Genomic DNA, 57,671 nt, shown 5'->3' with positions numbered 1-57,671 from the left:
GGTATCCACCAGCAGCTTAATTCGTTTACACTTTATTCTTCATCGAGATTTTACACAAAAAGAGGAAGGGTTCCCCCTTCCTCTTTTCATATTTCACAACTTATATCATCTTCGCTTCGTATTTGTGCTTTTTTACAAGCCAAGCTCCTCCGATAACACCTGCATCATTACCAAGTGTTGCAATAGCTAACTTCGTGCTCTTTACAGCACGTGAGAAAGCGTATTGCTCGAAATAGCGTTGAATTGGTTCTAATAGCGCATCTCCAGCTTTAGACACGCCTCCACCAATAACAATTTTCTCTGGGTTCAATGTACTAGAAAGGTTCGCTACAGCTAATCCTAAATAAGAAGCTACTTTTTCTACTACTTCACCTGCTAATTCATCACCTTGTCCAAGTGCTTCAAAGACATCTTTTGATGTAATACGTCCTTCTTCAGCTAACATAGAACGCAACATGCTCTCTTTATTAGTCTCTTGTATTTTTTGCATAGCAACACGTACAATACCTGTCGCAGATGCTACTGTTTCTAAGCAACCAGACTTCCCGCAATTACATGGGAAAGCATTTTCTGTAACGACTGTAATATGTCCAATCTCACCAGCAGCACCACTCACGCCGTGTACAATCTCACCATTGGCGATTACACCACCACCAACGCCCGTACCAAGTGTCATACAGATTAAATCTTTTGCACCTTCACCAGCACCTTTCCACATTTCACCAAGCGCTGCTAAGTTTGCATCATTATCAATAACAACAGGTAATCCTGTTTCTACTTCTAATAAATCTTTTAGCGGATAGTTTTTCCATCCTAAATTAACCGCTTCATAAATCATTCCAGACGCCACATGTACAGGACCAGGAGCTCCCATACCAATACCAATTAATTTGCTCTTCAATTCGCCTAATTCTTCTAGCTTTTTATCAATTGCTTTCGCAACATCAAGTGTAATATGTTTTCCTTGCTCACCTGTATTCGTAGGGATTTCCCACTTATGTAAAATTTCACCGTATACATTAATAAATGCTAATTTAATCGTTGTACCACCAAGGTCAACACCAACTAACCATTTCTCTTCCATGTTGCTTACCTACCTTTATCTAATTCTTATTTAGCTCTTTTTGAATTTCTTGCTTCAATAAAAATAAAGCTGTTTGATAGTCTTGTGGATCGATTAGCTGTGATTGATTTAATTCACGCAATTCATCTTGCATTAATTGTAAATCTGCAATTCGATCTCCCGTATAAATAATCGTACCAAATTTCTTTAGCAATTGCTGAATATCATAAATAGATACCATTTCATCACCCTCTATGCTCACTTACTATAAAAAATTATAATAAGAAAACGTTCACATATTTTATTATAATCAAGAAGAAAAAGTCTCGTCAATTTTTATTTGTCTATACAAGCTTATTTATAAGCAGTGTTCCTTTTTCTGTAATAATTTTTTCTATGTTTTTATCAAATGGCTCTACTGGAATGTGTTTTACCATTTGAAAATCATACGCTAATGACAGCGTTTTCCCTTTATAATGCACGAGATAACGATCATAATAGCCACCGCCGTACCCAATTCGCTCTCCTCGTTCTGTATAAGCTACGCCTGGGACAATTTGAAGATCAATTTCATCCATATTCACTTCTTCCGTAAGCCCGGGAATCGGTTCACGTAAATTCATATACACCGTTTCTAATTGATCAAAATTATTAATTTGCCGGAAGGACATCGTTCTAGTTCCTTTATTACACTTAGGAACTACAACTTTCTTTCCTTCTTCCCAAGCTTTTTCGATAATAGGATATGTATTCACTTCATTTTCCATTGAAAGAGTAATTCCAATTGTTTTAGCTTCAACCCACTCTTTTTGCGCATACAACGAAAATGCAATCTGTTCTGATAAAGTTGTATACTGTTCTTCTGATAAAGAATTCATGTGTTCTATTATTTGTTTACGTAAACGTACTTTCTCTGCTTTCACACATTCTCCCCCTTACAGTGACACTTTACTCTATGCTGATAGTGTATCACTTTTAACATAGGAATCGAATAAAAAAAGAAACAGTAGGAAAATATTCCTACTGCTTACTTTGTTTCACGGTGTAACGTAGACTTCTTGTCACGCTTGCAATACTTTTTAAGCTCGATACGCTCAGCGTTGTTACGTTTATTTTTCTTTGAGATATAGTTACGATCTCCGCATTCTGTACATGCTAGAGTAATATTCACACGCATTCTTATTTCCCTCCAGTACTAATAACTTAAATCAGACTATACTATAATACCACTTTTAAAATAAAAATTCTACACCTTTTGATATTGTCTAATTTTTTCTATAAGATTTTTCATATTTTCCCTTGCTATTACTGGGTTTCTAGCATGTGAATACACCAAAAATTTTGGTTGTTTTGTGTCAGAAACGATATAAGACCACTCTTTTTCAGTATATTTGAACTGTACTCCTTCAAATATACCTTCTCCCTTCCTTTCTATATCATCCAATAATTTCCTCATAATTTCCCCTTTTTCATTCCATGAACATACCACTTCATCATAAAGTAAATAGAGCGGAGGTGATTGCTCTACTATGCTGAGAAACGTTTTTCCTTGCAATGCTATTAGCTCGAATAATTTTCCAATCCGATATAAAATATCTCGCTTCCACCTTACTTGAAACGACTTTCTTTCATCCTGCGTATAAAATAGAAGATAACATTCTCCTAACTTCAAAGACATTGGGTAAATATTTCTTGTCGATTCGAGTAAGAAATCTGGAATATCTACCTCTTCCAAATCTGTACCTTGGTAAATATTACTATGTTTATCGTATAACTCGAAATGATTTCCTTGCTCAGAAAACATAAGAGCCATATTCGCTTTACTTGATTTCATCAAAGCTTTCACATGATCTTTTTGTTCGCTTGCATAAATCCATGTAACTGTACAACCAAGTCTTTGCAGAAAGAGCATGAGTAAATGTTGCAACGTATCATTTCTCTTATTAATAAGAAGATGAAACTTCTGCATCTGTATTTTCTCGATATCAATATGCTCCAATATAACTTCTATATACTCATTCATAGAAACATGAACGAGCTTATTACGCCCCATTTCTTTCTCATGCACGTAATAAAACAATTCGGACATATATACTTGTTCTATCTCTTTTTGCTGCTTATACGTTAACGGCATGCCAGCTTGACCGTATAACTTTATAACAATCTCATTCTCATTCTCCACTTGAATGAAAACACCACCTGCACATTGCAACTGGTGAACACTATATTGAAAAAGTGACTCGTTCATTTCTTTACATTCCATCGTATGAATCCCTATACCATGAATAGCATGTAAAAATAAATTTTTATAAGAGGTTGTTTCTATATTTTCTTGACTTCCAATTAATATACTTTCTCCTTTTTTAAAAAGAGAACCATACGCCATCGCAATCTTCACGATAAACTGCGGAGTAATTTCAACATTCCCTCTTCCTACAATGCGGCTTTTTTGTAACCACCCTGCACTCATTTCACTTTCTTGAATACCAGCCGCTCCTACTATCGAATGACTATCAATCGCCTTATAAGGCCATAGTTTTCCTTTTTGCTTAATTACCGTACTTCTTCCGATGTGACAGTGATCCGCTACAACACTTTTTTGAAACAGTGTAACATCATCTTCAACTATTGTACGCTCTCCTATTGTCGTTTCTAATAGTTCACAATACTTCCCAATGTGGGTATTTGCAAAAACAATACTTTTTTGAAGATGAGAATAATTTGAAACGATACTATTTTTCCCAATAATAGAATATGGCTCAATTACAGCTCCTGTACCAATCTTTGCTCCTTCTCCAATAAAAGAGGGGCCATGAATTTTCGTCCCTTTACCAATCGTCACCCCTTCTCCCATCCATACCATCGGTAATACTTCTGTATAAGGAATAGGTACTTGTAACTTTTTCGTTAACAAATCAAATTGTGCTTGTCGATATTGATTAAATGTGCCGATATCTAACCAATAACCTTCTGACAAATATGCGAATAACACATTTTTTTTTGCCAATAACGGAAACACATCATGACTGAAATCAAAAAATTGCCTAGGCGGTATGTAAGAAAAGATTTCTGGCTCCATAATATATATGCCTGTATTCACAACATTAGATACTACCTCATTCCAGCCCGGCTTTTCTATATATCGTGTAACCTCCTGGTCTTTATTCATTACAACCAATCCAAATGAGAGTGGATTTTCTACTTCTTTCACAAACATTGTTACCATTCTTTTCTTTTGTTCATGAAACCTAATTCCTTCTGATAATTGAAAGTCAGTTAATGCATCCCCGCTTATCACAACAAATGTTTCATCTAAAAATTGTTCTGCTTGTTTAATACTCCCTGCTGTACCAAGCGGAGGAGAGTCTTCAAAATAATACAAGTTAACTCCCCATTTACTACCGTCACCAAAATATTGCTTAATGGTCGTACTCATATATTGAACAGTAATTGCAATTTCACGAATACCATGCTGGCGTAATAACTCAATATTATATTCTAAAACTGGTTTTTCTAATAATGGTAACATCGGCTTTGGAGTATTACATGTTAATGGTCTAAGGCGCCTTCCTTTTCCTCCAGCTAAAATAACCCCCTTCATATACTTCAGCCTCCACTTATATAATGTTCAGTAACTCCATATACCATATGTATATTCCCTATCCCACATGAACTAGCAGCATAAACTTGATTAGTTAAACACATCCTCATTTAGAAGACTATATAATTAAATTTCTAACCTATAAAAACGTACATTTCAAACAACAAGAAAGCGCTTACTATAAATTGGTAAATAATACTTATTAACGACAAACATATATACTAATTTTTCCATTACATTATGATACATCTTATCATCATAAACTAAAGGAAACAACGAGCTTTTTTTGTCATGTTTTGACTAAAAAAAGCAGGTGATTTCTCATCACCTGCTTTTTTTCCTACTCATTCAATAAATAATGCTTTCCTTTTACTAAATAAAAGACATTTTCGGCAATATTTGTAATATGATCTGCTACACGCTCAATATATCTCGCGACAAATGATAATTGTGTAATTTGCGTAATTGCTTCTGGTTGTTCCGGAACTGAAGATATAAACTCACGAATTGCTTTTCCATATATTTCATCAACGGAATCATCCATTTCAGCAATTTGTTTCGCAAAAGTTAAATTTTCTTGTTCATATGCTTCTAACGCTAAATGCAACATCTCATTTGCAACCGCAAACATTTCATCTAGGTTGTGCAAACTAACAGCCACTTCTTTTTCCCCAACACGAATTGTAGCCTTTGCAATATTAACAGCATGATCTGCAATGCGCTCTAAATCTGTCGCTGTTTTAATTGAAATAAAAATCCTTCTTAAGTCACTTGCTACAGGTTGCTGCTTCGTAATGAGCATAAGCGCAAGATCGTTTATTTCCTCTTCTAAATTATCCATGCGGTAATCACCATCAATGACCTCTAACGCTTTCTCTACATCCCTTGTATGCAGACCTTCCATAGCAATCAATAAAGCCGCATTTGCTAATTCTCCAAGCTCAATCACCTTTTGCTGTAACGCTTTTAAATCACCTTGAAACTGTTCTCTTACCATTTTTCTTCCCCCTCAATATTATGTGCCATTATATAAAAGTGAAACTTTAATCAACCCTCATCAATCGGGATTTGATAGGCAGCAAGATCCCCTCCCTAACTTCTTTGCTTTCGCTAAATTTTAAGGTGGGGGTCTTACTGCCCGCAAATAGCGGGGTAAATCTCCTACATAGCCTCTTACGCTTGTAATAAACCTTAAGATAAGGAGAAGTATTACTTCTTTATTAACAGTAAAATAAAATAAGAAATGCCCTCTCTTAAGAGGGCATTTGCTCTTAGCTTTGAAACGATATCAACCAAAGCGACCTGTAATATAATCTTCTGTACGCTTATCTGAAGGAGTCGTAAATAATTTGTTTGTATCTGTATACTCCACAACTTCCCCGCTTAAGAAGAAAGCTGTTTTGTCTGAAATACGCGCTGCTTGTTGCATATTATGCGTTACGATAACAATACTAAAATCTCTCTTTAGCTCTTGAATTAATTCTTCTACTTTCAATGTTGAAATTGGGTCTAATGCCGATGTTGGCTCATCCATTAAAATAACGTCTGGCTCAATAGCTAAGCAGCGTGCGATGCATAGACGCTGTTGCTGTCCACCAGATAAACCGTATGCATTATCGTGCAAACGATCTTTTAACTCATCCCAAATCGCTGCTCCACGTAAACTTTTTTCAACAATTTCATCTAATGTCTTTTTGTCACGAATACCATGGATTTTTGGACCGTATGTTACATTCTCATAAATAGATTTTGGAAATGGATTTGGCTTTTGGAACACCATTCCTACATGCGTTCTTAATTCTTCAACTGGATATGATTTATCAAATATATTGCGTTCTCTATACTCAATTACACCTGTAGTTCGAACGATCGGTACTAACTCTACCATGCGATTTAATGTTTTTAAGTAAGTTGATTTACCACAGCCACTTGGACCGATAATGGCTGTAACTTCATTCTCATGAATACTTAAATTAATATCTTTTAAAGCATGGTCTTCCCCGTACCATAAATTTAAGTTTTTCGTATCAAATACTACCTTCTTTGGCGCAGTCTCGATTTTCTCTTCGTTTTTCACCTGTACATTTACTACTGTTGCTACCATTTGAATTCCCCTTTCATCCACTTCCAACTTATTTTCGATTTCGTAACCATAAAACAAATATATTGATAAATAGCAACAAACCTAACAAAACAATCATCCCAGCTGCTGCTACATACTGAAATTCTTCTTGTGGCCTACTCATCCAATTAAAAATTTGAATTGGTAGAACTGTAAATCTATCAAACATACTAAATGGAACATAATTTGCAAACGCAAGTGCCCCAATAACTAATAGTGGTGCAGCCTCTCCAATTGCTCTTGATATCGCTAACGTACAGCCCGTTATAATCCCTGGGAAAGCATATGGCAATACAATTTGATACATCGTTTGCCACTTCGTAGCACCTAATCCGTAAGAACCCTCTAATAAAACACTTGGTACTGATCGAATTGCTTCTTGACTCGCCACAACAACTGTTGGTAAAACGAGTAGACTCATCGTCAATGCTGCTGCAACTATACTCTCTCCTAAATGAAGAGCATATACAAAAATAGTTAAACCAAGCAATCCAAATACAACGGATGGTACTCCTGCTAACGTTTGATTATTAATCTCTATTATTTTTTTAAATAGAGATTCCTTCGCATATTGCTCTAAATAAAGTGCTGTTCCAACTCCAAATATAAAAGAAACAGGTATAACAATACTCATAAATAATATTGTCCCTGACAAAGCTGCAGCAATACCAGCTTCTTTCGGATTACGTGAAGCGAAATTTGTAAAGAAATCTATTGAAAGATAACTTATACCTTTTTCAACAATTTGAAACAGTAACAAAAACAAAATTACGATTGAAAATAAAATTGCTATATAAAATAACAATTTGTAAATTCGATCTTTTAAAAAGCGTGATGCCATATTTTTTTGTATTTTTTTATGATTCAACATTCGCATATTATGTCATCCTCCTAAAACGGCGCATAATTGACTGCGAAATGATGTTCATAATAAAGGTAAACAAAAATAACGTTGCGCCTACAGCATACATGCTGTAATACGTAATCGTTCCATGCGGAGCATCACCTAAACTTACTTGCACAATATAGGCTGTTAACGTTTGAATAGAATGTGTCGGATCAAGCGATACATTTGGTGTGGATCCTGCTGCAATTACAACAATCATCGTTTCACCAATCGCACGAGAAGCTGCTAATATAATTGCTGCCATAATCCCTGTAAAAGCGGACGGAAACACCACTTGTTTTACCATTTCAAACCGCGTCGCTCCGAGTGCTAATGAAGCTTCTTTCGTCCCTTTCGCCACAGCTCTCATCGCATCTTCAGATAGAGATGCAATTGTAGGCATCATCATAAATCCGATAACGATTCCTGGACTAATCGCGTTAAAAAACTGTAAATCTGGTATAATCCTTTGTAAAAGCGGTGTAATAACTGTTAATGCAAAAAAACCATATACAATTGTCGGGATACCTGCTAATAGCTCTAACATCGGCTTTAATATTTTCCGTGCACTATTTGAAGCATATTCGCTTAAAAATACGGCACACGCTAAACCGATAGGAATTGCTACAAACATAGCAATTGCTGTTACAAGGAACGTTCCACATATAAGTGGTAATATACCGAATTTAGGGTCTTCAAAAAATGGTAACCATTCTTTCTCCATCAAAAAGGAGTATAATGATATTTTTTGAAAAAACATGATTGTTTCATTAGAGAGCGTAAAAACAATGCCAAGTGTCGTCACAATAGAAACGCTAGCAATTATTTTTAGTAATAAAGGCACTATTCGATTGATTCGCTGCGTTTTTTTTCTTTGTTTTGTATTTCTTTCAATCAAATGTTGTACAGAAAATGTAATTTGACTTTTGTCATTATGAGCCAAAGATGAAAACCCCTTTCCACCCTGACATTACCTTTTTATTTCTGTTAACATACGCAGCTGTTCATTGTATTTTTCTTTTCTTAATTTTACATACCCGACCTCTTCAGCGAGGTTACCAACATGCTGAATCATAAACTCAACATAGTTTGCTACATTCATTTTATTTCGGATAGATGCATTATTCACATAAGTAAGTAGCGGCCTAGATAACGGCTTATACTTACCTGATTGAATGGTCTCTTTCGTCGGAAATACACCATTTACTTTTATTGCTTTCACCTTATCTCGATTAGCCATATAATAAGCATATCCTACAAAAGCAATGGCATGTTTATCATTCATTACCCCTTGCATAATAACTTGATCATCTTCAGACAAAGAGACTTTTTTTACAATGCGATGATTTTGTAAGATGACATTTTGAAAATAATCATACGTACCAGAGTCTACGCCTGGTGCATAAAACTTCACTTGTTCACGTGGCCATGTTGAATGAATTTGTGACCATCGCTTCTCTCTTCCATCTTCACTCCAAAGTAGTCGTAACTCGTCTACTGACATATCGTCTACCCATGTATTATGGCGATTCACAACAATCGTAAGACCGTCGTTAGCAACCTCAAAAGATGTGAACTGAATAGAGTTTTTCTTCATTTCATTTTTCTCGACTTGTTTCATTACTCTCGAAGCATTATTTATATCTACTTCTCCTTTACTGAAACGATTAAATCCTCCCCCAGTTCCAGAAATACTGATGGAAATTTTCACGTCTGGATGCACCTTTGTATATTCCTCCGCTACTGCTTCTATAATAGGAAAAACCGTTGAGGATCCATCAACTCTCACTTCTCCCGTATCATTTAAAGCAAATGCAGTAGACATTTCAAAACAGAGGAACCATATTGATAATACGAAAACTTTAATCGGTGTACGCATCCATTTCACGTGTTCTTCCTCCTAGAAGTAACCGGAAATAACAGGATTACAGATATAAGAATACTGCTAAACTATTAATTCGGTTTTAATTGTTTGTAAAAGTTTTGTAAAGTTCCACATAAATCAACATACGGTACAATTTTAATTCAGTAGTAGCTATTCATTTCCTCTGATGATTTCCCTATAAAATATTTATCCCCTATCCCAACATATACAAATATCATTTATACGGCCGCGTTTTTTTCAATGTTGTATACTTGTCCACATTTATTACACGATATGCATAAACCATAAAAAAAAGCACACTATCTTTTCAGATAGTGTGCTTTTTTACAACTTTTTTATTCATCATCTTGCTCTTTATTTTTATTGTCTTTATCATCTTTTGGAGCTTCACCATTTACTTCTTTGTTTTTCAAATCAAAGTAAGCGTCCATAATTTCACGACCAATATATCCATTAATACCAGTCTTATCATCATGTACCCACGGAACGACAACAGAGAATGCTACTTCTGGATCTTCAAGTGGCGCATAACCTACTAATGTTAAGTTATATGTTTCCACACGTTCACCGTTTGCCTTTCTACCAATCTCTTTATCTCCGCCATACACAGTTTGCGCGGTACCTGTCTTCCCTGCCGCTTTATATTTTGCACCTGTAAAGTATTTTGTAGCTGTACCACCTGAATCATTATAAACTTGTCTAAATCCTTCTTGAACACGCTTAATTTGCGATTCTGGCATATCAACACGATTTAATACTTTCGGTTCCATAGATTGAACAACTTTCCCAACTTCATCCGGTTTCACTGCCGGTTGACGAATTTCTTTTACAACTTGTGGTTGCATACGATATCCGCCATTGGCAATCGTCGAAATATATTGCGCTAATTGAAGTGGTGTATACGTATCATACTGTCCAATTGATAAATCTAGTAAGAAACCTGGTTGACTACTTCTACCCATCTGACCAGCAGATTCATTCGGTAAATCAATTCCTGTTTTTACACCAAGTCCAAACTGTCCGAAATAATAACGCATCGTATCAAATGCTTTTTGAGGTATATCTAACGTACCACCTCTCACATACTGAACACCGGCGATATTCATCGCTGTTTTAAACATATAAACGTTAGAAGACATTTTTAAAGCTGTCAGGTCATTAATGTATCCCATCGTTTTCCAAGACGACTTCGTAGGTGTACCTTTTAATTTAATTGGTTCATCCAATTGTACTGCCCCTGGTTGAATCGCACCAGTTTGATATCCTGTAAGTACTGTTGCACCTTTTACAGTTGATCCCATCGGATAAGAACTTGTCATGGTACCTAATGCAAAGTCATTTACTTTCGTTTGGCCATCTTCGTTAACTAATTGTTTCCCCGCCATAGATAAAACTTCACCATTTTTTGGGTTCATCATTACAACGAATGCGCGATCTAAAAGAGGTTCGCTTCCTTTAAACCTCATTAAATTCTTCGCAAGAATATCTTCCACGCGCTTTTGTAATTCCATATCAATTGTTAAGTTCAAGTCATTACCGCTTTGTCCTTTTGATACATTAATCGTTTCTAAAATATTACCGTTTTTATCTGTAACATTTCTAACTTCTGCTTTCGTACCATGCAGACTATCTTCATACTGTTGTTCAAGATAACTTTTTCCTACTCGGTCATTTCGATTATAATCACGAACAAGATAGTAATCTAGTCTTTCTCTCGGTAAGCCTTCATCAGATGTCGACACCCCACCTAGTACACTTCGGAATAAATCATCGTACGTATATTTTCGCTCCCAATCAACATTCGTATCTACACCTGGTAATGCTGCTAGGTTTTCACTAATAATCGAATATTCCTTTTCTGTAGCATCCTTTTTAATAACTTGAGGTGTCATTGCATATCCGCCATCCATCTTACTCTTAATCGCTAGTATTTCTAGATCTTTTGCGGATAATTGATTAACCTCTTCTTCTGTTACACGACTTCGCTGACGCTCGTCTAATTCTTTATCATCAATTTTTTTATCTTTAAACTCTTGACGATCTTTATTCGTAATTTTTTCTTTAGCTTCCTCTTTATGCATAGCAAGCCAATAATCCTTTTTATCGCGATCCGTTAATTTATCTGTCGGTACTTCAATCAAATCTGCTAGCTTTTTCGCTGTTTCTAAGCGATCTTCTGCAGTTGATCCTTTCATTTTTGTAAATGTAATAGTACGAATGGCTACATTATCTACTACAGCTCGCCCATAACGGTCAAATATTTTCCCACGCGGTACAGGATTACTTATCGTTGAGTTTTCTTTCTTCTCCACTTCATTCTTATATTCTTCACCACGAACAATTTGTACATATCCGAGCCTTACAATAACCGCGGAGAACATTAAAAACACGCAGAAAAACAGCACGTTTAACCGAAAAGGAACGTGGGTCTTTTTCTTATTTTGCTTCTGTTTCTTGCTCATACAAACCCCCTCTACCAACAGCTATGTAATGTGAAAGGGACACCTTCATACAGGTGTCCTCACTGCTGTCTTACATCTTTTTCTATTCTAGCATAAAACAAACGAGAAGTTAACCTTCTGGTTCAGTTTGGTTTTGCGCGTTCCCTTGCGTTACAACACTTGCTTTACTCGCATTTCCCTCATCATATTTGACATTTTTAACTGCAAAATAAATAAGAAAATGTCCAGCACCTAAAATACATAATAAGTAAGGTAAACTTTTTTCAGGTGGAAAGAATAGTACAGCACATAAAAAACTTAAAATGGAACAGATTCTTCCGGCGTTTAACCACAGCTCCCGAACAACGACATATTCCACACGCCATTCTCTCGCATTTTTCGCTCTACCAATTACGTCATATGTCATTGATCCGTACGGAACAAGTAAAATAGGATATGCAATTGCAATACATGCCGCATAAATAAGTAATTTCGTGTATGTAACATTGAAAATAACTAAAAAGACGACAGCATATAAAATAATGCCTCCAAGTAAAATTGCTTTTTTTCGCCACTCCTTCTTTAACATACGAGCAACTAAGTAATAACATACAAAGGATACAGCAGAGTTCACTAAACTGTATTTCCCTAATGCAAACTCACTATTAGTTGCTAAATAAACATATACTGAAATGACAAAAATAAATGTTCCTTCTCTCAATCCTTGGAAAAAATGAGCTCGTGTAATCTTTCCCCAATTTTTATCAATCCGTCGTTCTTTCAATACTTGCACGATTTCATAACGCCCTTCACATTCTCTTTTAGATAAAAAGAAGCTTAAGACGACAGCAATTGCAAATAGAACTAATGAAAGAAAGAATATAACAGTATAGCCACTCCATTTCTCCATACGTGAAATTGTGTATCCTGCTGCTATTGGTCCAATCATTCCAGAGAAGGATGTAAGAAGTCCAAGAAACCCATTAAAGAAATCTCTTGTTTCTGGTTCTGTAATTTCAAATGTCAATAAGTTAAAAGCCAACCAGTAAAAACCGTATCCTACTCCTAAAAGAGCCCCCATTAATAAAATATACTGAGAAGCACTTTTCCCTGCTACTAAGACAACAATAAAAAAAATTGCGAGCGTCCCTACTCCTATTCGTAATAAAATCGAGCGATCGATACGTTTCGCTAATTTTCCCCCTACAAGAAATGTGAGAGGCTGTAATACCACGCTGGCTAAATTATACAAGCCAAGATTCACATAATTTTGTGTTTGTTTCCATAAATAAATATTTACAAACGTATTCGATAAAGAAATTGCGAGCGTGTATAAACCTCCTATAAGGAGCAATAACACTAAATCCCGATTCACTTCAACGTCACCAATTATATGTTTCCATTTCATACACAACTCTCCTTTACTTCATGTTCTAGTCTTCCAAAGACAAGCCCAATTATGTAAAAGGAAAGCATAGAAAAAAGCTAGGAGCTCTCCCCTAGCTTTTTCTATATTTATTACGATTATTTTGCTTCTTGGTAACGTTTTTCAGCAGCGTTCCAATCTACAACGTTCCAGAATGCGCCGATGTAGTCTGGACGACGGTTTTGGTAGTTTAAGTAGTAAGCATGCTCCCAAACATCTAAACCGATAACTGGAGTTTTACCTTCAGTTAAAGGAGAATCTTGGTTTGGAGTGCTTGTTACTTCTAACTCACCATTGTTTACTACTAACCAAGCCCAACCAGAACCGAAGCGAGTTGCGCCAGCTTTTGCGAATTCTTCTTTGAATGCATCGAAGCTACCGAATTTTGCTTCAATTGCAGTTGCAAGTTCACCTACAGGTTGTCCTCCGCCGTTTGGAGATAGGATTGTCCAGAAGAATGTATGGTTAGCATGTCCGCCACCATTGTTACGTACTGCTGTACGGATTGCTTCTGGTACTTCGTTTAAGTTTGCAACTAATTCTTCTACGCTTTTGTCAGCTAATTCTGCATGACCTTCTAAAGCAGCGTTTAAGTTTGTAATGTACGTGTTGTGATGTTTTGTATGATGGATGTTCATTGTTTCTTTGTCAAAGTGAGGCTCTAAAGCATCATACGCATAAGGTAAATTTGGTAATTCGTGTTTTGCCATTGTTATATTCCTCCCAGTTTATGTATTGCCACTTAAGTGACATACAACTTCATTCTACCCTAATTGCCATAGGGTGCAAACAAATAAATCACATTGTCTTGCTATCATTAAAGTAGCAAAATTCCCACTTCTTTTCAATTAAAATGCTCATATATTCCGTAAAAAAAGCTTCCTTCTACAAGGAAGCTTCCTGCTAACATAATAAACATGCGAAATGGATATGGACCCTGTAGGACTCGAACCTACGACCGGACGGTTATGAGCCGTCTGCTCTAACCAGCTGAGCTAAGGGTCCACAATTATGTATGTAACAACATATCAAATAGAGGAATTCCTATCGGATATGCTCTTTAAGAAATGTAAGATAAATTTACCATATAGAAAAGAAAAGTGTCAATTGTATTTTTCTTATTTAAAAGAAGAAAGTTAATAAAAGAAATTTAGTTATCTCCACTATATGTAAATATAATATATCTTGAGATTCTCTAGATTCCTACGTTACAATGATTTTATACATACATAAAGGAAGTGAATCTATGTCCATATTTACCCAATTCGTAAAAAGCATATACTCGCCTAAAGATATGGCGCTATTCCGTTTTCAAAAAATCGGTAAAACCATTTTGTATATTATGCTACTTTGCTTAATTACTACTATTCCAAGAACTTTTTTGTACGGTAGTTTTATCCAGGATGGTGTTGGCATGGTAAATCAAGTCATCGATAAAGATTTACCTGATTTTAAAATCGAAAATGGCGAACTAAAAGCCGATATTGATCAACCTATTGAAAAAGAAGAAGGAAATACACTTTTCGTATTTGATCCAAATTCAACAGACCTAGAAAAATATCAAAATAAAACCGGTTTATTTGTTTTAAAAGATAAAGTAGTCTCTATGGGAAATGGTCAAACACAAACGTATTCTTATAACGATTTGTTAGGTGCATCTCTTGAGAAAAAAGATCTACAAGAATTTATTTCTTTATTCGATAATATTTATCCAATTTTATTATTTGTTATTGGATTCTTAGTGTACCTATTCCAATTATTCATAACTTTTGTAGGCGTGACTTTACTTGCGTTCATCGGTTCTGCTATGAGCGGTCAACGTAAACTATCCTATAAACAAGTTTGGACACTAACTGCATACAGCTACACGATCCCAACCATTTTCTTCATGATTATGGATTTATTCAAAATCGTCGTACCTGGAGCAACGTTCATTTATATCGCTGTTGTTTTAATCGTTCTATACTTAACGATTAAAGAGGTACCCAAACCGAAAGAAAAATAAAAAATGCCTAAATAGGCATTTTTTTTTTGGACAAGCATATATTCCTAGCAAAGGAGTGAAGAATATGAAGAGATTAGGTATATTCCTATTCGTGCTTGTTCTCGGTTATATATTTTATTACGATATAAAAATCGGTACTTTACCGATGTTAAGTTCATATAAAAAAACAACTGCTGCTCAAACAATTAAAAAAGAAAACACAGACAGTCAACAAAATAAAGCGAACAAAACAGAAAAAGAAACGGATGTATCTTATAAAACAATTGAAGTAAAAACTGGTGAGACAGTTCTTTCTATTACAGAACAAATTAACAAGAAAAAAATTCCTTCCATAGAAAAAGTCATTGACGACTTTAAACAATTAAACAAAAGTACATCTGCTACAAAAATACAAATTGGAAAGTCTTATAAATTCCCGTTATATCAATAAGCTATCACTTAATCCTTGTCAATTACATAAAGGCGCTGATACAATAGTAAAAGTGAAACCGAGTACTTCGGTTTCTATAGCCCTATATCACGTATACCATCATTGATATGAGGGACTAAATAAGAAACTTCTTTTATAAGGAGAGCGATCTATTCGTGAATGAAATGACTCATCGTACAAAAACACGTCCAGTTAAAGTCGGTAATTTAACAATCGGCGGTAATAATGAATTAATTATACAAAGTATGACAACAACAAAAACACATGATGTTGAAGCAACAGTTGCTGAAATCAAGCGTTTAGAAGAAGCCGGCTGTCAAGTCGTCCGCGTTGCCGTTCCAGATGAACGCGCAGCAGATGCTATTGCTGATATAAAAAAACAAATCAACATTCCACTTGTTGCTGATATTCATTTTGATTATCGCCTTGCTTTAAAAGCAATTGAAGGTGGCATCGATAAAGTACGTATCAATCCAGGTAATATTGGTCGTCGCCATAAAGTAGAAGCTGTTGTAAATGCAGCAAAAGAGCGCGGTATTCCAATCCGTATCGGTGTAAACGCTGGTTCATTAGAGCGACACATTTTAGAAAAGTACGGGTACCCAACTGCAGATGGTATGGTTGAGAGCGCGCTACATCATATTAAAATTTTAGAGGACTTAGATTTCCACGATATTATCGTATCTATGAAAGCCTCTGATGTTAACTTAGCAATCGAAGCATACGAGAAAGCTGCTCGTGCTTTTGATTATCCATTACATTTAGGTATTACAGAATCTGGAACATTGTTTGCCGGAACTGTAAAAAGTGCTGCTGGTCTTGGAGCAATCTTAAATAAAGGCATCGGAAATACACTACGTATTTCATTAAGTGCTGATCCAGTTGAAGAAGTAAAAGTTGCTCGCGAATTATTAAAATCATTCGGTCTTGCGTCTAATGCAGCAACACTTATCTCTTGTCCAACTTGTGGTCGTATTGAAATCGATTTAATTAGCATTGCTAACGAAGTGGAAGAATACATCTCTACACTTCAAGTACCAATTAAAGTTGCAGTACTTGGTTGCGCTGTAAATGGCCCTGGTGAAGCTCGTGAAGCTGATATCGGTATTGCCGGTGCACGTGGAGAGGGATTATTATTCCGTAAAGGGCAAGTCGTTCGTAAAGTACCAGAAGAAACAATGGTAGAAGAACTGAAAAAAGAAATCGACGTAATTGCTGCTGAAATGGCTGCTGAACGAGAAAAAGAAAAAGAGACACAAGAACAATAAAAAGAAGGTTGCCACAATATTTGTGAGCAACCTTCTTTTCTACGTAAAAAAGCTCGTCAGTTACATAACCGACGAGCTTTTACTTTGCACATTTTGGACAACGACCATATATTTCAAACTTATGACCCGTTACTTCATAACCAGTAAAATCTTTATTCATAAAATCCATTGGGCAGGAAGTAATCTCTTTCGTCCCCCCACAATCCAAACAAATAAAATGATGATGATGTTCCATAATAGAACAAGTAAAACGAAAATGTTTTTCGCCATTTAATTCCGTTTGTTCTAAAACACCAATCTCAGCAAAAACTGTTAAGTTACGATAAATCGTATCAAAACTAAGCCCTGGATAATCGTCTTTCATATGTTCTAAAACGTCTTTCGCAGTTAAATAACGATTATGTGCTGCAAATAATCTGAGCATCTCTTCTCTTTTTCCAGTATGTTTATATCCTTTTTCTTTCATTAGGCGTAAAGCTTCTGTTAGATTCATACCTATCCCTACTTTATGCAGTTTTTTTCTTCTTCCATAAAATCGCACCGATTAAAATAAGAACTGCTATCATAACAATTGTACCACCTGGCGCTAGATCAAGTTGATACGAAGCAAACATTCCACCAATTACTGCAATTTCACCAAATAAAATGGAAAAGAAAATTGTTTGTTTAAATCCTTTAGCAATACGAATACTTGCTGCAACTGGTAATGTCATTAATGATGATACGAGAAGAACCCCCACTACACGCATTGATACTGCAATGACAAGAGCAACTAATATAATGAAAATAAAGTGAATCCATTTCGCTCTTAAACCAGTTGATACTGCGTATTCCTCATCAAATGATAATAGAAACAGCTCTTTATATAATAAAATAATTGTCGCAACAACAACAATTGCTACAATCCCAATAATAATTAAATCTGTACTTGTTACAGCACTGACACTACCAAATAAATAACTAAATAAGTCTGTGTTAAATCCATTTGCAAGTGAAATGAAAATAACTCCAACCCCCATCCCTGCCGAAAGGATAATTGGAATTGCTAATTCTTGATAGTGCTTATATACAGTTCGTAACTTTTCGATTAGTAGCGCTCCACCAATCGAGAAAATCATCCCCATATATAAGGGGTTTAAAAATCCACCTGTAAAAATGGTTTTTTCAAGTAATAAACTTGCTGCAATACCCGATAACGTCACGTGACTTAATGCATCCGCAATAAGAGATAAACGACGAATAACAACAAACACACCAATTAGCGGTGCAACAAGTCCAATTAAAATACCTGCGTATAAAGAATTACGTAAAAAGTCATATTGTAAAAAATCTTGTATCATTATATCCTCCCGTGATGCTCATGTTCGTGTTCTAAACGATGAACATGATGTCCATATAAGACGGACATTTCTGCATCTTCTAACTCTCGGAACTTCTCTACATTTCCATGGAAATGTAGATGTTGGTTTAGGCATGCAACATGTGTTACTTTTTCAGTAACAGCTCCCATATCATGAGTAACAAGAATTAATGTGATCCCGAGCCTTTTGTTTAAATCCTCTAATATTTCGTAAAAACTTTCCACATTTTTCACATCGATTCCAACAGTAGGCTCGTCCAAAATAAGCAATTCAGGATCACTAACGAGCGCACGAGCAATAAATACACGCTGTTGCTGTCCACCAGAAAGCTCTCCAATGTTACGACCTTGAAACTCACTCATCCCTACATCAGCAATTGCTTTTTCTACCTTTTTTTTATCCTCTTTTGTAAAAAAGCGAAAAAGCCCTTTTTTCGAAACAAGTCCCATTGAGACAACTTCAGAAACAGTTGCTGGAAAACCAGAATTGAAACTATTTGCCTTTTGGGATACATAACCAACTTTGTTCCATTCCTTAAACTTCTTACTATCAACGCCAAACACGCGTATGCTTCCTTCTTTTGGCTTTAAAACGCCTAATAAACACTTAAGTAAAGTTGATTTACCTGAACCATTCGGTCCCACTAAACCTAAAAAAGCTCCCTTCGGAACTTGCAAATTAATATTTTCTAACACATTCCGATCTTCATATCGGAATGTTAAACCTTCAATTTCTAATATATTATTCATAGCATCTCACCTATTTTAATTCAGAATGATTCCGATTTATATCTATTTGAATTATAGTACAGCTTATTATAGTTGTAAACCAATCTGCCTAAAATATATCTATTTTTTCAAGAAACCTTACTATTATAACAAAAAGCAGAGAAAAATTCTCTGCTTTCAAAAAATATTCCTATAAACTTTTAGTGAATAGCCGATTTAAACTTACCACCATTTGTCTCTTGCGTGCTCATAATCGTAACAAATGCATTTTCATCAATTTCATGCACAATTGATTTTAACTTCGTCACTTCTAGACGCGTTACAACTGCATAAATAACTTCTTTTTCTTTATCCGTGTAACCACCTTTCGCTACAAGCTTTGTCGTTCCACGGCCAAGACGATGCAAAATCGCGTTTGATACTTCCTCATATTGATCAGATACAATTAAAACCGCCTTCGTTTCATCTAGCCCTTGAATTACTGTATCGATTGTTTTAAATGCGATATAGTACGTCATAACAGAATACATCGCTTGTTCCACACCAAACACAAATGCTGCCCATGCAAAAATAAATAAGTTCACAAACATTACGAATTCACCAACAGAGAACGGTAGTTTCTTCGTTAATAAAATCCCCATAATTTCAGTTCCATCTAACGACCCACCATGACGAATTACAAGTCCTACACCAAGACCTAAAATAAGCCCACCAAACACTGTCGCTAAAATAGGTTCTGTTGTAAATGGTGGCACCGCATGTAACGTTGACTCAATGAAAGCTAACGCTACAATACCAAATGTCGAAGATAACATAAATGTTTTTCCAATTTGCTTATAACCGGAATACATAAATGGGATATTGAGAACAACGACTAAAGTAGAAAAACTTAACCACCAAATGTTAGGAGTAAGATAATCTAATATAAGAGAAATACCAATAATTCCACCATCAATAATTTTATTTGGCATTAAAAATAGTTCAATCGCCACCGCCGCGCATGCTGCTCCAAAAATAATCATAACTAAACGATAAATGAGATGAATAACACTTTCTTTTCGATGTTGCTTTTGCTCCATAAGCCCTCCCTGTACTCTTTTTCTGTAGTTTCGTCCTTATATTATAACATACGCTTCTTTTCCTCATGAAAAAAGAAACTCCATACGAATATGTACAAGCTACATGCTCATATATTTCGATAGAAGAACGCGTGAAGGAGGATAATAAGATGAACCTCATTAAACAAATTGTTAATAAAAAATTAAATCATATTTCTACAAAAGAGTTATTAAAATATAGCAAAGAATACGAAGTTCCTATTACAGCCGCACAAGCTGACCAAATCGTTTTACTTATGAAGGGTAAAAATATTAATATTTACGATAACAACGAGCGACTAGAGCTCTTAAAACAGATCGCAAAAGTAACTTCCCCTGCCACTGCCCAACAAGTAAATACATTATTTCAGCAACTACTAAAATAAGGAGGGGATTTCCCCTCCTTATTGCGCTTTAATTTTTTCAAGAAGCCCTTCATCAAAAGTGCCGTTTTTCAGCATTTCGATTTCCAATTTATATGGTGGCTTCTTATCTTTTTTATCTTCCCCTACATACGGTGTTTCAAGAATTTTTGGTACATGCATTAACTGTGGATGATGTACAATGTGATGCAATGCTTTATACCCAATGTGACCAAATCCAATGTTTTCATGACGGTCTTTTCCTGCTCCGCGTACATTTTTACTATCATTAATATGAAGTACTTGTAAACGATCTATACCAACGATCTTATCAAATTCGTTTAATACGCCGTCAAAGTCATTTACAATATCATATCCTGCATCGTGCGTATGACACGTATCAAAGCATACAGATAGCTTTTCATTATATTTTACACCATCAATAATCTTCGCAATTTCTTCAAAGCTACGACCGCATTCTGTTCCTTTTCCTGCCATCGTCTCTAACGCAATGTTAACCGTCTGTTCTGGCGTTAATACTTCATTAAGCCCTTTAATAATTTGTTGAATACCAGCATCTGCTCCAGCACCAACGTGCGCTCCTGGGTGAAGAACAATTTGTTTCGCTACACCTAATGCCGATGTTCTTTCAATTTCCATGCGAAGAAAGTCTACGCCTAATTGGAATGTTTCTGGCTTCGTCGTATTCCCAACATTAATAATATACGGCGCATGGACGATAATTTCCTCAATTCCGTTCAGCTCCATATGTTTTCTTCCTGCTTCTATGTTCAATTCTTCAATTGGTTTTCTTCGTGTATTTTGCGGTGCACCTGTATAAATCATAAACGTTGTTGCACCGTATGAAACAGCCTCTTCACTTGCTGCTAATAACATTTTCTTACCACTCATAGAAACATGAGATCCAATCTTTAACATACAATCACCTCTTCAATATACAATAGATATAATGATAGCATAATTTGTAGAAATATGTAGTGAATTGTTTGTTCACAAAAGACGCACTACACAAATTCATATGACTATTTAGACAGACTATACTCTTCATTTAAATTACCGGGATTAAAAAAAGATAAGGGAAACCCCTTATCTTTTTTTATTGCTATATTTTCTCTTCACTTTGTCACGTTCTGTTGCAAGTTTACGTTTATAGTTTGGTTTTACTTTTTTCGGTTTTTTTATAACTTTCGTTGCCATAACATCAAGTTCGTCATTTGGTTTTTTACGGCTCTTACGACGACGACGCTCACCTAAATCTGCCCACTCATCTCCACGTAAATCTACATGTTTAAACTCGATATGACGTTGTTTTTCTAAGCTATCTAACGCTTCTTCGTTTGCTGGATCATAAATCGTCACTGCAATACCAGAATGCCCCGCACGTGCTGTTCTTCCAACGCGGTGAACGAAGAAATCTAAATCTGATGGTAACTCATAGTTAATAACATGGCTAATCCCTTCAATATCAATACCACGTGCTGCTAAATCAGTCGCAACAATATATTGGAATTCAAGGTCACGAATTTGTTTCATCATTTTTTTACGATCACGTGGTGATAAATCCCCGTGAATTCGTCCAACTTTTAAGCCACGTTCCATTAATCCATCAGCAACTTGGTCTGCCATCTTTTTCGTATTCGTGAAAACAACTGCTAAATACGGTTTAAATTGAAGTAGCATTTTATGCACTAAATCAATTTTATTACGATGTTTAGAAGGCACTAAATAGTGTTCAATGTTTCCAGCTGCAACTTGTTTTGGATTGATATGAATATGCTCTGGATTCTCCATATATTTCTTCAGAAACGGTTTTAGTTTTTGAGGAATTGTTGCAGAGAAAACTAACATTTGCAAGTTTTTAGGCATGCGTGCTGCAATTTTGTCTACATCATGAATGAATCCCATATCAAGCATTAAGTCTGCTTCATCGACAATAATCGTATTTGCTTTATGAACAAATAATGCTTGTTCTTCAACTAAGTCTTTAATACGTCCTGGTGTCCCAACTACGATATGAGGTTGTTTTTTCAATTTCTCAATTGAACGTTGTTTATCAGTTCCACCAATTAAACAACGTGCTGTAATCATTTGGTCTTCCGCACAAAACTTTGTTAATTTCACGATTTCTTCGTAAATTTGTTGTGCTAACTCACGAGTAGGCGCTGTAATAACAAGTTGTACTTCTTCACGACTTGCATTAATTCTGTTTAATGTAGGAAGTAAGTATGCATGTGTTTTCCCAGAACCTGTTTGGGATTGTCCAATTACACTTACACCTTTTTTCACGACTGGGAAAATTTTCTGCTGAATTCCTGTCGGCTCTGTAAAGCGTAGTTCACGAACTGCATCTATTAAAAATGGTTTAAAATCATACTGTGTAAAAGTTTGTTGTGTCATAAGTTACACCTTCTTTCTAAAATTTCTACTGCGCGCACAAATCAGTCAAGTCTACATTATATCGAAATCTACAAGTAAAATCCATCTTTAGTTTAGGTTTTCACTTCAAAAACTAACCTTCTTCCCTTTTATTGCATATTGTATGTGTATATACCTAACTGAAGAAAGGAGGATTTCTCACATGTTTCCGAAATCCCCTACAAGGCAAATGTATCCGAATCCAGGGCAGCAACCTTATACACCATATCCAATTCCACAACTACCACCAATGGCACAAAAAAAGAAAGGTTTTCTTGCTAAGCTTTTTAAAAAACACGATCCAACCGAGCCTTTTATGCAAATGGTTCCACCTTACCGACAAATGGAAGGGCAACCAATGATGCATCAGCAACCACCACCGCCGCAATATCATCAGCAATATCCGCAGCAATACCAGCAACAATATCCGCAGCAACATCCACAATATCAACCATACATGCAGCAACATCCTGAGCAAATGATACCGCCTCAAATGTATGAATCAAATGAAACGCGCGGGGGCACAACTACAGCTGCGGCAACAGCAAGCAGTGGCATCGGCAGTTTTTTTTCGAACTTAATTTCAAATCCAACTAATATGATAAATAACATCGAAAAAGTATCCCAAGTCGTTCAATCTGTAGGTCCTGTCGTCGAACAGTACGGTCCTATTATGCGTAGTCTACCAAGCATTGTTAAAATCCTCACCTCTGGAAAAAGCACGGAAGAAAATCAAACGGAAAATGTAACAGAGCCAGTTGAAGTAGAAAGTCCGCCTCCTGCACCTCAAAAAAAGAAACGAAAACGAAAGAAAATAGTGATTGAACCTGTAATAGAAAAAGAGTTACCGAAAGAACCAGTTCAACAAACAGCAACAAAACCAAAACTATATGTGTAACAATCCTTTGTTTTCTATCCACTCCTCCTTTATAATGTAAAAGACTATGCACAAAAGTATCCCTTGTTTAGAAGGAGAGGATTACTCATATGAAAATTGTTAAAATTTCCCCTCGTGGTTATTGCTACGGTGTTGTCGATGCAATGGTAATTGCACGTAACGCCGCATTAGATAAATCATTGCCGAGACCCATTTATATTTTAGGTATGATTGTTCACAATAAACATGTTACAGACGCTTTTGAAGAAGATGGAATCATCACATTAGACGGTCCAAGTCGCTTAGAAATTTTAGATAAAATTGATTCTGGTACTGTTATTTTCACTGCACACGGTGTTTCTCCAGAAGTTAAACAACGCGCAAAAGAAAAAGGTTTAACAACAATCGATGCTACTTGCCCAGATGTTACCAAGACGCATGACCTTATCGAAGCTAAGAAAGCGGAAGGGTATCATGTCATTTATATCGGTAAAAAAAATCATCCAGAGCCAGAAGGCGCAGTTGGTATTGCACCTGACATCGTTCACCTTATCGAAAGAGCCGATGATTTAAAAACATTAGAAATCCCAACAGATAAAATTTTAGTAACAAATCAAACAACGATGAGTCAATGGGATGTTCAACATTTAATGGAGGACATTCAAAAAAAATTCCCAACAGCAGAATTCCATAAAGAAATTTGTTTAGCAACTCAAGTTCGCCAAGAAGCTGTCGCTAAACAAGCTGATGTTGCAGACTTAACAATTGTTGTTGGTGATCCGAAAAGTAACAATTCAAATCGCTTAGCACAAGTATCACAAGAAATCGCGGGTACAAAAGCATATCGAGTTGCTGATGTAAGCGAAATTCAATTAGAGTGGCTACAAGGTGTAGAAAACGTAGCTGTTACAGCAGGTGCTTCTACTCCAACGCCAATTACGAAAGAAGTTATCGCTTTCTTAGAGCAATATAACCCAATGAATCCCGCTACATGGGAAAGAGTTCGAAAAGTACCGTTACAAAAAATATTACCTCGCGTGAAAGTGAAAAAAGAACAATAATAAAAACCGTTGCTTGCATGAGCAACGGTTTTTATTTTTCTTATACAAATATAAATGGATCTGTATGTAACTGCGAAGCATGAATGTGTACATTGAGTTTCTTTGCATCTACTTTTTCTTGTAATTGCTTTTGTACACCTTGTTTCATTACTTTTTCAACATTATGTCCTGGGTCAACTATATTTAAACCGAGCATCATCGCATCATGAGCAACATGATAGTACATGTCACCAGTTACATATACATCTGCTCCTTTAAATTTCGCTTGGTTTATATATTTATTACCATCTCCACCAAGTACAGCTACTTTACGCACTTTATCGTCTAACTTACCGACAACTCTTGCGCCCTTCACGTCTAATGATTGTTTCACATGTTCTGCAAATTGACCAAGCGTCATTTCTTCTTGTAAGTATCCTATTTTTCCTAGGCCTAACGTTTCACCTTTATTATCAAGCGGATACACATCGTATGCTACTTCTTCATAAGGGTGCGCCGTTACCATTGCTTTAATCACTTTCCGCTGTAATGAAGCTGGAATAATCGTTTCGATTCGCACTTCTTCTACACGTTCTAACTGTCCAGTTTCCCCGATATAAGGATTTGTCCCCTCTTGAGGTACAAATGTACCTGTACCCTCGCTACTAAACGTACAGTGGCTATAATTGCCGATATGACCAGCACCTGCGTCTCCTAATGCATTCCTTACTTCTTCTGCATGAGTGACTGGCACAAACACAACAACTTTTTTCATTTCTTCTGCATATGTCGGTGCCAAAACTTCTGTATTTTGCAATCCTAACGCCTCAGCAAGTAAATCATTTACCCCGCCCTTAGCAACATCCACATTTGTATGCGCTGCATAGATTGCAATATCATTTTTAATACACTTTTCAATAATTTTCCCATACGCCTTATCTGTATGAATCGCTTTTAACGGGTTAAAAATTAAAGGATGATGAGCAATAATGACATTTGCCCCTAATTGAATTGCTTCATCCACAACTTCTTCCGTTACATCTAACGCAATCAATACGTGCCGCACCGGTTTATTAAGCGCTCCAATCTGCAGGCCAATCTTATCTCCTTCCATCGCCAAATGCTTCGGATACATACTTTCAAATAAAGAAATAATTTCATGGCCATTTGGAATTTTACTCATGATAAAACCTCCCCTATCATTTTCATTTTCGCTTCTACTTCCCCACGCTTCGCTTTTGTTTCTTCAGAATCAGCTGCACGTTCTAACTGTTTTAAAATATTTTGGAAGTTTTTTAATTCTCCTTCCCATTTTTCAACGAAGGCTTCACTTTTTTCTGTTATTAAAAATGGTCCCATAAACAATTCAGCTTGTTTATTTTCAGAGTAAGGCGCTGCAACATTTCCTCGCTCCCCTACTAAAATTTCGTAAATTTTCCCATCTTCTTTTACGATTTTTTCATGGATAAGCTCCCAACCATTCTCAATAAACCATTCACGAATATGATGCGCTGCAATATTAGGCTGTAAAATTAAACGTGTTACACCTTCTAATTTTTCTTTACCACTTTCTAAAATGTCACGAATTAACGCTCCGCCCATTCCGGCAACTGTAATTACATCTACTTCTCCTGGTGCGATAACAGCTAATCCATTCCCTTTACGCACATCTACTTTATCTTGTAAACCACTTTCAGCTACAGTTGCTTGCGCAGAGCGAAATGGTCCATCTACGACCTCTCCTGCAACTGCTTTTGTAGCAATATTATTTATAATTGTATAACACGGTAAATACGCATGATCCGATCCAATATCAGCGACTGTAGATCCTACTGGTATTTCACGTACAACTTCTTCTAATCGTTTTGAAAGCTTTACTTCATTCATGTATTTCCATTACTCCTTCTCTTGTCAGTCTGTCTCCATGATAATGAATTTATAGTAGTTGTTGCAAGCCCATAACAACAATTCACTGCTCTATCATTCATCGTATTTTAGAAAATATAGAAAAACAAGCCCTTTGCATAAGCAAAAGGCTTGTCATACGGAACTTTATTTTTTCTTCGATAACCAATCAGCTACTTTAGCGGCTTGATCAGCTGGAACTATATTGGCAGGCATATTGCCTTTTCCTTTCGAAAGAATTTCTTTAATTTCATCCTTTGAAAGTTTCCCACCAATTTTTTGCAAGTTAGGTCCAACTGCCCCTTGTAACTGATCACCATGGCAGCTCGTACAGCTTTGCTTCACAATATCTTCTGGTTTTGATGCCGTTTGTGCTGGCTTCCCGCCATTTTTTGCATCAGCTAACTCTTTAGATTTATTTAGCCCCTGAAATGAAAATACAAACATAACGATAATACCCAATGCTGCAATAAGAGCGAACGGAATCAGCGGATTACGTTTCATATCTCTTCTCCCCCCTCTATACCCCTAAATAGTTAGATGATTCAGTCATTTCCATTGTACTTGAAAACGCTCTATCAGAAAAGAGTAAACTACCACTTGTTAAAAATATTCCATAAATTCAGTTTATTGTTTTTTATTGTCATATCGCTTATTATTTCGATAATTATTAACGTTTCTCATCATATTTTTCGCTTTTCTACATATATTTTTGTATAGAATAAACAAAATTAATCGAAAAATCGAAAAATGAGCATTTGCAAATCAAAAGACAATTCTGTAAAATAAATTACAAGAAATTGTAATCGTTGCCGATAGCTAAATTTTAACAAAAATTAACAAAATAAAAAAGTTTACTTCACAATGGTGAAGTAAACTTAAAAAATAACCTATTCTAAGAAATCCTTAAGACGCTTACTACGGCTTGGATGTCTTAATTTGCGAAGTGCTTTTGCTTCAATTTGACGGATACGCTCTCTCGTTACGCCAAATACTTTCCCAACTTCTTCAAGCGTACGAGTTCGTCCATCATCTAAACCGAAACGAAGACGTAGAACATTTTCTTCACGATCTGTTAGCGTATCTAACACATCTTCTAATTGTTCTTTTAGCAATTCATAGGCTGCATGGTCCGCAGGCGATGTTGCTTCTTGGTCTTCAATAAAGTCACCTAAATGGGAGTCATCTTCTTCACCAATTGGTGTTTCAAGAGAAACTGGCTCCTGTGCAATTTTTAAGATTTCACGTACTTTTTCTGGAGCAAGATCCATTTCTTCACCAATCTCTTCAGGAGACGGTTCACGACCTAAATCTTGTAATAATTGGCGTTGTACACGAATTAACTTGTTAATCGTTTCAACCATATGGACTGGAATACGAATTGTTCGCGCTTGGTCTGCAATGGCACGTGTAATAGCTTGGCGAATCCACCAAGTTGCATACGTACTAAATTTGAAACCTTTACGATAATCGAACTTTTCAACAGCTTTAATTAGACCCATATTACCTTCTTGAATTAAGTCTAAGAAAAGCATACCACGGCCTACATAGCGCTTTGCAATACTTACTACAAGACGTAAGTTTGCTTCTGCAAGACGACGTTTCGCTTCTTCATCGCCTTCTTCAATACGCGTTGCAAGTCGAATTTCTTCTTCTGCAGATAGTAAGTCTACACGACCAATTTCTTTTAAATACATACGAACAGGATCGTTGATTTTAACCCCTGGTGGTACACTTAAATCATTGAGGTCAAACTCTTCTTCTGTTTTTGAAATTTGGCGATTATTAGGGCCTTCTTCGTTGTCATTATCACCAACTAAGTCAATGCCTTGTTCACCTAAATATTCATAGTATTCATCCATTTGATCGGATTCAATTTCAAATCCATTCATGCGTTCTGCAATCTCTTCATATGTAAGAACGCCACGTTTTTTTCCGAGCTCAGTGAGTTGTTCTTTCACTTGCTCAAGGGTCATTTCAGTTTCAATTTGTTTAGAACGAGCTGGTTTGTCAGCCATCTGTTCCCCTCCTTACGCGAGATACAAACATTCATTATACTAAAACTTTATCAAAAAAGCTATTTTCTCGCTTTTTGATTTTGTAAATATGCTACATAATATTTAGCAGCCTCTACAGGATCTGTTTTTTCCATTTGTTTCACTTTAAAGATGATCTCCATCTTTTCAAGTTTTTCCTGATGCCGCCTAAGCGTCTCCAAATGGCCTTGCAACACTTCTTCTGTGTATTCTGGATTAATAAATTCATCCGTCGAAATATCAGTGATAATATTTTTCAACTTTTCATCAGAGAGCCAACTTAAAAATGTTCCGACTGAAGGTTCATTTCCCTTTTCATAATATGCGTATAGTTCATATAAAATCCCTTTATGTTCTTCTGTATGAAAATCTTCTATATGGGATTCCATACGAACAGCTACTTCTGCACTTTGCAACATATGGTAAATAATTTCTCTTTCCGCTCTTTCAAAACCTGTTAACTTCGGTTTTGTTTGAACGACTTGAGACGGTTTAGCAACCTGCTTTATTTGTTTTTGCTGTACCTTTTGTTCTTTGCGATATTGGTGCAATTGATTCAAAAGTGTTTCCATTGAATACGAAAATTCTTGCGATAATGACTTCAAATATGACTCTGCCTGCATCGCATCTTGTAACAACGATAACTCTTTTAAAACACTTTTCACATATTCTTCTTTGCCAGACTCATCTTGCAAATTTTTCCCTAAACGCAAATAATTTATTTTAAAACCAACAAAACTCACACTTGATTTCACAAGATTTTCAAAAGCGGTAGTCCCATATTGTTGCACATATTCATCAGGATCAAGCTTATCTGGCAAGGATGTGACTTTCACTTGGCAACCAACTTTTAGCAATAATTGCCCTGCTTTCATCGTCGCTTCTCGCCCTGCTTTATCACCATCATAGCAAAGAACAACAGTTTCAACGTTACGTCGCAGAAGTTTTGCTTGTTCTTCAGTTAAAGCTGTTCCCATTGTCGCAACAGCTTCTTCCACACCACTTTTTACCGCAGCTAGTACATCGGCATATCCTTCAAAAAGAACCACTTGCCCACGCTTTCTAATAAACGGTCTTGCTTGGTGGAAGTTATACAACAATTTACTTTTGTGAAAAATCGGTGTTTCAGGGCTATTTAAATATTTCGGAGTGTCATCCCCTAACGCCCTTCCACTAAACGCTATCACCTTACCTTGTAACGTATAGATCGGGAACATAACTCTTCCACGGAAGCGATCGTAATGACTACCATCCTTCTCACTTCTTATTAGAAGGCCAGCTTGTTCCATACTAGACAGCGATAAACCTCTTTTTTGTAAAATTTTCGTCGCCGCATCCCAAGCAGGTGATGCATAACCAATTTCAAACTTCTCAATCATCTCTTTCGTAATACCACGGTTTAATAAATATGAAAGTGCTTCATTTCCCTCTTCCGTATTTACTAATAAATGATGATAATACTTTTTCAATAATTCATGAGCTTGTTGCATGATGACAGTGTCATCAGATATGTCTTCTTGTTGTCCTTGTCCTGATGTGTACTCTGCAACCGCAATTCCATTTCTTTCGCCTAGCTTTTGAACAGCCTCGGTAAAAGCCAGTCCTTCCATTTTCATTAGAAAGGAAAATACATTTCCACCTTCTCCACATCCGAAGCAATGAAAAATTTGCTTATCAGATGAAACAGAGAATGAAGGAGAATTCTCACCATGAAATGGACAAAGGCCGAAATAGTTACGCCCCTGTTTTCTAAGTTGAACGTATTCACCAATGACTTCTACAATATCGGATGATGTCCGAATCTGTTCAACAACTTCTTCGGGAATTCTGTTCCCCATAACTCCATCTCCGTGTCGTATTTTGTATTCGATATAAATTAAAAAATTCCTTTATAATTCGACAATATTTTTCTAAACTTGTTAGAAAGTGTTGCCGATTACATTGTATAAACGATTTTGAACCTTTCCTATAGGTCCTTTATCTGCATAAATCGCATATACATACTTGCTATATAAAATTGTATACATTTGCTCATCTGTTACAAATGTATCTCTTAGAAACAATACATATACACCTTTTTCCAAGAAGAGTAGCAAGCCACATATACTGTTTGATCTTGAGATCTGTAACTTTTTCATGTTGATCCATATAACAATCAACTCCATTTTGTTCAGTATCTACAATGATCCAATTGCCTTGCTATTTCCTTAAAGGATGAGCATATGATGCGACAAACAAAATTCCGACATGAAATTCCGCTCCAACTTGCACAATTTCAGCCTTCACGGGATATACATCTACACCAACTAATATGTTGTTGATGTTTTGCATATTTCTGTATTCTACATCCCTTCTGTGAATCCTTCCATAATGTGCGTTTTCTTGTATAGATTTTGTCGATTTAACGTAATTACATGTCTTTTTCGTAAATCCTATCCCTAGTTTATTCTGAAAAATTAAAGTCTAAACGTAAAATATAGGTTTTTATCACAATTTTTTATTATAATATATTTTCTTCAACTACGCTACATATCCCTTTATTTTTTCATCTTACATTTCAGGATGACAAACTCACACCTTGAATATACTAAAAGACAAAGGAGTATAAGTATAACCATTACACTACAATCTATTACAAAATCCATAGGTATCATATTTCACACGAGCGAAAAAAGCACATTCACCTTTGGTAAATGTGCTAAAACATTTTTTGGTTTTGCACTGCATTCACAATAATATTTGCTGTTTCTTCAATCGCTTTATTCGATACATCGATTACTTGGCAATTTATTTTACTAATTACTTCCTCAAAGTGATCAATTTCTTCTTGAATACGATTAATATTTGCATATGTTGCTCCATCACTTAATCCAAGTGATTTTAATCGTTCTTTTCGAATATGATTTAACTTATCTGGCGTAATTTTCAAACCGAAACATTTTTCTTTTGCCACTTGATATAGTTCTTCAGGTGGGTCAACTTCTGGCACGAGTGGTACATTCGCAACTTTCAAGCGTTTGTTATGAGCTAAATATTGGGAAAGTGGTGTTTTTGATGTACGCGAAACACCAATCAACACGATATCTGCTTTTAAAATACCTCGTGCATCTCTGCCGTCATCATACTTCACAGCAAACTCAATCGCTTCAATCTTTTTAAAGTATTCTTCATCTAACCTACGGACAACACCTGGCTCATATCTCGGCACTTGCCCCGTAATTTCTTCAATTTGATCAATAAGAGGGCCGATAATATCGTATGCCTCTACCCCTTCTTTTGCAGCCTCTGTTACTAAATACTGGCGCATATCAGGCTTAACTAACGTAAAACATATAAGTGCTTGATTACTCTTAGCAATCGAAATCACTTCTTTTAATGTCCCTGTATCTTCTACATACGGTACACGTCTAATATCAGGAGCAAACGGGAATTGCCCCATTGCTGCTCGAACAACCAAATCAGCCGTTTCCCCTACAGAGTCAGATACGACATATACGATTTTATTATCCATTACATTACCTCACTTTAAACAAATTACACTTATTCGTTATTTACTAAATTTACAAACGCACGTGTAATATTTGTTTTTGTAATTCGCCCAATCACTTCTAAACCTTGTTTCGTATCTTTTACAACTGGCATTGCATCAATCTGTCTTTCTATTAATTCCATCGCAATATCATATAAAGAATCCTCTCTACGACACATCGCAATGTTTGGCATCCTTGTCATGATAATATTAACCGGAAGAGAGGTTAAATCCTGCTTTCCTAAGCTCGCTCTTAATAAATCTTTACGAGACACAACACCAACTAATAGAGTCATCTGATCTACAACGAACAATGTACCAACGTCCTCTAAAAACATCGTACAAATTGCATCGTATACGGAAACATTTTTATCAATTACAACCGGTCTAGATTGATAATCTTGTACTTTAATTTTCTTAACAGCTTCAGATAATAGCTGCCCCCCAGTTTTACCCGTATAAAAATAACCTACGCGTGGACGTGCTTCTAAATAACCAGCCATCGTTAAAATTGCTAAGTCTGGTCTTAGCGTCGCACGTGTTAGACCCAATTGCGCTGCAATTGATTCCCCTGTAATAGGACCGTGATCTTTTACAATCTGAATGATATGTTCTTGCCGTTTATTCAGCTCTATGATAATCACCACCTTTAATGCACAACGAAAAAAGTTATACTATCTCTTAAATATTATATACTAAATATGCTATTCGAAAAAGAAAGTATGTAAAAAGGACCGTATACGGCCCAAAATTATATTTGAAACTTATCAAGTTGTTCTAAAAAACGTCTTGATTTCAAATAAATTCCGCAATATTCATCATAATATGTATTCAATACTAAACGCATTTGTTTTTTTGTGCTATCCTTTACCGATACATTTCCGAGCCTATGTAAATCGAAATGGAAGAAAAGACGTAATAATTTATGAACAGCTTCTCCTACCGGTATACGATATGGGTCTTGCTCTGCATGACGTGAGCACAGAAAACCGCCTTCCCTGACGGAGAAGGCGACAAAGTCTGTTTCTTGATGACAAATCGCACATGTATCAAAGTACGGGCGCATCCCTAATACCGGAAGCATTTTCGTTTGATAAATTAATGATAATACTTCTGGATCAACACCCTCACACATATAATGCAACGTTTGATATAACATTTCAAATAAATACGGATTATGTTTTTTATCTTCTGTTGCTTTATCAGTTAATTCAACAATAAATGATGCATAAGCAGTTAAAAATATATCCTCGCGAATTTCTTTCATAGTTGAAATAATCTCGCCTTGTTGCAATGTTCCAAGCCCAGATCCCATTTGAATAAGAAACTGGCCATGTGTCATTAATTGCGACACAGATGCTAATCGGCTTTTCGGTTTTTTTGCCCCTCTTGCCATTGCACTTACCTTACCAAGTTCTCTTGAGAATATTGTAACAATCTTGTTCGTTTCTCCGTAATCTGTCGTACGGATAACGATGCCCTCAACTTTTTGAAACATGTTCGTCACCATCCAAGGTTTGAACAAAACGGGTCAAGAAATTGGAGAGTCTAGATGCGCTAGCTCCTCTTCATGTTGATCCATCTCATCGTTTACGTCTTTTTCCATTTCTTTCAAAAGCAAGTACGTTTCAATGCTTCCTGTTTTGGAGAAAAACTTCCAGGTAAAATCTAGCATAAGAATCCACCTTTCTCAATAAGCGTAGCCTATAAACCAATTTCCTTTGTTGTTATTAAATTGACCCATTTTGTCCATTTTCATGTGAGAAAAATTTTTCCTAATTTATCAAAGTTCATAAAAACCAATAATCAGTGGATGAACCAACCATCCACTGATTACAACTTTACTCTATTTTAGTACTCATCCTCGCGGAAACCTAGGTCACGAAGCTGAGACATTTTATTACGCCAATCTTTTTGCACTTTTACCCATACTTCTAAAAATACTTTAGAACCAAGTAGCGCTTCAATATCAAAACGAGCTCGCTTACCAACTTCTTTTAACATTTTTCCTTGTTTTCCGATGATGATTCCTTTTTGTGATGCACGTTCAACAACAATCGTTGCATTTATATAAACTGCCCCGCCCTCACGCTTTTGAATCGCATCGATAACAACAGCCACAGAATGCGGCACTTCTTCACGTGTTAAATGTAGTACTTTCTCACGAATAAGCTCTGCAATAATAAATCTCTCCGGATGATCCGTTACTTGATTCTCTGGATAGTATTGTGGTCCTTCTGGTAAATACTTTTTAATTGTTCCAATTAAAGCGTCCACATTATTACCGTCTAACGCAGAAATTGGTACAATCTCTGCAAATTCATGTAGTTTACGATATTGATCAATTAACTCTAGTAATTGCTCTGGATGAAGTTGGTCAATTTTATTAATGACTAAAAATACTGGTTGTTTCGTTTCTTTTAATTTCTCAATGATGAATTCCTCACCACGACCAAATCCTTCAACTGCATTAACCATAAACAGAACAATATCAACTTCTTTTAATGTCGTTTGCGCCATCTTTACCATGAAGTCGCCTAATTTATGTTTAGGTTTATGTATTCCTGGTGTATCAATGAAAATAACTTGTGCATCATTTTCTGTATATACACCTTGAATTTTATTACGAGTCGTTTGTGGCTTATCACTCATAATAGCAATTTTCTGGCCGATAATACGGTTTAAAAATGTAGATTTTCCAACATTCGGTCTGCCAATAATAGAGACAAAACCTGATTTATAACCTTTTCTATTCATGTAAATCCTCCGCTAAAAATGCTCCTGGTAACAATTCTCCGACTGTCGTCTCTTGAACGTCACCATGTAAGTTTGATAAGTATACTTTCGTATCCTGTTTACATAATTCTACCATAACTTGTCGACATGCTCCACAAGGAGGTACTGGACGCTTTGTATCTGCTACAACCGCAATGGCTACAAATTCGTTATCCCCTTCAGAAACCGCCTTAAATAAAGCTGTTCTTTCAGCACAATTACATAAGCCATATGATGCATTCTCAACATTACATCCACGATATACTTTTCCACCGCGCGTTAATAATGCTGCACCTACTTGAAATTTAGAATATGGTACGTACGCTTGTTTACGCGCTTCGATTGCTTCTAGAATTAATTGTTTACTATTCATATTCCCGCATCCTTCCTGTTCACAGCTATGAAGAGATACACTCTCTCATTAAAGGCCCTTACGGCACTTCCAAAGCTTAATAAAAGCTTCGGAATGCAACTATACCATATACGGTAAAAAGATAATAGCACCAATTATAACAGCTATAATTGCAAACAATAAAACCGCTCCTGCCGCAACATCCTTTGCAATTTTTGCAAACGGATGAATATCGGCAGTCGCTAAATCTACCGTTTTTTCCACAGCCGTATTTACCATCTCTAAACTCATTACACTCCCTATTACAATAAGTAATATCATCCACTCTATTTTCGTAATATGGAAATAAAAGCCGCAGCATATAACAATGACTGCGGCTAAATAATGGATTTTCATATTTCGTTCATGACGAAAACAAAAGAATATACCAGCTATAGCATATCCAAAACTATCTATAAGTTTTCCTTTTTTCATCGTCCTAATCCAAAAGCTTCTAAAATTTCTTTTTGTCTTCCGAACATTTCTTTTTCATCTTCTTCTGTCATGTGATCATAACCAAGTAAATGTAAAAAGCCATGTAACGCCAAAAATCCAAGTTCACGATCGAAAGAATGTCCGTACTCTTCAGCTTGCTCTTTCGCCCTTGGAATAGAGATAATAAGATCCCCTAACATGCGCGGCATCTCTGCACCAACAATCTCCATTTCTCCTTCTCCCATCTCTTCCATGGCAAAGGATATTACATCTGTAGGTTGATCTTTATCTCGGTAATCACGATTAATTTCTCTAATGCGCTCATTATCTACAAATGTCACCGATACCTCCGCACCATCCTCGATATTTTCCATTTGAGCTGCTTTTTCTAACACTTCACGAATTAAACTCATATACTCTTCTTTTACTTCTTCTGTTTCATCAATAAAATCAATTAACAAATTCATTCTTTCTCCTTTTCTTCCGGAGGTTCCGGATATGTAATACGCGAATGGAAAATACCATTTAACGTTTCACACAACGTTTTTCCAACGATTTGTAGTTCCTTAAACGTCAAATCACATTCACTAAATTGACCGTCTTGCAGTCGATCTTTAATAATACTTTGCACCAAATTATTAATTTGTTCTGGCGTTGGGTGATTCATAGAACGTACCGCAGCTTCTACACTATCAGCAATACCAACAATTGCCGATTCTTTCGAAGTTGCTTTTGAACCTGGATAACGGAACATCTCTTCTGTATATTTTTCTTTATCTTCTTTAATAGCTTTATAATAAAAATATTTCAGTAACGTTGTACCGTGATGTTGCCCAGCGATATCAATAATTTCTTGTGGAATATGATATTCTTCGAGCATTCTTACTCCATCCGTTACGTGAGCAATTATAATATCTTTACTCGTTACAGGATCTAATTTATCATGCGGGTTTTCAATTCCCATTTGGTTTTCAATAAAAAATTGCGGTTGTACTGTTTTTCCTACATCATGATAATATGCCCCTACACGCGCTAATACACCATTTGCCCCGACTGCTTCACAAGCAGCCTCAGAAAGATTCGCCACCATTACACTATGATGATATGTCCCTGGCGCTTCTAACAAAATTCTGCGTAAAAGCGGATGATTTGGGCTTGATAATTCCATAAGCTTCATACTTGATACGATTCCAAGTCCACTTTCTAAATATGGTAAAATCCCCATAGCCAAAACGGATGATATAATCCCTGAAAGTGAAGCCATTAATAATTGCGTACCAATTTCAAGAGGCGAAAAATTCCCATTACGTAATAATAAGAGCGCCGCCAATACGACTACATTTAATACAGAAACGAGTATACCAGCTTGTAAAATCATTGTACGACGATTTTTTTCTCGCAAGAAAATACTAACCGATAATGAACTTAACAATACGTAAATCCCTACACTATAATTTAATGTACTCGTTACCCCTTCATTAAACATAATACTTCCGCATACAGAAAAAATCATACTCGTTAAAAAGACAAATCGATCACCAATCATTAGTTTTACAAGTATTGTTCCCATCGCAACTGGGACAACATATGCAATCCCCGCGTATTCAAGTTTTTGAAACAAACTAATGATTTTCATTAAGACGATTGTGATAGACAAAATTGTAATATACGCTAAAACATACGGTCTATCTTCTCTTTTTCTCTTTAAAAATAATTCAAATTGTTTATGCATAAAGTATAGTAACACACCAATGAGTACCGCTAATCCAACATAAGGTTGAAAGCCGTTCCCTTTTTCTAACAAACCAACTAATTTCAACTGATTATACACATCACTTGAAATGGTTTCACCTTCTCTAACAAGAACTTGTCCTTGAAGAATATAAACAGGTGGAACTAAGTCTTCCTCTGCTTTTCTCTTCTCTTTCGTTAAGATCGGGTCATAAAAATAGTTCGCTGAAATTGCATATCTTCCTAGCGCTTTAATCGACTCTTTTAAACCATTATCAACATTAACACTATTCATCTCACTTACATATCGTTCTTTCGCATCTTTCAATTCGTCCATTTTAATATGCTCAGTCATGATACTATTAATCGCCGTGACCGCAGCATCTTTCGCTAATACTAATTGGCTCGAATCTGCATTAATCAAACTTAGTAAGTTTGAATCAGATAATTCTTTCGTTAAGTCAGCGGGTAGTTTCTTTTTTAACTTGTCCACTTTCTCAGCATCAGTCATCTTTTTTTGATCATCCGGTCCAACAGCTTTAATCTCTTGCACCACTTCATCCACTTTAGCAAAGACGTCATTCACAATATCAACTTTGTTTTGTTTATACTCACTTTTATATGTATATTGATCTTCAACTTTTGTAGCGGCTTCTTTTTTCTTTTTATCCGTTGTAACTTTATCTTCAATTTTTATAGGAGAATGGATTGTCTTTTTCGCAATAGAATACATATTAACATCTAATTGTTCTGGTTTTACATTATTCATAAGCGCAAAAAACAGCACTGCTCCTAACACAACGTAAGAAATCCAACTTAGTTTTTTCGAATGTTGTAAATTACGAAACCACTTAGAAATTTCTTGAGATCTTGACATGATTTCAATACCTTCTCCTCTCCAGAAATAAAGTGAAACTATTTATAGCTTTCATTTCTTCTACCAAACGATACTTTGAGGCAATATTTTATACACTAGTACCAATAGTTTATTTTCCTTATCTTTCATGATAGTAAAAAATATGACGTTCGCCAACCTTATCATACAAAAAGAAATGATCCTGACAAATAGGATCATTCCATTTTATCATATGCCTCAATAATACGTTGCACCAATGGATGTCTCACAACGTCCGTTTGTTCTAATGTAATAAATGACAGACCTGATACACCAGATAAAATATTAGCAGCTATAGATAGCCCTGATTTTACCCCTTTTGGCAAGTCTACTTGTGAAGGGTCCCCTGTAATAACCATTTTAGAACTAAAACCTAATCTTGTTAAAAACATTTTTATTTGAGCACCCGTTGTATTTTGAGCCTCATCTAAAATAACAAATGAATCATCAAGCGTACGCCCCCTCATATAAGCAAGCGGAGCTATTTCAATTACTCCTCGCTCCATCATACGCTGCGTATATTCTTGTCCAAGAATATCATGTAAAGCATCATATAACGGGCGTAAGTATGGATCTACCTTCTCTTTCAAATCCCCTGGTAAAAAACCTAAATTTTCTCCAGCTTCTACAGCAGGTCTTGTTAAAATAATTTTCTTTACATATCCTTGTTTTAAAGCCCTCACAGCCATTACTACAGCTAAATATGTTTTTCCAGTTCCTGCAGGCCCTATCCCAAAGACAATATCATTCTTCTTCATCGCATGAATATATCTTCTTTGCCCCATTGTTTTTACACGAATGGATTTACCTTTTGCAGTCTTGAAAATTTCTTCCTCATATAACTCTTCAAATTGAGCAATTTTCCCTTGTTGTGCAAGCTGAATCGCATACGCAACATCTCTCTCTGAAATTGATATACTTTTACGAATTACAACAAGTAATTGCTGTAAGATTTTTTCTACGAGTGCCACCGTTTCAACTGCCCCAGATACATGAACAGTTTCTCCTCTAGTTACGATCGATACATTCAGTTCTCGTTCAATTACTTTTAAATGCGCATCATTAACTCCAAAAAGAGCGATTGCTTCGTTAGCATTTTCCAATTGTTGGTTCATTTCTACTAATTGTTCTGCCATTACTCAGTCTCCTTGAATATCGGATTCGGATATTGGTTGTGGCTCTGCAATATTTTCAACCACAGTATAATGCAATGTGACTTTCAGTTGATCCGCCTCAACCTCTTTACTCAAAATCTTATCACTTACAATCATAGCATGTTCATCCAATTTTTTCTTTAGTTCTTTTTCGGCCATCTCTTTCGCTACCTTCAGCGCTTGCTTTTCTGTATATTCTCGATTCGCTTCTTCCTCTTCTCTCACAACATCTTTTTCATATGCAATCGGCAGTGTAAAACCAAATAATTTCACATCATGCTTTACACTTTCAGTACGAGAGCGTTTATACTTATCATGCTGAAATCCCCATATTTTTATTTTCGTATCCCCGAATTTAAGAAAATGTTCATTGTATACATTACCAGTATACACTTGGAATTGCGTCTTTAACGGGACATCCACCTTAGATGTATACCACGTTTCGCCATATACAATACCTTTCGCTGAAACAATCGTCGGACTTTCCTCATTACCATATATTCCCGATACGAGAATCTGCCCTTTTTCTACATGATCATTTTTCAGTACAACCGGCTTTCCAACTTCTACAAACGTCTTTGTAATAATCGCTTCTTTTTTTGCTACTAAATTTTGCGGCCTTTGTTCCTTTTCTTTCTTCGGTTCGTTTTTTTCAACAATTTTAAAATGATAAGTCGTTCCCCTTACTTCTAGTCCCGCCCAAGTAATGGCATTAATATTATCTGTCAAATGGCGTTGTACATCTTCTACATTCGGCATTTGAAATTGTAGTTTCCCTTTTTTAATACCCATTTTATCCAATTCTTTCATCAATATATATTCTGTTTCAGGTTTAGCTCCTGTAATTTCAATTTTCCAAACCATATTTGACATTGCAATCACACCAAAAAAGAAAATTAAAAACCCAATTAAAAATCCACTGTTTTTAATTAAACGTTTATTCCAAAAAGGAAAACCATAACGTCCAATAAAATATAATTTACATTCATTTTTTCTATAAATTGGTTTTATTTTTTTCACATCGCGTAACAACATACAAAAAACTAACGTTTCATCAGCTATCTTTTTAACATCCCAAACTAATAAATTCCTCCGTACACATTCATTAACAAACCGTTCCGCTCCTCTACCTTCAATTCGTACTTTTACATATCCAAGCCACTTTATAAACCATTTATTTTTCATTTACCACCTTCACTACCTTTCTAAAAGTAGATATACTACTTTTTATTTGAAGCATTAAAATAGCTCGTACTAAAATAAAACAGAGTAAAACTGTAATCAGTCTCTATCAACGGAACTTTTACAGGATAAAGAAGAAAAACTTCACAAATGGAAGTTTCACTTCAATCACCTTTTTTTTCATTTTCTAAAAATGTTACTTGCTCAATTATCCCCTCGAGTAAAAGCTCTTCTGGAAGAATCGTTTTAATAACAAAGGATTGTCCTTTAATTAATAATTGACCGTGTTTTAAAAGCAATCGCACTTCTTTATCTGAAAACACTAATAACCCCCGATGATTTTCTATATAAATATGTATTTGCCCAACAAGAGTAATCCGAGGTAGATCCATTAATACATCCACTGGTAGGTCTACTTGTTTTGTCAACCAATTTTTCATTTGTTCTAATTTCTTCATCTCGAAAGACCCCCTCTCATCCCATATATATGTATTTCTTCACAAGTGCCTATCGTGTTATAACGACTTCACTAACATAACTATATTCTGCAAGAGTTCATATCATGTTAATTAAAACAGTCGCTATATGAAATCATATTTGTCAGGACAATGATGGATCAGAGGATGTTACCTTTAATAATAGAAGTATTAATACAAGAATATGCGCCCCTACCGGATATCAGTACAAGTTACATTAAGAAATTGAGCCTAGCGAGAAGTGGGAAACTTGAAAAAACCTGTTACAATTCGTTCTGGACGTGACATACTGACCATAGAATAAGTAGTTGTCATTTATTGGACAACTGAGATAAAGTAAAACTATAATCAATCCTCACCAATCGGGCTACCCGTTAATGCGGGATAAAATCAAAAAAAAAAGAAAATTTCTTCAATCTGAATGTTACGTTGTAAGTAAGAATATTTTATAGATGGTTGTTATATGAATTTCAAAAAATATTAGGGTTCATTAAAAAATGAATTAATAAATGAGGAAATACGAAAGGAAATCGGCTTTGGTCAAGAAATTTTGAATGTTATAAAACAAGTTACCGACAGTAATATCCAGCCATTTTATGCAACTGATGCAAAATCTAAAATAGTTAGAATCTCTTTCGTTACCTTTGAGGATTATGCTGAAGAGCAAGCTATAAAACTTCAATCTGAGTTTCAGAAGGCTCGGTACTTAGCTTTTATTCGCGAAAGAAGTTTTAGTCAAGGAAGTAAGAATAGGTGTAGAATCGGAATTATACAAGGAAATAATAAATTGAAACTTTAACTAGAGGGGTTTCTATCACTTACAGAAACGCTTTTTAAGCAATATAGCGTTTCTCCTTAATAAGAACAATAAAAAAACGTCTCATACGAAATGAGACGTTTTTTTATGCTAATAGCTGGATAACCAGCTTATTCACAAGTGATCCGTCTGTTTTACCTTTTACTTTCGGCATAACAGCAGTCATCACCTTACCCATATCTGCTTTAGAAGTCGCACCAACTTCAGAAATAACTTGCTTGATTACATCAACTAGTTCTTCTTCAGTTAATTGCTCTGGCAAATATGCGCTTAAAATCTGAATTTCACTTTGCAGTTTATTAACAAGGTCTTCACGACCAGCTTTTTTAAATTCAAGGAGGGAGTCCTTATACTGTTTTACTTCACGAGCTAAAACTGTTATTTCCTCTTCTTCAGTAAGAGTATGTTGCAGTTTAATACCTTCATTTTGTAAAGCAGCCTTAACCATACGAATAACGGTTAATTTTTCTTTTTGTTTATTCTTCATCGCTTGTTTCATATCATCGTTTAAACGACCGAGAAGACTCATAACTTACACCCTCTCTTAGAATTTACGCTTTCTTGCCGCTTCAGATTTCTTCTTACGTTTTACACTTGGTTTTTCATAAAACTCGCGCTTTCTTGCTTCAGCAAGTGTACCAGTTTTAGAAACCGATCTTTTAAAACGGCGAAGTGCATCCTCCAAAGACTCGTTTTTACGAACGACTGTTTTTGACATTCTCTTTCCCTCCCTCCGAAACATCACACTTACATACTAACTTCAGCATGCAAAAAGAAACACTTCTTCAGCATGTCTTTTACGATTATAATACATTTTATCACTTCAGGTCAACTATTTGGCAGAATAAAAGAAGAATAGAAGCATTTCCTTTTCAAAAGTTATGCAAATAACTAGTATCCTTCACTGATGAAGACAACTATATTTTTATCATTTCATCTTTTTTCATACAGGGATGCATGAAACACCTCCCCACCTTCTATTACTTAACCGCTTCAAATAAAGAAAGCATGCAAACCGTTTCCGGTTGCACGCTCTTTTTATGCGCTAGCTGATTCTTTTTTCACATCATCTTCAAGAACACGAACAAATTGCGCTTCGTTATATGGATAACCAGCTTTCGTAATTTTCACTTTCACTAGCTTACCAATTAATTCTTCTGATCCTTCAAATACAATTTTCAAGTAGTTATCTGTATAACCTACATATAACCCTTCACGGTCGCCCTCTTTAAATTGCTCTTCCGGAATGATTTCAAGCACTTCACCTTCAAACGCTGATGCGTACTCTTTCGCTAATTGATTAGATAGCTCAATTAAACGATGAACACGATCGTTCTTCACATCTTCAGGAACTTGATCTTCCATGCGCGCTGCAGGTGTTCCTGTACGTTTTGAGTAAGGGAACACATGTAACTCAGAGAAGCGGTTCTCTTTAATGAAATTGTATGTTTCCATGAATTCTTCTTCTGTTTCACCTGGGAAACCAACGATTACGTCAGATGTAATCGCAAGGCCTGGTAACGCTTCTTTCAAACGATCTAAACGCTCTTGGAAGAATTCCATCGTATATTTACGACGCATACGTTTTAATACAGTATTAGAGCCAGATTGCAACGGAATATGCAAGTGGCGTACAACTACTTCAGATTTATCTAACACTTCAATTACTTCATCTGAAATTTGACTCGCTTCAATAGAAGAAATACGAAGACGTTTTAATCCGCCTACTTCCGCTTCCATATCACGAAGTAATCCAGCTAAGTTATAATCTTTTATGTCTTCGCCGTATCCACCTGTATGAATACCCGTTAATACGATTTCTTTATAGCCTGCATCCACTAATTGTTGCGCTTGTTTAATAACTTCTTTTCCATCACGAGAACGCATTAAACCGCGCGCCCAAGGAATGATACAGAATGTACAGAAGTTATTGCAACCCTCTTGTATTTTTAAAGACGCACGTGTACGATCCGTGAAATAAGGTACATCAAGTTCTTCGTACACACGTGTTTTCATAATATTGCGGACAGCATTAATTGGTTGACGCTCTTTACGGAATTCTTCGATGTAACCTAACATCTTTTCACGATCCTGTGTACCAACTACAATATCCACACCCGGGATCGCCATAATTTCAGCTGGAGATGTTTGTGCATAACATCCCGTTACACAAATAACTGCATCTGGATTTTGACGCACAGCACGTCTGATTACTTGACGGCTTTTTTTGTCCCCAGTATTCGTTACTGTACATGTGTTAATAACATATACATCAGCTTTCTTTTCATATTCTGTTCTTTCATAACCACCTTGTTTAAACAATTGCCAAATGGCTTCTGTTTCATAGTGGTTTACTTTACAACCTAACGTATGGAACGCAACAGTTGACATTGATCATCACCCCATCAATTCAAAATGATACGAAGCAGCACTTAACGCGTATAACGGCGCCGTTTCTGTTCTTAAAATTCTTGGTCCTAAACTACATGGTACAAATTTATGTTCACGAAGCGCTGTAATCTCTTCCTCAGCTAAACCGCCTTCTGGGCCAAATACAATCAATAGCTTTTGACCTGGTTTCATTGTCGTTAAAGCTTTCGCAAAATTAGATTTCTCGCCTTGTTTTGCTTCCTCTTCGTAAGCAACAAGACAAGCATCATACTCACCACTCATTGAAAGCAATTGCTTAAATGATGCTGGAGCATGTACTTCTGGAATTTCACTTCTATGTGATTGTTCCGCAGCTTCTTTCACAATTTTTCTTAAACGCTCAACTTTTTTATCAGCTTTTTTCGCATCCCATTTTACGATAGAGCGAGATGCTTGAAATGGTAAAAATGCAGCTGCCCCAAGCTCAGTTCCTTTTTGAAAAATTAACTCTAGCTTGTCTCCTTTTGGCAGTCCACTTGCAATCGTCACGAAAACAGGAAGTTCACTTGACGCCTCTACCCATTCTACAATAGCCGTATTAATAAATTCACTGGTAATTTCATCAATTGAACATACTGCTGTTTTTCCATTTACACAGCAATAAATATGATCACCAGCTGACATACGCATCACTCTTGCGATATGATGTACGTCATCACCTACAATGCGAATACTTGTCTCATTTACATATTTCTCTTCTACAAAATAACGTTGCATATAATCACCTTAGTAGAGTTTCGTTCCTTTCGTAAGTCAACACTTACGAAAAGAACGAAACGTTATCATTTTTCATATAACAAACGGCAAGTCCCTCACCTTATAGTGAGAGACTCCCCTTTTCATTATAGACTAAAATCTATATTACGCATTTCGTGCAATAATTGCTACCCAATCTTCCATTCGTAACACTTCTTCAATTGTAAATCCAGCTTTTTCTAGCGCCCCAGAAATTACTTTTTCCTTCGCAGCAATAATGCCCGATGTAATAAATAATCCACCTGACTTCACAACTCTTGCTGCATCTTCAGGGAATAATAGAATAATTTCTGCTAATAAGTTAGCTACGATTAAATCAACAGGACCTTCAATACCTTCTAAAAGACTATTTTGTCCAACAGACACGATATCATCTGTTTTATTTAAACGTACATTCATTTCTGCACTTTCAACCGCAACCGGATCTAAATCATACGCTTGAACAGAAGACGCACCTAATTTTGCTGCTGCAATACTAAGTACACCAGAACCTGTTCCTACATCAATAATAGCGTCACCTGGCTGTACTGTTTTTTCTAAAGCACGGATACACATCGTTGTTGTTGGATGAGTTCCTGTACCAAACGCCATGCCCGGGTCTAATTCAATGATTTTTTCATCAGGAGAAGATGGTGTATATTCTTCCCAAGTCGGTACGATTGTGAATGTATCAGAAATTTGTACTGGATGGTAATATTTTTTCCAAGCAGTAGCCCAATCTTCTTCATTGACTTCGTTAACGGTAATATTTCCAGTACCAATTTCGATGTCGTAAGATGGAAGCACATCAATAGATGATTTTACACCTGCAATCGTTTCATGTAAAGAATCGGTTTGCGGGAAATATGCTTTTATTAATACACCTTCCGCCGGATATTCATCTGGATTCAATGCATAAATTTCACCATATTGTTGCTCGCGCTCTTTCGTTAACTCCGCTGGATCCTCAATCGCAACTCCGCTAGCACCAGCTTCATGTAAAATATGAGAGACAGCTTCTACTGCTTCTTCTGTTGTATGAATACTAATTTCTGACCATTTCACAATTTACCAACTCCATTTTTTATTTCCATTATTCCCCTTTGAAAGCACGTTTAAGCTTTCCGAATAAACTATCATCCTGCTCTTCTTGTCCTGCAAATTCACGTAATAAATCTTTTTGCTGTGAAGTCAATTTCGTCGGTACAACAACACGAACGACTACATATTGATCTCCTTGACCGTATCCACGTACGTTCGGAGCACCTTTTCCTTTTAAGCGGAACTCTGTTCCAGTTTGTGTTCCTGCTGGGATTTTCAGCTTCACTTTACCATGAACAGTAGGGACTTCCACTTCAGCACCAAGTGCCATTTGTGCAAATGTTAATGGCATTTCGCAAATAATGTGGTCTCCTTCACGCTCGAAGAATTCATGATTTCTTACATGAACAACAACATATAAGTCTCCTGCTGGTCCGCCATTTACGCCGGCTTCACCTTTTCCAGACACACGAATTTGTTGACCATTATCAATACCCGCTGGAATTTTAACATTAATTTTTTTACGTTTACGAACTTTACCTGAACCGTGACATGTCGTACATTTTTCTTTAATAATTTGTCCAGTTCCTGAACAATGACCACAAGCTTGACGGTTTACGATACGACCAAACGGTGTGTTTTGTTCAACACTCACTTGACCAGAACCTGAACAATGTTTACATGTTTCTTTTGAAGTTCCTGGTTTTGCTCCACTACCTTTACAAGTATCACATGGATCTTCTACTGGAATTTCCACATTTAATTCCTTACCAAAAATAGCTTCTTCAAAATCTAAAGTGACTTGATATTGTAAGTCAGCGCCTTGGCGCGGAGCATTTGGATCACGACGTCTGCCGCCGCCGCCAAAGAAAGAACTAAATATATCTTCAAAACCGAAGCCACCGCCGAAGTCTCCTCCGCCGCCAAATCCACCGAATCCTTGATTTGCACCAGCATGACCAAATTGATCGTACTGCGCACGCTTTTGATCATCACTTAACACTTCGTATGCTTCTTGTACTTCTTTAAACTTTTCAATTGCATTTTCTTCTTTGCTTACGTCTGGATGGTATTTTTTAGCCAAACGACGATACGCTTTTTTTATTTCATCTGTTGAAGCGCCCTTGCTAAGTCCAAGGACCTCATAATAGTCTCGTTTACTCATAAATTTACAACCCCCGAATCTTTCACATAAACGTAATTTTAACACCGAAAGAAAGTGCTTTGCAACAAAGTTTCCTCACTTACAGTATGCAAAGCGAAAAACTTAAGATCCTCACACATCGCTTCTCATTCGTGAAAAAAGCCAAAGTCAAGGCACGCTTGACTTTGACTTTTTGTCATCTTACTTATTATGTTTACAGTTGAATTACTTGTCTTCTTTTACTTCTTCAAACTCAGCATCAACTACATTGTCTTTCTTCGCGCCAGCGTCTTGTGCACCTTGCGCACCTTCTGCTTGACCAGCAGCTGCTTGAGCTTGCTCGTATAATTTAACAGTTAATTGTTGTACGATTTCTTGTAAAGCATCTTTTTTCGCACGAATTTCTTCAAGCTCGTTTTTCTCGATTGCAGCTTGTAATGCTTCTTTCGCTTCTGTTGCTTTTGCAACTTCAGCTGCATCTACTTTACCTTCTAAATCTTTTACAACTTTGTCTGTTTGGAATACAAGTTGGTCAGCTTCATTACGAAGTTCAACTTCTTCCTTACGTTTTTGGTCAGCGTCAGCATTTGCTTCCGCTTCTTGTACCATACGTTCTACTTCTTCATCAGAAAGACCTGAAGAAGATTGGATTGTAATAGCTTGCTCTTTGCTTGTTCCTAAGTCTTTCGCACGTACGTTAACGATACCGTTCGCATCAATATCGAATGTTACTTCGATTTGTGGAATACCACGTGGTGCTGGTGGAAGGTCAGTTAATTGGAAACGACCTAACGTTTTGTTGTCAGCTGACATCGGACGCTCACCTTGTAATACGTGAATGTCTACTGCTGGTTGATTATCAGCAGCTGTCGAGAATACTTGTGACTTACTTGTTGGAATTGTAGTGTTACGCTCGATTAATTTCGTGAACACGCCACCCATAGTTTCAATACCTAAAGAAAGTGGAGTTACGTCTAATAATAGAACGCCTTCTACATCACCAGTAAGTACGCCACCTTGAACTGCAGCACCTAATGCTACAACTTCATCAGGGTTTACACCTTTATATGGCTCTTTACCAGTTTCACGTTTAATAGCTTCTTGTACAGCTGGGATACGAGTAGATCCACCAACAAGAATAACTTTATCTAATTCGCTTGGAGCAAAACCAGCGTCTTTTAATGCACGACGAGTTGGCTCTAATGTTCTTTCAACAAGACCTGCTGAAAGCTCTTCGAATTTCGCTCTTGTTAACGTTAATTCTAAGTGTAATGGACCAGCAGCTCCAGCACTAATGAATGGTAATGAAATTTGAGTTTGTGTTACACCAGAAAGATCTTTTTTCGCTTTTTCAGCTGCATCTTTCAAGCGTTGAAGCGCCATTTTATCTTGGCTTAAATCAATGTTATTTTCTTTTTTGAACTCAGCTACTAAGTGATCGATGATAACTTGGTCAAAGTCATCGCCACCAAGACGGTTGTCACCAGCAGTTGAAATAACTTCGAATGTGCCGTCTGCTAACTCAAGGATAGATACGTCAAATGTACCGCCACCTAAGTCATATACTAAGATTTTTTGTTCTTCGTCTTGTTTTTCTAAACCGTAAGCAAGTGCTGCTGCTGTTGGCTCGTTAATGATACGCTCAACTTCTAAACCAGCGATACGACCAGCATCTTTCGTTGCTTGACGCTCTGCATCGTTGAAGTATGCAGGTACTGTAATAACAGCTTTCGTTACTGTTTCACCTAAGTATGCTTCAGCAGAAGCTTTTAAATTTTGTAAAATGATTGCAGAAATTTCTTGAGGTGTATAATCTTTACCTTCAACTTCTACTTTGTAGTCTGTACCCATATGACGTTTAACAGACATGATTGTATTTGGGTTTGTAATTGCTTGGCGCTTTGCAACTTCCCCAACTTGACGTTCTTCATTTTTGAAAGCTACAACAGAAGGTGTTGTACGGTTCCCTTCTGGATTTGGGATAACCTTTGGTTCTCCACCTTCCATAACAGCTACACAAGAGTTTGTTGTACCTAAGTCAATACCGATAATTTTACTCATGGCGAATCCTCCTAGTTTTATGTAAATTATTGATTTACTTTTACCATTGATGGGCGAATCACACGGTCTTTTAATTTATAACCTTTTTGGAATTCTTCCACAACCGCGTTTGATTCAAATTCACTATCTTCCACTTGCATAATAGCTTGGTGTTCATTAGGATCAAACTGTTTACCAACAGCTTCAATCACTTCCACACCTTCTTTAGTCAGCGCTTCTAACAATTGACGATGCACCATCTCCATACCTTGTAACAATGATTTCGTTTGCTCATCAGTCGCTTCCACTTGCATTGCTCTTTCAAAATTATCAAGAGCTGGCAAGATGTCTGAAACTAGACTTTGTGCTCTATATTTTTCAGCAGCCTGTTTATCCATTTGGACACGGCGCTTATAATTTTCAAAATCAGCTTGTAGACGTAATGTGCGACCTTCCGTTTCCGTTAGTTTCGCTTGTAACTCATCTACTTTTTCTTGTAAAAGAGCAGCCTCACTTTTTTCTTCTACAGTTTCTTCACTGTTTTCTGGCGTGACAGCTTCTTCAACTTGCGCTTCTTTTACTTCTTCTACCACTTGTTCGTTACGCTCTTCCACAATATTCACCTCCTTAAAAGGTATTAGGTATCATGCATAGCATGATTACCTAAGCATTATATATTACACACAGCAATGAAAATTTCATCACTTGAGCGAATGTATTACTCTCATTTACTTTTTAAGCCCATCAGTAAATTGTCTCGTAAATAACTGTAACAAACTAATTACACGAGAATATTGCATTCTCGTAGGACCTAAAATAGCAATTGTTCCAAGTTGCTCTTCGCCGATCGAATATGTTGCAGAAATTAAACTACAATCCTCCATAGCCGTCGAAGAGTTTTCCCTACCAATTTTCACTTGAATCCCGACTTGTTTATGACGCAAAATGTCATAAAATTCGGCTTCATTATCAATCATGGTAAGTAAAGATCTAACCTTTTGAATGTCATGGAACTCTGGCTGCGAAAGCATATTTGCTTTTCCTCCAAAGTATATCTTTTCCGATAACGGAACTTGAAATGTACCATCCAACATTTTTATTGCACTATCGTAATTATGAACATACCCACGTAAAACTGTAACAATTTCCTTAAAGATTTTATTATGAAGCTCTTCCATCGGTACGCCAGATAGCTTTTCATTTAAAATATTAACCATTTTTTCTAAATCTGATAAATCAACAGATTCCGGAACGGTAATCGTTTTACTTTGTACATGCCCTGTATCGGTTACAATAATAGCGACTGCAGTTTGACGATCAAGCGGCACAATTTGTACATTTTTAAGTTTATTTGTACTTAACTTCGGTCCAAGAACAATTGCCGTATAATTCGTAAGTTCTGATAAAATTTGAGCAGATTGCTGTGCAATTTTTTCCGCTTCAAAAATTCTTTCAGCAAATAAATCTTTAATTTGTACAATTTCAGCGTTCGGTAAGTTTTGCGGCGCTAAAAGATGGTCTACATAAAATCGGTAGCCTTTCTCAGAAGGAACACGTCCAGAAGAACTGTGCGTTTTTTCAATAAAACCTAATTCTTCTAAGTCCGCCATTTCATTTCGAATAGTAGCTGAACTAAATGTGATTTCATCTTTTTTAGCCAACGTTCTAGACCCAACGGGCTGCGCTGATCCAATAAAGTCATCAATAATTGTTTGTAAAATTAAGAGCTGACGTTCCGTAAGCATCTCATCATCACCTCTGTTAGCACTCTTTGTCTTTGAGTGCTAAATCTATTAATAACTTACCAAAATTGACATTCAATTGTCAACGGAAACGTCACGAAATAATGAAACTTTTTCACGCCTATGGAACATTTAATTAGTCAATCAAAAATGATTGGAATACTTCATTCCCTAATAATTTTCCTTTTCGCGTTAAACGCACATGTCCATCTTCCTCTTCAAGCAATCCCTGCTCTTGGTTGCTTTGTAACTGCTTCGCGAAAACTTGATCCATCTCTACATTAAATTTATTGCGGAACGCCGTTTTAGAAACACCTTTTGTTTTTCGAAGCCCTAAGAACAGCTCTTCTTCCATTCTTTCTTTCTCCGTCACTTTGTGAACATCTAAATACGGAAATCCTGTTTCATCAATTTTATTAAAATATTGCTTCAGAGGACCAACATTTTGAATACGTTCTCCGTTCACATAACTATGAGCTCCAGCTCCAAATCCATAATACTCTTCATTATTCCAGTATGTGAGATTATGTCTACTTTTATTGTCACCTTTTGAGAAATTACTAATTTCATACTGGTTATAACCGTGTTTCTCCATTTCATCCATTACTATTTCATACATTTTCGCTTCATGGTCTTCACCCGGAAGACGTAATTTCCCTTTGTTCATTAAGTTATAAAACACTGTTTTTGGCTCCACAATTAATGAATATGCCGAGAAATGTTGTACACCAAGCGTAAAAGCAATATCTAATGTTTCTTTTACATCTTCTATCGTCTGTCCTGGCAAAGCATAAATAATATCTACATTAATATTTTTAAAGCCTACTTCCTGTGCCTCTCGAATCGCGAGGAATGCATCTTCCCTCGTATGCTTGCGCCCGATCTTCTCAAGAAGTTCATCACGGAACGTTTGCACACCAAAACTAATTCGATTTACTCCACCTTCTAGCAGTACATTTAGCTTCTCTTTCGGTAAATCTCCTGGATTCGCTTCAAATGTTAATTCACAATTCGGGGCGAACGGACGCAAATGACGATTAATAATCTCGAGTAATTTTTTTGTCTGTTCCATATTTAACGCTGTCGGAGTTCCCCCACCCACAAAAATCGTTTTCATACTATCAAATGGAACTTTTTGAACCGTATTTATTATTTCCTTCTCTAAATAATCTAAATATTGATCAACCGGTTGGCGTTCAATAAACACTTTATTAAAATCACAATAGTGACAAATGTGCTGACAAAATGGAATATGAATGTATGCAGCTTGTACCAAATATAACTCCTACCTTTCTAAAAAGAAAACCTCCGCACTCCGGAGGGTTCTCTACTTCTCTAACGTATTACGAATTTGTTCCATTCGCATTTTTCCCCAATCATACATCATTTCAACGATCGGTAAAAGTGACATGCCTAGTTCCGTCATATAATACTCAACGCGAGGAGGAATTTCGGGATATACTGTCCGATCAACAATCCCATCTTCCATTAACTCTTTTAATTGGTTCGACAAAACTTTATGAGAAATGCTTGGGAATAACCGTTGTAATTCACTGAAACGATGCGGCCCTTCCACACCAAGATGCCACAGTATCACAACTTTCCACTTTCCACTAATAATAGAAAGCGTCAATTCCTTTTCACAATTAAAATTACCATTTTGTATTTTATCTTGAATATCTTTTCGAATATTTTCGGACATTAACAATCTCCTAACTCTATATGAACTAAAAAGCTCTCTCATTATTGTAAATGAGAGCTGCTCAGATGTCTAAAAAGTAATTATACAGAAAAAAGAAGCCGCACAAACGACTTCTTTTTTATTTCAAATATTAGTTGTCATCCATTTTCAGTACAGCCATGAATGCCTCTTGCGGTACTTCTACAGAGCCAACAGACTTCATACGTTTTTTACCTTCTTTTTGCTTATCAAGAAGTTTACGCTTACGAGAAATGTCACCGCCGTAACATTTTGCAAGTACGTTTTTACGCATCGCTTTAATTGTAGAACGTGCTACAACTTTATTTCCGATAGTCGCCTGAATTGGCACTTCGAACTGTTGTCTCGGAATTAATTCTTTTAATTTCTCTACGATTACTTTACCACGGTCATACGCTGAATCACGGTGTACGATAAATGATAAAGCATCCACTTGTTCATTATTTAAAAGAATATCCATTTTCACAAGTTTAGATGGCTTATACCCAATTAACTCGTAGTCAAATGATGCATACCCTTTCGTATTTGATTTCAATTGATCGAAGAAGTCATATACGATTTCTGATAACGGGATTTCATATGTTAATGTAACACGCGTTTCATCTAAATATTGCATATCAATAAACGTTCCACGTTTACCTTGGCAAATCTCCATTACAGCTCCAACATAGTCATTCGGAACCATAATTGAAGCCTTCACAAACGGCTCTTCTACACGATCGATAGACTGTGGATCTGGCATATTAGATGGGTTATCAACAATAACATCTTCACCGTTAGTTAAATAAACTTTATAAATAACGCTTGGCGCTGTTGTAATTAAGTCAATCTTAAATTCACGTTCAATACGTTCTTGAATGATTTCCATGTGAAGAAGCCCTAAGAAACCACAACGGAAACCAAATCCTAGCGCTTGAGATGTTTCTGGTTCAAACTCAAGAGCAGAATCGTTTAACTCTAATTTTTCTAATGCATCACGTAAATCGTTATAACGAGCAGAGTCAATTGGATACAGACCACAGAATACCATCGGGTTTAACTTACGGTAACCTGCTAACGGCTCTGCAGCTGGACGTTTCGCATGTGTAATCGTATCACCAACACGTGTGTCACCAACATTTTTAATCGATGCTGCTAAGAAACCTACATCACCTACTGTTAACTCGTCACGTTGCGTAGTTTTCGGTGTAAATACACCTACTTCTGTTACTTCAAATTCTTTACCCGTTGCCATCATACGTACTTTATCGCCAACTTTTACTGTTCCATTTACAACACGGATATAAGCAATTACACCGCGGTACGGATCATATAAAGAGTCGAAAATCATACATTGTAATGGCTCTTCTGAATCACCCGACGGAGCTGGTACTTTTTCAACAATTTGTTCTAAAATTTCTTCAATACCAATTCCAGCTTTCGCAGAAGCAAGTACCGCTTCTGATGCATCTAAACCAATTACATCTTCTACCTCTTGACGTACACGTTCTGGATCCGCACTCGGTAAGTCGATTTTATTAATAACTGGTAAAATTTCTAAATTATTATCAAGCGCTAAGTATACGTTTGCTAACGTTTGCGCTTCAATACCTTGCGCTGCATCTACTACAAGAATCGCGCCTTCACAAGCCGCTAAACTACGAGATACTTCGTACGTAAAGTCGACGTGTCCTGGTGTATCAATTAAATGAAGAATATACTCTTCACCATCTTTTGCTTTATAGTTTAATTGTACTGCGTTTAATTTGATTGTAATACCACGCTCACGCTCTAAATCCATAGAGTCAAGCAACTGAGCTTTCATTTCACGTTGTGTTAACGCGTTTGTTTTCTCTAAAATACGGTCTGCTAACGTTGATTTTCCGTGGTCAATATGAGCAATAATAGAGAAATTACGAATTTTGGACTGTCTTTTTGCTCTTTCTTCTTTATTCATCTATGTTCTCAACTCCTAATAGTCTCGCCAATATACACTAGCACTGATTATATCAATAGAGCAACAAAGTTTCAATGAAAACTCGTGCTGCTTACGATACAAATCATTCTATCTATATCTTATGCGAATAAACCATAAGAGACAAACCCTTTTCAAATTTTAAAACGGCTGTCTTACAAACCAGTAAAACAACCGCCTCCCATGTTACTCTTAGCTAAAAATTCCTTTTATTTTCCCAACAACGATATCCGTTCCGAACTTCGTCATTTCATAAGCTACACTTGCTACTGCCATCCCAATTCCTTCTACAACATTAAAACTTCTTAAACGTTCTAACTGTTGTTGTTTTTCTGAGGCCGAAAACGAGCTACCCAAAATTTCTGATTCAGCACCTGTACTTTCTGTCCCTGTCATATGAGCTATTTGTTCATATGACAGTTGCTGATAGCCTTTCATACTTTTCAAACCATGATTAGCAAGTGCCACTCCTGCTATCATCATAAGTAAACATAAAGCCACACTACATATACACAAAAGCGTAAAGCGACTCAAACGATAATCATCTGTTCCCCTCAATGTGTATATGCTCCCGTATTATCTTGATCAATTTGATGATGCAGCGCCGCATTTAAACCACTCGCTATTACATTCGCCATATCCTCAATAAAAGTATCTACTTCTTTTGGGGTTACCATTAAATTATGACCAAGAGGAGATAGCACTTCATAAATCAGCCTTCTTTTTTCTTCTTCTCCCAACGTGCCAACAGCACCTAAAAACATATTTCTGCTCTTTTCATCCGGCATATCTTCTTCCGTTAATTTTTTCTTTTCTCCAAATGAAAATCCCGCTGGTAACAAAGAGCGTGAAGGTTTATTTCCTTCTTTCATCTCTCGGCCGAAATGTTTCAAAATAAAATCAATCGTATCACTTGTAATCGAAACAGCATCGACCACAGTCGGAACACCAATCGCGATTACAGGGATACCTAATGTGTCTTTACTTAGTTCTTTACGTTTATTCCCAACCCCCGATCCGGGATGAATTCCAGTATCAGAAATTTGTATCGTGCTATTTACTCGTTCAATAGAACGGGCAGCTAATGCGTCAATCGCAATTACAAAGTCCGGGTTCGTCTTCTCAATAATCCCATAAATAACATCGCTCGTTTCGATCCCTGTAATTCCCATTACCCCCGGCCGAATTGCACTAACAGGCCTAAACCCTTCTTCTACACTTTCAGGCTGTAATTGAAACAAATGTCTCGTTACTAATACATTTTCTACAACTATCGGTCCAAGAGCATCTGGTGTTACATTCCAATTCCCAAGACCTACAATTAAACAGCTTGCTTCTTTTGTAACGCCAACCTCTTCTAAGAAATTAGAAAATTCTTTTGCAAAAATACGCTCCACTTTTTGTTGAAGTTCTGTATCTTGCTGACGTATACCTTGAACTTCAAGCGTTAAATAATTTCCAGGCTTTTTACCCATCGCTTCAGAGGCAGCTTCATCAATTGTTACTTTTGTAACTATAGTCCCCTCTTCTTCTCTCTCTTTTACAATAACTCCCTGTATCCCTTTTTGTTCCTCTTGGCTTTCTTGCAACATTTGATGGGCTTCTACAGCAAGGTCAGTTCTAATGCTATATTTACTTAAATCTAATGGTTCTTTCATCGTATCTCCTCCGTAATTCATAGTAAATATCGTTAGATTTCCCAAAGTTATATAAGGTCATTCTTTCCTTTACGTGAAATTTCATGGATATACTATTGCAATTCTCTTCACCGTTTGATAGAATATCACTTGTTCTATGTAAGAATCGAGTCATTCGATTGCACCAGGGAGGTGAAAAGTATGGCAAACATCAAATCTGCTATCAAACGCGCTAAACTTAGCGAAGAGCGTCGTGCACATAACGCTTCTATCAAGTCTGACATGCGTTCTGCTGTTAAAACTGTAGAAGCTTTAGTTACTAATAACGATCTTGAAAATGCTAAAGAAGCTTTCAAAACTGCTTCTAAAAAACTTGACAAAGCAGCTCGTAAAGGTCTTATCCACCAAAACGCTGCAGCTCGTCAAAAATCTCGCTTAGCGAAACAAGTAAACGCGTAAGGCGTTTAAAAAACGATCCATTTGGATCGTTTTTTTATATACAAAAAAGTTCATGTACTTAGTACATGAACTTTTTTGTGTCATCACATATGATTTAATCGCATTAAGAAAAACTCGAGCACAAGTTTCTTATCCATCTTTCCCGTCTTCATACTATAATCAGCTTCCGCTAATTCTATAATCACTTTTTTTAATTCTTCAAAAGAGAAAAACTTCGTTTGATTCATTGCCAACTTCACGCGATACGGATGTACACCAATATGAGACGCAATTTGATTTTGTCCATAACCACGTTGCTGTAGCTCTTTCACTTGATACAACAAGCGGAATTGACTCACTAATAACGCAAGCAATTTAATCGGCTCTTCCTGCTGCGTAAATAATCCATCCAAAATTTGCATTGCACCTGCAATAT

At 36.4% G+C, this 57,671-nt stretch carries 60 protein-coding genes and 1 tRNA gene (2 of these 61 running past the window's edge); 8 read left to right on the top strand and 53 right to left on the bottom strand.

Annotation, left to right across the window (positions count from 1 at the left end; all coding sequences use genetic code 11):
- Nucleotides 1-20, top strand: the end of a protein-coding gene (locus tag ACTFO4_RS03095; RefSeq protein WP_000524852.1) for a DUF2759 domain-containing protein. 154 nt of this gene lie to the left of the window's left edge; the window shows 20 of its 174 coding nt (coding positions 155-174); its start codon lies off the left edge, out of view; it ends in the stop codon at nucleotides 18-20.
- Nucleotides 21-100: 80 nt separating this feature from the next.
- Here the strand turns inward: ACTFO4_RS03095 and glcK are convergent, their stop codons facing one another.
- The 14 genes from glcK to ACTFO4_RS03025 form a co-directional block, all read right to left on the bottom strand.
- Entirely contained in the window at nucleotides 101-1,084 is a 984-nt protein-coding gene (gene glcK, locus ACTFO4_RS03090) for a glucokinase (RefSeq protein WP_000391701.1), read from the bottom strand.
- Nucleotides 1,085-1,103: 19 nt separating this feature from the next.
- Complete coding sequence (locus ACTFO4_RS03085) at nucleotides 1,104-1,304, bottom strand: YqgQ family protein (protein ID WP_000253699.1); 201 nt, start codon at nucleotides 1,302-1,304, stop codon at nucleotides 1,104-1,106.
- A gap of 103 nt (nucleotides 1,305-1,407) precedes the next feature.
- A complete protein-coding gene (locus tag ACTFO4_RS03080; RefSeq protein WP_000642750.1) occupies nucleotides 1,408-1,986 on the bottom strand; it encodes a 5-formyltetrahydrofolate cyclo-ligase in 579 nt (192 codons plus the stop codon).
- Between the two features lie 104 nt (nucleotides 1,987-2,090).
- Nucleotides 2,091-2,240, bottom strand: coding sequence for a 50S ribosomal protein L33 (gene rpmG / locus ACTFO4_RS03075; RefSeq protein ID WP_001265616.1), 150 nt, complete (start codon nucleotides 2,238-2,240; stop codon nucleotides 2,091-2,093).
- Nucleotides 2,241-2,309: 69 nt separating this feature from the next.
- Complete coding sequence (locus tag ACTFO4_RS03070) at nucleotides 2,310-4,664, bottom strand: sugar phosphate nucleotidyltransferase (RefSeq protein ID WP_438882088.1); 2,355 nt, start codon at nucleotides 4,662-4,664, stop codon at nucleotides 2,310-2,312.
- A 340-nt stretch (nucleotides 4,665-5,004) separates the two neighbouring features.
- The gene (gene phoU / locus ACTFO4_RS03065; RefSeq protein ID WP_440013161.1) at nucleotides 5,005-5,661 is read right to left on the bottom strand and encodes a phosphate signaling complex protein PhoU; all 657 of its coding nucleotides are present in this window, start codon (nucleotides 5,659-5,661) and stop codon (nucleotides 5,005-5,007) included.
- Between the two features lie 291 nt (nucleotides 5,662-5,952).
- On the bottom strand, nucleotides 5,953-6,768 hold the full coding sequence (pstB, locus tag ACTFO4_RS03060) for a phosphate ABC transporter ATP-binding protein (protein ID WP_000226687.1): 816 nt from the start codon (nucleotides 6,766-6,768) through the stop codon (nucleotides 5,953-5,955).
- Nucleotides 6,769-6,796: 28 nt separating this feature from the next.
- Entirely contained in the window at nucleotides 6,797-7,663 is an 867-nt protein-coding gene (gene pstA / locus ACTFO4_RS03055) for a phosphate ABC transporter permease PstA (protein ID WP_001242557.1), read from the bottom strand.
- A 1-nt stretch (nucleotide 7,664) separates the two neighbouring features.
- Nucleotides 7,665-8,615 (bottom strand): phosphate ABC transporter permease subunit PstC, encoded by a 951-nt coding sequence (gene pstC / locus ACTFO4_RS03050; RefSeq protein ID WP_098771409.1) that lies wholly within the window; start codon nucleotides 8,613-8,615, stop codon nucleotides 7,665-7,667.
- Between the two features lie 27 nt (nucleotides 8,616-8,642).
- Nucleotides 8,643-9,560 (bottom strand): PstS family phosphate ABC transporter substrate-binding protein, encoded by a 918-nt coding sequence (locus ACTFO4_RS03045; RefSeq protein ID WP_000871831.1) that lies wholly within the window; start codon nucleotides 9,558-9,560, stop codon nucleotides 8,643-8,645.
- 332 nt (nucleotides 9,561-9,892) lie between these two features.
- A complete protein-coding gene (locus ACTFO4_RS03040) occupies nucleotides 9,893-12,019 on the bottom strand; it encodes a peptidoglycan D,D-transpeptidase FtsI family protein (protein WP_017673544.1) in 2,127 nt (708 codons plus the stop codon).
- 109 nt (nucleotides 12,020-12,128) lie between these two features.
- Nucleotides 12,129-13,406: an MFS transporter gene (locus ACTFO4_RS03035; protein ID WP_000871384.1), complete on the bottom strand. Its 1,278-nt coding sequence runs from the start codon at nucleotides 13,404-13,406 to the stop codon at nucleotides 12,129-12,131.
- A 116-nt stretch (nucleotides 13,407-13,522) separates the two neighbouring features.
- Nucleotides 13,523-14,134, bottom strand: coding sequence for a superoxide dismutase [Mn] (gene sodA / locus ACTFO4_RS03030; protein ID WP_001052031.1), 612 nt, complete (start codon nucleotides 14,132-14,134; stop codon nucleotides 13,523-13,525).
- A 221-nt stretch (nucleotides 14,135-14,355) separates the two neighbouring features.
- Nucleotides 14,356-14,429: transfer RNA gene (locus ACTFO4_RS03025), tRNA-Ile, on the bottom strand.
- A 241-nt stretch (nucleotides 14,430-14,670) separates the two neighbouring features.
- Here ACTFO4_RS03025 and yqgB point away from each other — a divergent pair.
- The 3 genes from yqgB to ispG all read left to right on the top strand — a co-directional run bounded on the left by yqgB (nucleotide 14,671) and on the right by ispG (nucleotide 17,127).
- Complete coding sequence (yqgB, locus tag ACTFO4_RS03020; RefSeq protein ID WP_000021898.1) at nucleotides 14,671-15,429, top strand: protein YqgB; 759 nt, start codon at nucleotides 14,671-14,673, stop codon at nucleotides 15,427-15,429.
- A 64-nt stretch (nucleotides 15,430-15,493) separates the two neighbouring features.
- Nucleotides 15,494-15,859, top strand: a complete 366-nt coding sequence (yqfZ, locus tag ACTFO4_RS03015; protein ID WP_000825414.1) for a protein YqfZ — start codon at nucleotides 15,494-15,496, stop codon at nucleotides 15,857-15,859.
- 164 nt (nucleotides 15,860-16,023) lie between these two features.
- Complete coding sequence (gene ispG / locus ACTFO4_RS03010) at nucleotides 16,024-17,127, top strand: flavodoxin-dependent (E)-4-hydroxy-3-methylbut-2-enyl-diphosphate synthase (protein ID WP_153577907.1); 1,104 nt, start codon at nucleotides 16,024-16,026, stop codon at nucleotides 17,125-17,127.
- 79 nt (nucleotides 17,128-17,206) lie between these two features.
- On the opposite strand, the gene ACTFO4_RS03005 is transcribed toward ispG, so the two are convergent.
- From ACTFO4_RS03005 to ACTFO4_RS02990, 4 genes are all read right to left on the bottom strand, one after another.
- On the bottom strand, nucleotides 17,207-17,620 hold the full coding sequence (locus ACTFO4_RS03005) for a Fur family transcriptional regulator (RefSeq protein ID WP_001054516.1): 414 nt from the start codon (nucleotides 17,618-17,620) through the stop codon (nucleotides 17,207-17,209).
- A gap of 13 nt (nucleotides 17,621-17,633) precedes the next feature.
- Nucleotides 17,634-18,467: a metal ABC transporter permease gene (locus tag ACTFO4_RS03000; protein WP_000613815.1), complete on the bottom strand. Its 834-nt coding sequence runs from the start codon at nucleotides 18,465-18,467 to the stop codon at nucleotides 17,634-17,636.
- Complete coding sequence (locus tag ACTFO4_RS02995; protein ID WP_001059662.1) at nucleotides 18,467-19,237, bottom strand: metal ABC transporter ATP-binding protein; 771 nt, start codon at nucleotides 19,235-19,237, stop codon at nucleotides 18,467-18,469. Before ACTFO4_RS02995 ends, ACTFO4_RS03000 begins: the two co-directional genes overlap by 1 nt.
- A gap of 179 nt (nucleotides 19,238-19,416) precedes the next feature.
- A complete protein-coding gene (locus ACTFO4_RS02990) occupies nucleotides 19,417-20,295 on the bottom strand; it encodes a YitT family protein (RefSeq protein WP_000435963.1) in 879 nt (292 codons plus the stop codon).
- Between the two features lie 149 nt (nucleotides 20,296-20,444).
- Between ACTFO4_RS02990 and ACTFO4_RS02985 the strand changes: the two genes are divergently transcribed.
- A complete protein-coding gene (locus ACTFO4_RS02985) occupies nucleotides 20,445-20,699 on the top strand; it encodes a DUF2624 domain-containing protein (protein WP_001048954.1) in 255 nt (84 codons plus the stop codon).
- A gap of 18 nt (nucleotides 20,700-20,717) precedes the next feature.
- Here the strand turns inward: ACTFO4_RS02985 and ACTFO4_RS02980 are convergent, their stop codons facing one another.
- Together ACTFO4_RS02980 and ACTFO4_RS02975 are read right to left on the bottom strand one after the other, a co-directional pair.
- On the bottom strand, nucleotides 20,718-21,614 hold the full coding sequence (locus tag ACTFO4_RS02980; protein WP_000912460.1) for a deoxyribonuclease IV: 897 nt from the start codon (nucleotides 21,612-21,614) through the stop codon (nucleotides 20,718-20,720).
- Nucleotides 21,615-21,782: 168 nt separating this feature from the next.
- The gene (locus ACTFO4_RS02975) at nucleotides 21,783-23,093 is read right to left on the bottom strand and encodes a DEAD/DEAH box helicase (protein ID WP_000194017.1); all 1,311 of its coding nucleotides are present in this window, start codon (nucleotides 23,091-23,093) and stop codon (nucleotides 21,783-21,785) included.
- 181 nt (nucleotides 23,094-23,274) lie between these two features.
- Here ACTFO4_RS02975 and ACTFO4_RS02970 point away from each other — a divergent pair, with 181 nt between their 5' ends.
- Both ACTFO4_RS02970 and ACTFO4_RS02965 read left to right on the top strand, forming a co-directional pair.
- Nucleotides 23,275-24,009 (top strand): YqfQ family protein, encoded by a 735-nt coding sequence (locus tag ACTFO4_RS02970; RefSeq protein WP_017673541.1) that lies wholly within the window; start codon nucleotides 23,275-23,277, stop codon nucleotides 24,007-24,009.
- Nucleotides 24,010-24,098: 89 nt separating this feature from the next.
- On the top strand, nucleotides 24,099-25,049 hold the full coding sequence (locus ACTFO4_RS02965; protein WP_000706662.1) for a 4-hydroxy-3-methylbut-2-enyl diphosphate reductase: 951 nt from the start codon (nucleotides 24,099-24,101) through the stop codon (nucleotides 25,047-25,049).
- Between the two features lie 40 nt (nucleotides 25,050-25,089).
- On the opposite strand, the gene ACTFO4_RS02960 is transcribed toward ACTFO4_RS02965, so the two are convergent.
- From ACTFO4_RS02960 to gpr, 32 genes are all read right to left on the bottom strand, one after another.
- On the bottom strand, nucleotides 25,090-26,211 hold the full coding sequence (locus ACTFO4_RS02960; RefSeq protein ID WP_000036243.1) for a Nif3-like dinuclear metal center hexameric protein: 1,122 nt from the start codon (nucleotides 26,209-26,211) through the stop codon (nucleotides 25,090-25,092).
- Nucleotides 26,208-26,915: a tRNA (adenine(22)-N(1))-methyltransferase gene (locus ACTFO4_RS02955; protein WP_001006542.1), complete on the bottom strand. Its 708-nt coding sequence runs from the start codon at nucleotides 26,913-26,915 to the stop codon at nucleotides 26,208-26,210. Before ACTFO4_RS02955 ends, ACTFO4_RS02960 begins: the two co-directional genes overlap by 4 nt.
- A gap of 165 nt (nucleotides 26,916-27,080) precedes the next feature.
- On the bottom strand, nucleotides 27,081-27,437 hold the full coding sequence (cccA, locus tag ACTFO4_RS02950; protein WP_000828141.1) for a cytochrome c550: 357 nt from the start codon (nucleotides 27,435-27,437) through the stop codon (nucleotides 27,081-27,083).
- Between the two features lie 386 nt (nucleotides 27,438-27,823).
- The gene (rpoD, locus tag ACTFO4_RS02945) at nucleotides 27,824-28,951 is read right to left on the bottom strand and encodes an RNA polymerase sigma factor RpoD (protein ID WP_000764065.1); all 1,128 of its coding nucleotides are present in this window, start codon (nucleotides 28,949-28,951) and stop codon (nucleotides 27,824-27,826) included.
- A gap of 59 nt (nucleotides 28,952-29,010) precedes the next feature.
- Nucleotides 29,011-30,807 carry a DNA primase gene (dnaG, locus tag ACTFO4_RS02940; protein WP_000528221.1) on the bottom strand — a complete coding sequence of 599 codons (1,797 nt, stop codon included), beginning with the start codon at nucleotides 30,805-30,807 and terminating at the stop codon, nucleotides 29,011-29,013.
- Between the two features lie 81 nt (nucleotides 30,808-30,888).
- Nucleotides 30,889-31,032, bottom strand: a complete 144-nt coding sequence (locus tag ACTFO4_RS02935; protein ID WP_000479733.1) for a hypothetical protein — start codon at nucleotides 31,030-31,032, stop codon at nucleotides 30,889-30,891.
- 635 nt (nucleotides 31,033-31,667) lie between these two features.
- Entirely contained in the window at nucleotides 31,668-32,480 is an 813-nt protein-coding gene (locus tag ACTFO4_RS02930) for a pyruvate, water dikinase regulatory protein (RefSeq protein ID WP_000368944.1), read from the bottom strand.
- 29 nt (nucleotides 32,481-32,509) lie between these two features.
- Nucleotides 32,510-33,142 (bottom strand): helix-turn-helix transcriptional regulator, encoded by a 633-nt coding sequence (locus ACTFO4_RS02925; protein ID WP_000583756.1) that lies wholly within the window; start codon nucleotides 33,140-33,142, stop codon nucleotides 32,510-32,512.
- 107 nt (nucleotides 33,143-33,249) lie between these two features.
- Nucleotides 33,250-33,996, bottom strand: a complete 747-nt coding sequence (gene recO / locus ACTFO4_RS02920) for a DNA repair protein RecO (protein ID WP_000487013.1) — start codon at nucleotides 33,994-33,996, stop codon at nucleotides 33,250-33,252.
- Nucleotides 33,997-34,029: 33 nt separating this feature from the next.
- Nucleotides 34,030-34,173 carry a YqzL family protein gene (locus ACTFO4_RS02915; protein WP_000883924.1) on the bottom strand — a complete coding sequence of 48 codons (144 nt, stop codon included), beginning with the start codon at nucleotides 34,171-34,173 and terminating at the stop codon, nucleotides 34,030-34,032.
- Between the two features lie 176 nt (nucleotides 34,174-34,349).
- A complete protein-coding gene (gene era, locus ACTFO4_RS02910; protein ID WP_001080230.1) occupies nucleotides 34,350-35,255 on the bottom strand; it encodes a GTPase Era in 906 nt (301 codons plus the stop codon).
- Complete coding sequence (locus tag ACTFO4_RS02905) at nucleotides 35,248-35,646, bottom strand: cytidine deaminase (protein WP_017673539.1); 399 nt, start codon at nucleotides 35,644-35,646, stop codon at nucleotides 35,248-35,250. Before ACTFO4_RS02905 ends, era begins: the two co-directional genes overlap by 8 nt.
- Before the next feature lie 99 nt (nucleotides 35,647-35,745).
- On the bottom strand, nucleotides 35,746-36,099 hold the full coding sequence (locus ACTFO4_RS02900) for a diacylglycerol kinase family protein (RefSeq protein ID WP_000715464.1): 354 nt from the start codon (nucleotides 36,097-36,099) through the stop codon (nucleotides 35,746-35,748).
- Nucleotides 36,096-36,566 (bottom strand): rRNA maturation RNase YbeY, encoded by a 471-nt coding sequence (gene ybeY, locus ACTFO4_RS02895; protein ID WP_001050397.1) that lies wholly within the window; start codon nucleotides 36,564-36,566, stop codon nucleotides 36,096-36,098. Before ybeY ends, ACTFO4_RS02900 begins: the two co-directional genes overlap by 4 nt.
- Nucleotides 36,563-38,707, bottom strand: a complete 2,145-nt coding sequence (locus tag ACTFO4_RS02890; protein ID WP_017673538.1) for an HD family phosphohydrolase — start codon at nucleotides 38,705-38,707, stop codon at nucleotides 36,563-36,565. The genes ybeY and ACTFO4_RS02890 overlap by 4 nt, the downstream gene beginning before the upstream one ends.
- A 194-nt stretch (nucleotides 38,708-38,901) precedes the next feature.
- Nucleotides 38,902-39,861, bottom strand: coding sequence for a PhoH family protein (locus tag ACTFO4_RS02885; protein ID WP_000840501.1), 960 nt, complete (start codon nucleotides 39,859-39,861; stop codon nucleotides 38,902-38,904).
- Between the two features lie 3 nt (nucleotides 39,862-39,864).
- Nucleotides 39,865-41,064, bottom strand: a complete 1,200-nt coding sequence (gene yqfD, locus ACTFO4_RS02880; RefSeq protein WP_000792498.1) for a sporulation protein YqfD — start codon at nucleotides 41,062-41,064, stop codon at nucleotides 39,865-39,867.
- 161 nt (nucleotides 41,065-41,225) lie between these two features.
- Entirely contained in the window at nucleotides 41,226-41,519 is a 294-nt protein-coding gene (gene yqfC / locus ACTFO4_RS02875; RefSeq protein ID WP_000732269.1) for a sporulation protein YqfC, read from the bottom strand.
- Between the two features lie 920 nt (nucleotides 41,520-42,439).
- Nucleotides 42,440-42,883, bottom strand: coding sequence for a GatB/YqeY domain-containing protein (locus ACTFO4_RS02870; protein ID WP_000054562.1), 444 nt, complete (start codon nucleotides 42,881-42,883; stop codon nucleotides 42,440-42,442).
- Between the two features lie 15 nt (nucleotides 42,884-42,898).
- Complete coding sequence (rpsU, locus tag ACTFO4_RS02865) at nucleotides 42,899-43,072, bottom strand: 30S ribosomal protein S21 (protein ID WP_000048061.1); 174 nt, start codon at nucleotides 43,070-43,072, stop codon at nucleotides 42,899-42,901.
- Nucleotides 43,073-43,392: 320 nt separating this feature from the next.
- The gene (mtaB, locus tag ACTFO4_RS02860) at nucleotides 43,393-44,745 is read right to left on the bottom strand and encodes a tRNA (N(6)-L-threonylcarbamoyladenosine(37)-C(2))-methylthiotransferase MtaB (RefSeq protein WP_000108680.1); all 1,353 of its coding nucleotides are present in this window, start codon (nucleotides 44,743-44,745) and stop codon (nucleotides 43,393-43,395) included.
- Nucleotides 44,746-44,751: 6 nt separating this feature from the next.
- Entirely contained in the window at nucleotides 44,752-45,501 is a 750-nt protein-coding gene (locus ACTFO4_RS02855) for a 16S rRNA (uracil(1498)-N(3))-methyltransferase (protein ID WP_001190154.1), read from the bottom strand.
- Nucleotides 45,502-45,645: 144 nt separating this feature from the next.
- Complete coding sequence (prmA, locus tag ACTFO4_RS02850) at nucleotides 45,646-46,584, bottom strand: 50S ribosomal protein L11 methyltransferase (RefSeq protein ID WP_017673534.1); 939 nt, start codon at nucleotides 46,582-46,584, stop codon at nucleotides 45,646-45,648.
- Nucleotides 46,585-46,612: 28 nt separating this feature from the next.
- Nucleotides 46,613-47,725 carry a chaperone protein DnaJ gene (dnaJ, locus tag ACTFO4_RS02845; protein ID WP_440013166.1) on the bottom strand — a complete coding sequence of 371 codons (1,113 nt, stop codon included), beginning with the start codon at nucleotides 47,723-47,725 and terminating at the stop codon, nucleotides 46,613-46,615.
- A gap of 204 nt (nucleotides 47,726-47,929) precedes the next feature.
- Nucleotides 47,930-49,765, bottom strand: coding sequence for a chaperone protein DnaK (gene dnaK, locus ACTFO4_RS02840; RefSeq protein ID WP_000034700.1), 1,836 nt, complete (start codon nucleotides 49,763-49,765; stop codon nucleotides 47,930-47,932).
- Between the two features lie 26 nt (nucleotides 49,766-49,791).
- Nucleotides 49,792-50,358, bottom strand: coding sequence for a nucleotide exchange factor GrpE (grpE, locus tag ACTFO4_RS02835; RefSeq protein WP_000392711.1), 567 nt, complete (start codon nucleotides 50,356-50,358; stop codon nucleotides 49,792-49,794).
- A 114-nt stretch (nucleotides 50,359-50,472) separates the two neighbouring features.
- Nucleotides 50,473-51,489, bottom strand: a complete 1,017-nt coding sequence (gene hrcA / locus ACTFO4_RS02830; protein WP_000954941.1) for a heat-inducible transcriptional repressor HrcA — start codon at nucleotides 51,487-51,489, stop codon at nucleotides 50,473-50,475.
- A gap of 133 nt (nucleotides 51,490-51,622) precedes the next feature.
- A complete protein-coding gene (gene hemW / locus ACTFO4_RS02825; protein ID WP_000249433.1) occupies nucleotides 51,623-52,762 on the bottom strand; it encodes a radical SAM family heme chaperone HemW in 1,140 nt (379 codons plus the stop codon).
- Nucleotides 52,763-52,813: 51 nt separating this feature from the next.
- The gene (locus ACTFO4_RS02820) at nucleotides 52,814-53,188 is read right to left on the bottom strand and encodes a winged helix-turn-helix transcriptional regulator (protein ID WP_001293539.1); all 375 of its coding nucleotides are present in this window, start codon (nucleotides 53,186-53,188) and stop codon (nucleotides 52,814-52,816) included.
- 130 nt (nucleotides 53,189-53,318) lie between these two features.
- A complete protein-coding gene (gene lepA, locus ACTFO4_RS02815; RefSeq protein WP_001030951.1) occupies nucleotides 53,319-55,142 on the bottom strand; it encodes an elongation factor 4 in 1,824 nt (607 codons plus the stop codon).
- Nucleotides 55,143-55,352: 210 nt separating this feature from the next.
- The gene (locus ACTFO4_RS02810; protein ID WP_001215037.1) at nucleotides 55,353-55,718 is read right to left on the bottom strand and encodes a YqxA family protein; all 366 of its coding nucleotides are present in this window, start codon (nucleotides 55,716-55,718) and stop codon (nucleotides 55,353-55,355) included.
- On the bottom strand, nucleotides 55,715-56,818 hold the full coding sequence (gpr, locus tag ACTFO4_RS02805) for a GPR endopeptidase (protein WP_440013168.1): 1,104 nt from the start codon (nucleotides 56,816-56,818) through the stop codon (nucleotides 55,715-55,717). Before gpr ends, ACTFO4_RS02810 begins: the two co-directional genes overlap by 4 nt.
- Nucleotides 56,819-56,998: 180 nt before the next feature.
- Here gpr and rpsT point away from each other — a divergent pair, with 180 nt between their 5' ends.
- On the top strand, nucleotides 56,999-57,256 hold the full coding sequence (rpsT, locus tag ACTFO4_RS02800) for a 30S ribosomal protein S20 (RefSeq protein WP_001274011.1): 258 nt from the start codon (nucleotides 56,999-57,001) through the stop codon (nucleotides 57,254-57,256).
- 83 nt (nucleotides 57,257-57,339) lie between these two features.
- On the opposite strand, the gene holA is transcribed toward rpsT, so the two are convergent.
- A protein-coding gene (gene holA, locus ACTFO4_RS02795; RefSeq protein WP_001279917.1) for a DNA polymerase III subunit delta crosses the window boundary here: on the bottom strand, nucleotides 57,340-57,671 show its 3' end. The gene runs 679 nt beyond the window's last position; only the last 332 of its 1,011 coding nucleotides appear in the window; the start codon falls outside the window, past its right edge — the gene reads right to left on this strand; its stop codon occupies nucleotides 57,340-57,342.

Origin of the sequence: Bacillus cereus group sp. MYBKT14-1 (assembly GCF_051915185.1) — a bacterium.
GTDB lineage: Bacteria > Bacillota > Bacilli > Bacillales > Bacillaceae_G > Bacillus_A > Bacillus_A cereus.
This window is presented reverse-complemented; position numbering and strand designations above follow the sequence as displayed.

Bases quoted from the DNA above. Each gene is read 5' to 3' on its own strand.
- yqfZ (WP_000825414.1), top strand. From the start codon at position 15,494: ATGAAGAGATTAGGTATATTCCTATTCGTGCTTGTTCTCGGTTATATA.
- yqgB (WP_000021898.1), top strand. From the start codon at position 14,671: ATGTCCATATTTACCCAATTCGTAAAAAGCATATACTCGCCTAAAGAT.
- ACTFO4_RS02995 (WP_001059662.1), bottom strand. From the start codon at position 19,237: ATGAATAATATATTAGAAATTGAAGGTTTAACATTCCGATATGAAGAT.
- ACTFO4_RS03005 (WP_001054516.1), bottom strand. From the start codon at position 17,620: ATGAATCTAACAGAAGCTTTACGCCTAATGAAAGAAAAAGGATATAAA.
- ACTFO4_RS03070 (WP_438882088.1), bottom strand. From the start codon at position 4,664: ATGAAGGGGGTTATTTTAGCTGGAGGAAAAGGAAGGCGCCTTAGACCA.
- ACTFO4_RS03035 (WP_000871384.1), bottom strand. From the start codon at position 13,406: ATGAAATGGAAACATATAATTGGTGACGTTGAAGTGAATCGGGATTTA.
- ACTFO4_RS02965 (WP_000706662.1), top strand. From the start codon at position 24,099: ATGAAAATTGTTAAAATTTCCCCTCGTGGTTATTGCTACGGTGTTGTC.
- lepA (WP_001030951.1), bottom strand. From the start codon at position 55,142: ATGAATAAAGAAGAAAGAGCAAAAAGACAGTCCAAAATTCGTAATTTC.
- ACTFO4_RS02905 (WP_017673539.1), bottom strand. From the start codon at position 35,646: ATGAATAGTAAACAATTAATTCTAGAAGCAATCGAAGCGCGTAAACAA.
- dnaK (WP_000034700.1), bottom strand. From the start codon at position 49,765: ATGAGTAAAATTATCGGTATTGACTTAGGTACAACAAACTCTTGTGTA.
- pstB (WP_000226687.1), bottom strand. From the start codon at position 6,768: ATGGTAGCAACAGTAGTAAATGTACAGGTGAAAAACGAAGAGAAAATC.
- ACTFO4_RS03000 (WP_000613815.1), bottom strand. From the start codon at position 18,467: ATGATACAAGATTTTTTACAATATGACTTTTTACGTAATTCTTTATAC.
- mtaB (WP_000108680.1), bottom strand. From the start codon at position 44,745: ATGTCAACTGTTGCGTTCCATACGTTAGGTTGTAAAGTAAACCACTAT.
- ACTFO4_RS02890 (WP_017673538.1), bottom strand. From the start codon at position 38,707: ATGTCAAGATCTCAAGAAATTTCTAAGTGGTTTCGTAATTTACAACAT.
- ACTFO4_RS02915 (WP_000883924.1), bottom strand. From the start codon at position 34,173: ATGCTAGATTTTACCTGGAAGTTTTTCTCCAAAACAGGAAGCATTGAA.
- yqfC (WP_000732269.1), bottom strand. From the start codon at position 41,519: ATGAAGAAATTAGAACAAATGAAAAATTGGTTGACAAAACAAGTAGAC.
- ACTFO4_RS03040 (WP_017673544.1), bottom strand. From the start codon at position 12,019: ATGAGCAAGAAACAGAAGCAAAATAAGAAAAAGACCCACGTTCCTTTT.
- ybeY (WP_001050397.1), bottom strand. From the start codon at position 36,566: ATGAATTTGTTAATTGATTTTATTGATGAAACAGAAGAAGTAAAAGAA.
- hrcA (WP_000954941.1), bottom strand. From the start codon at position 51,489: ATGCTTACGGAACGTCAGCTCTTAATTTTACAAACAATTATTGATGAC.
- dnaG (WP_000528221.1), bottom strand. From the start codon at position 30,807: ATGGGGAACAGAATTCCCGAAGAAGTTGTTGAACAGATTCGGACATCA.
- rpoD (WP_000764065.1), bottom strand. From the start codon at position 28,951: ATGGCTGACAAACCAGCTCGTTCTAAACAAATTGAAACTGAAATGACC.
- phoU (WP_440013161.1), bottom strand. From the start codon at position 5,661: ATGGTAAGAGAACAGTTTCAAGGTGATTTAAAAGCGTTACAGCAAAAG.
- rpsT (WP_001274011.1), top strand. From the start codon at position 56,999: ATGGCAAACATCAAATCTGCTATCAAACGCGCTAAACTTAGCGAAGAG.
- ACTFO4_RS02855 (WP_001190154.1), bottom strand. From the start codon at position 45,501: ATGCAACGTTATTTTGTAGAAGAGAAATATGTAAATGAGACAAGTATT.
- ACTFO4_RS02885 (WP_000840501.1), bottom strand. From the start codon at position 39,861: ATGGCAGAACAATTAGTAGAAATGAACCAACAATTGGAAAATGCTAAC.
- dnaJ (WP_440013166.1), bottom strand. From the start codon at position 47,725: ATGAGTAAACGAGACTATTATGAGGTCCTTGGACTTAGCAAGGGCGCT.
- glcK (WP_000391701.1), bottom strand. From the start codon at position 1,084: ATGGAAGAGAAATGGTTAGTTGGTGTTGACCTTGGTGGTACAACGATT.
- ACTFO4_RS02980 (WP_000912460.1), bottom strand. From the start codon at position 21,614: ATGTTAAAGATTGGATCTCATGTTTCTATGAGTGGTAAGAAAATGTTA.
- ACTFO4_RS02870 (WP_000054562.1), bottom strand. From the start codon at position 42,883: ATGAGTCTTCTCGGTCGTTTAAACGATGATATGAAACAAGCGATGAAG.
- sodA (WP_001052031.1), bottom strand. From the start codon at position 14,134: ATGGCAAAACACGAATTACCAAATTTACCTTATGCGTATGATGCTTTA.
- ACTFO4_RS02955 (WP_001006542.1), bottom strand. From the start codon at position 26,915: ATGAATGAAGTAAAGCTTTCAAAACGATTAGAAGAAGTTGTACGTGAA.
- rpsU (WP_000048061.1), bottom strand. From the start codon at position 43,072: ATGTCAAAAACAGTCGTTCGTAAAAACGAGTCTTTGGAGGATGCACTT.
- ACTFO4_RS02820 (WP_001293539.1), bottom strand. From the start codon at position 53,188: ATGTCCGAAAATATTCGAAAAGATATTCAAGATAAAATACAAAATGGT.
- era (WP_001080230.1), bottom strand. From the start codon at position 35,255: ATGAATAGAAAAGGTTATAAATCAGGTTTTGTCTCTATTATTGGCAGA.
- recO (WP_000487013.1), bottom strand. From the start codon at position 33,996: ATGTTTCAAAAAGTTGAGGGCATCGTTATCCGTACGACAGATTACGGA.
- ispG (WP_153577907.1), top strand. From the start codon at position 16,024: ATGACTCATCGTACAAAAACACGTCCAGTTAAAGTCGGTAATTTAACA.
- ACTFO4_RS02985 (WP_001048954.1), top strand. From the start codon at position 20,445: ATGAACCTCATTAAACAAATTGTTAATAAAAAATTAAATCATATTTCT.
- ACTFO4_RS02930 (WP_000368944.1), bottom strand. From the start codon at position 32,480: ATGGATAATAAAATCGTATATGTCGTATCTGACTCTGTAGGGGAAACG.
- pstA (WP_001242557.1), bottom strand. From the start codon at position 7,663: ATGCGAATGTTGAATCATAAAAAAATACAAAAAAATATGGCATCACGC.
- cccA (WP_000828141.1), bottom strand. From the start codon at position 27,437: ATGAAACGTAATCCGCTGATTCCGTTCGCTCTTATTGCAGCATTGGGT.
- ACTFO4_RS03085 (WP_000253699.1), bottom strand. From the start codon at position 1,304: ATGGTATCTATTTATGATATTCAGCAATTGCTAAAGAAATTTGGTACG.
- ACTFO4_RS02970 (WP_017673541.1), top strand. From the start codon at position 23,275: ATGTTTCCGAAATCCCCTACAAGGCAAATGTATCCGAATCCAGGGCAG.
- yqfD (WP_000792498.1), bottom strand. From the start codon at position 41,064: ATGAAAAATAAATGGTTTATAAAGTGGCTTGGATATGTAAAAGTACGA.
- ACTFO4_RS02960 (WP_000036243.1), bottom strand. From the start codon at position 26,211: ATGAGTAAAATTCCAAATGGCCATGAAATTATTTCTTTATTTGAAAGT.
- ACTFO4_RS02990 (WP_000435963.1), bottom strand. From the start codon at position 20,295: ATGGAGCAAAAGCAACATCGAAAAGAAAGTGTTATTCATCTCATTTAT.
- rpmG (WP_001265616.1), bottom strand. From the start codon at position 2,240: ATGCGTGTGAATATTACTCTAGCATGTACAGAATGCGGAGATCGTAAC.
- ACTFO4_RS02975 (WP_000194017.1), bottom strand. From the start codon at position 23,093: ATGACACAACAAACTTTTACACAGTATGATTTTAAACCATTTTTAATA.
- gpr (WP_440013168.1), bottom strand. From the start codon at position 56,818: ATGAAAGAACCATTAGATTTAAGTAAATATAGCATTAGAACTGACCTT.
- ACTFO4_RS02900 (WP_000715464.1), bottom strand. From the start codon at position 36,099: ATGAAAAAAGGAAAACTTATAGATAGTTTTGGATATGCTATAGCTGGT.